The organism is Winslowiella toletana (assembly GCF_017875465.1).
Classification (GTDB): Bacteria; Pseudomonadota; Gammaproteobacteria; order Enterobacterales; family Enterobacteriaceae; genus Erwinia; species Erwinia toletana.
This window is the reverse complement of sequence record NZ_JAGGMQ010000001.1, coordinates 115,343-173,013: the sequence shown is the minus strand read 5'-3', so window position 1 is coordinate 173,013 and position 57,671 is coordinate 115,343. Positions and strand designations below refer to the sequence as shown.

The 57,671-nt window shown below is 53.3% G+C and carries 54 protein-coding genes, 2 tRNA genes and 1 pseudogene (1 of these 57 cut by a window edge); 24 read left to right on the top strand and 33 right to left on the bottom strand.

Annotated features, from left to right (window positions below):
- Window positions 1–250, top strand: partial view of a 23S rRNA (guanine(745)-N(1))-methyltransferase gene (rlmA, locus tag J2125_RS00785; RefSeq protein ID WP_017799798.1) — the 3' portion only. 566 nt of this gene lie to the left of the window's left edge; the window shows 250 of its 816 coding nt (coding positions 567–816); the start codon falls outside the window, past its left edge; the stop codon is at window positions 248–250.
- On the opposite strand, the gene mntP is transcribed toward rlmA, so the two are convergent.
- The 5 genes from mntP to manX all read right to left on the bottom strand — a co-directional run bounded on the left by mntP (window position 247) and on the right by manX (window position 4,377).
- Complete coding sequence (gene mntP, locus J2125_RS00780) at window positions 247–807, bottom strand: manganese efflux pump MntP (protein WP_017799799.1); 561 nt, start codon at window positions 805–807, stop codon at window positions 247–249. The two genes, rlmA and mntP, sit on opposite strands and share 4 nt — an antisense overlap.
- A gap of 270 nt (window positions 808–1,077) precedes the next feature.
- The gene (locus tag J2125_RS00775) at window positions 1,078–1,536 is read right to left on the bottom strand and encodes a DUF986 family protein (RefSeq protein ID WP_017799800.1); all 459 of its coding nucleotides are present in this window, start codon (window positions 1,534–1,536) and stop codon (window positions 1,078–1,080) included.
- A gap of 99 nt (window positions 1,537–1,635) precedes the next feature.
- Window positions 1,636–2,511: a PTS mannose transporter subunit IID gene (locus tag J2125_RS00770; RefSeq protein WP_017799801.1), complete on the bottom strand. Its 876-nt coding sequence runs from the start codon at window positions 2,509–2,511 to the stop codon at window positions 1,636–1,638.
- Window positions 2,512–2,527: 16 nt separating this feature from the next.
- Complete coding sequence (locus J2125_RS00765; protein ID WP_017799802.1) at window positions 2,528–3,325, bottom strand: PTS mannose/fructose/sorbose transporter subunit IIC; 798 nt, start codon at window positions 3,323–3,325, stop codon at window positions 2,528–2,530.
- A gap of 86 nt (window positions 3,326–3,411) precedes the next feature.
- Complete coding sequence (gene manX / locus J2125_RS00760) at window positions 3,412–4,377, bottom strand: PTS mannose transporter subunit IIAB (RefSeq protein ID WP_017799803.1); 966 nt, start codon at window positions 4,375–4,377, stop codon at window positions 3,412–3,414.
- A 529-nt stretch (window positions 4,378–4,906) separates the two neighbouring features.
- Here manX and J2125_RS00755 point away from each other — a divergent pair.
- Window positions 4,907–6,472 carry a TerC family protein gene (locus tag J2125_RS00755; RefSeq protein WP_017799804.1) on the top strand — a complete coding sequence of 522 codons (1,566 nt, stop codon included), beginning with the start codon at window positions 4,907–4,909 and terminating at the stop codon, window positions 6,470–6,472.
- Window positions 6,473–6,518: 46 nt separating this feature from the next.
- Here J2125_RS00755 and J2125_RS00750 read toward each other — a convergent pair whose 3' ends face one another.
- The 4 genes from J2125_RS00750 to pabB form a co-directional block, all read right to left on the bottom strand.
- Window positions 6,519–8,081, bottom strand: a complete 1,563-nt coding sequence (locus tag J2125_RS00750) for an EAL domain-containing protein (RefSeq protein WP_017799805.1) — start codon at window positions 8,079–8,081, stop codon at window positions 6,519–6,521.
- Window positions 8,082–8,301: 220 nt separating this feature from the next.
- On the bottom strand, window positions 8,302–9,666 hold the full coding sequence (gene sdaA / locus J2125_RS00745) for an L-serine ammonia-lyase (protein ID WP_026111525.1): 1,365 nt from the start codon (window positions 9,664–9,666) through the stop codon (window positions 8,302–8,304).
- Window positions 9,667–9,967: 301 nt separating this feature from the next.
- Window positions 9,968–10,543 carry a CoA pyrophosphatase gene (locus J2125_RS00740; RefSeq protein ID WP_017799807.1) on the bottom strand — a complete coding sequence of 192 codons (576 nt, stop codon included), beginning with the start codon at window positions 10,541–10,543 and terminating at the stop codon, window positions 9,968–9,970.
- Window positions 10,533–11,903 carry an aminodeoxychorismate synthase component 1 gene (pabB, locus tag J2125_RS00735; RefSeq protein ID WP_017799808.1) on the bottom strand — a complete coding sequence of 457 codons (1,371 nt, stop codon included), beginning with the start codon at window positions 11,901–11,903 and terminating at the stop codon, window positions 10,533–10,535. The genes J2125_RS00740 and pabB overlap by 11 nt, the downstream gene beginning before the upstream one ends.
- A 112-nt stretch (window positions 11,904–12,015) precedes the next feature.
- On the opposite strand from pabB, the pseudogene J2125_RS00730 reads away from it, so the two are divergent.
- Window positions 12,016–12,198: pseudogene (locus tag J2125_RS00730) on the top strand (YoaH family protein); the annotation flags it as partial.
- A gap of 74 nt (window positions 12,199–12,272) precedes the next feature.
- On the opposite strand, the gene J2125_RS00725 reads toward J2125_RS00730, so the two are convergent.
- On the bottom strand, window positions 12,273–12,617 hold the full coding sequence (locus tag J2125_RS00725; protein ID WP_017799810.1) for a RidA family protein: 345 nt from the start codon (window positions 12,615–12,617) through the stop codon (window positions 12,273–12,275).
- Window positions 12,618–12,748: 131 nt separating this feature from the next.
- Between J2125_RS00725 and J2125_RS00720 the strand changes: the two genes are divergently transcribed.
- The 5 genes from J2125_RS00720 to rnd all read left to right on the top strand — a co-directional run bounded on the left by J2125_RS00720 (window position 12,749) and on the right by rnd (window position 19,223).
- The gene (locus J2125_RS00720) at window positions 12,749–14,659 is read left to right on the top strand and encodes a DNA repair helicase YoaA (protein WP_017799811.1); all 1,911 of its coding nucleotides are present in this window, start codon (window positions 12,749–12,751) and stop codon (window positions 14,657–14,659) included.
- 59 nt (window positions 14,660–14,718) lie between these two features.
- Window positions 14,719–15,420: a tRNA (adenosine(37)-N6)-threonylcarbamoyltransferase complex dimerization subunit type 1 TsaB gene (gene tsaB / locus J2125_RS00715; protein WP_017799812.1), complete on the top strand. Its 702-nt coding sequence runs from the start codon at window positions 14,719–14,721 to the stop codon at window positions 15,418–15,420.
- Window positions 15,421–15,477: 57 nt separating this feature from the next.
- The gene (locus J2125_RS00710) at window positions 15,478–16,074 is read left to right on the top strand and encodes a Slp family lipoprotein (RefSeq protein WP_017799813.1); all 597 of its coding nucleotides are present in this window, start codon (window positions 15,478–15,480) and stop codon (window positions 16,072–16,074) included.
- Window positions 16,075–16,302: 228 nt separating this feature from the next.
- On the top strand, window positions 16,303–17,988 hold the full coding sequence (gene fadD / locus J2125_RS00705) for a long-chain-fatty-acid--CoA ligase FadD (protein WP_157819425.1): 1,686 nt from the start codon (window positions 16,303–16,305) through the stop codon (window positions 17,986–17,988).
- Between the two features lie 113 nt (window positions 17,989–18,101).
- Window positions 18,102–19,223 carry a ribonuclease D gene (gene rnd, locus J2125_RS00700; RefSeq protein WP_026111528.1) on the top strand — a complete coding sequence of 374 codons (1,122 nt, stop codon included), beginning with the start codon at window positions 18,102–18,104 and terminating at the stop codon, window positions 19,221–19,223.
- Window positions 19,224–19,291: 68 nt separating this feature from the next.
- Here rnd and minE read toward each other — a convergent pair whose 3' ends face one another.
- The 3 genes from minE to minC form a co-directional block, all read right to left on the bottom strand.
- A complete protein-coding gene (minE, locus tag J2125_RS00695; RefSeq protein ID WP_017799816.1) occupies window positions 19,292–19,561 on the bottom strand; it encodes a cell division topological specificity factor MinE in 270 nt (89 codons plus the stop codon).
- Window positions 19,562–19,564: 3 nt separating this feature from the next.
- Window positions 19,565–20,377: a septum site-determining protein MinD gene (gene minD / locus J2125_RS00690; protein ID WP_017799817.1), complete on the bottom strand. Its 813-nt coding sequence runs from the start codon at window positions 20,375–20,377 to the stop codon at window positions 19,565–19,567.
- A gap of 85 nt (window positions 20,378–20,462) precedes the next feature.
- A complete protein-coding gene (minC, locus tag J2125_RS00685; RefSeq protein WP_209499427.1) occupies window positions 20,463–21,164 on the bottom strand; it encodes a septum site-determining protein MinC in 702 nt (233 codons plus the stop codon).
- 159 nt (window positions 21,165–21,323) lie between these two features.
- Between minC and J2125_RS00680 the strand changes: the two genes are divergently transcribed.
- From J2125_RS00680 to J2125_RS00665, 4 genes are all read left to right on the top strand, one after another.
- The gene (locus J2125_RS00680; protein ID WP_017799819.1) at window positions 21,324–21,593 is read left to right on the top strand and encodes a YcgL domain-containing protein; all 270 of its coding nucleotides are present in this window, start codon (window positions 21,324–21,326) and stop codon (window positions 21,591–21,593) included.
- Window positions 21,594–21,691: 98 nt separating this feature from the next.
- Window positions 21,692–22,732 carry a lytic murein transglycosylase gene (locus J2125_RS00675; RefSeq protein ID WP_017799820.1) on the top strand — a complete coding sequence of 347 codons (1,041 nt, stop codon included), beginning with the start codon at window positions 21,692–21,694 and terminating at the stop codon, window positions 22,730–22,732.
- A gap of 64 nt (window positions 22,733–22,796) precedes the next feature.
- Window positions 22,797–23,456, top strand: coding sequence for a fumarylacetoacetate hydrolase family protein (locus J2125_RS00670; RefSeq protein WP_017799821.1), 660 nt, complete (start codon window positions 22,797–22,799; stop codon window positions 23,454–23,456).
- Window positions 23,457–23,519: 63 nt separating this feature from the next.
- Window positions 23,520–23,966, top strand: a complete 447-nt coding sequence (locus tag J2125_RS00665) for a YcgN family cysteine cluster protein (RefSeq protein WP_017799822.1) — start codon at window positions 23,520–23,522, stop codon at window positions 23,964–23,966.
- Window positions 23,967–24,000: 34 nt separating this feature from the next.
- On the opposite strand, the gene dsbB is transcribed toward J2125_RS00665, so the two are convergent.
- Both dsbB and nhaB read right to left on the bottom strand, forming a co-directional pair.
- Complete coding sequence (gene dsbB, locus J2125_RS00660; RefSeq protein WP_026111529.1) at window positions 24,001–24,531, bottom strand: disulfide bond formation protein DsbB; 531 nt, start codon at window positions 24,529–24,531, stop codon at window positions 24,001–24,003.
- Window positions 24,532–24,654: 123 nt separating this feature from the next.
- Complete coding sequence (gene nhaB / locus J2125_RS00655) at window positions 24,655–26,205, bottom strand: sodium/proton antiporter NhaB (protein ID WP_017799824.1); 1,551 nt, start codon at window positions 26,203–26,205, stop codon at window positions 24,655–24,657.
- A 224-nt stretch (window positions 26,206–26,429) separates the two neighbouring features.
- Here nhaB and fadR point away from each other — a divergent pair, with 224 nt between their 5' ends.
- Window positions 26,430–27,152: a fatty acid metabolism transcriptional regulator FadR gene (fadR, locus tag J2125_RS00650; RefSeq protein ID WP_026111530.1), complete on the top strand. Its 723-nt coding sequence runs from the start codon at window positions 26,430–26,432 to the stop codon at window positions 27,150–27,152.
- Between the two features lie 31 nt (window positions 27,153–27,183).
- Here fadR and J2125_RS00645 read toward each other — a convergent pair whose 3' ends face one another.
- Window positions 27,184–28,719, bottom strand: a complete 1,536-nt coding sequence (locus J2125_RS00645) for a SpoVR family protein (protein ID WP_017799826.1) — start codon at window positions 28,717–28,719, stop codon at window positions 27,184–27,186.
- A 507-nt stretch (window positions 28,720–29,226) separates the two neighbouring features.
- On the opposite strand from J2125_RS00645, the gene J2125_RS00640 reads away from it, so the two are divergent.
- Both J2125_RS00640 and dadX read left to right on the top strand, forming a co-directional pair.
- Window positions 29,227–30,531, top strand: coding sequence for a D-amino acid dehydrogenase (locus tag J2125_RS00640; protein WP_026111531.1), 1,305 nt, complete (start codon window positions 29,227–29,229; stop codon window positions 30,529–30,531).
- Between the two features lie 19 nt (window positions 30,532–30,550).
- Window positions 30,551–31,621 (top strand): catabolic alanine racemase DadX, encoded by a 1,071-nt coding sequence (gene dadX / locus J2125_RS00635; RefSeq protein ID WP_017799828.1) that lies wholly within the window; start codon window positions 30,551–30,553, stop codon window positions 31,619–31,621.
- Window positions 31,622–31,625: 4 nt separating this feature from the next.
- On the opposite strand, the gene J2125_RS00630 is transcribed toward dadX, so the two are convergent.
- The 7 genes from J2125_RS00630 to yeaG form a co-directional block, all read right to left on the bottom strand.
- A complete protein-coding gene (locus J2125_RS00630; protein ID WP_026111532.1) occupies window positions 31,626–32,816 on the bottom strand; it encodes a multidrug effflux MFS transporter in 1,191 nt (396 codons plus the stop codon).
- Between the two features lie 141 nt (window positions 32,817–32,957).
- A complete protein-coding gene (locus J2125_RS00625; protein ID WP_017799830.1) occupies window positions 32,958–33,656 on the bottom strand; it encodes a sugar transferase in 699 nt (232 codons plus the stop codon).
- A gap of 333 nt (window positions 33,657–33,989) precedes the next feature.
- Window positions 33,990–34,223, bottom strand: a complete 234-nt coding sequence (locus J2125_RS00620; RefSeq protein WP_017799831.1) for a DUF1480 family protein — start codon at window positions 34,221–34,223, stop codon at window positions 33,990–33,992.
- A 78-nt stretch (window positions 34,224–34,301) separates the two neighbouring features.
- The gene (locus J2125_RS00615; RefSeq protein WP_017799832.1) at window positions 34,302–36,029 is read right to left on the bottom strand and encodes a potassium/proton antiporter; all 1,728 of its coding nucleotides are present in this window, start codon (window positions 36,027–36,029) and stop codon (window positions 34,302–34,304) included.
- 243 nt (window positions 36,030–36,272) lie between these two features.
- A complete protein-coding gene (locus tag J2125_RS00610; protein ID WP_157819426.1) occupies window positions 36,273–36,809 on the bottom strand; it encodes a hypothetical protein in 537 nt (178 codons plus the stop codon).
- Window positions 36,810–37,071: 262 nt separating this feature from the next.
- Window positions 37,072–38,349 carry a YeaH/YhbH family protein gene (locus tag J2125_RS00605; protein WP_017799834.1) on the bottom strand — a complete coding sequence of 426 codons (1,278 nt, stop codon included), beginning with the start codon at window positions 38,347–38,349 and terminating at the stop codon, window positions 37,072–37,074.
- Window positions 38,350–38,444: 95 nt separating this feature from the next.
- Window positions 38,445–40,379: a protein kinase YeaG gene (gene yeaG, locus J2125_RS00600; RefSeq protein WP_017799835.1), complete on the bottom strand. Its 1,935-nt coding sequence runs from the start codon at window positions 40,377–40,379 to the stop codon at window positions 38,445–38,447.
- 444 nt (window positions 40,380–40,823) lie between these two features.
- On the opposite strand from yeaG, the gene J2125_RS00595 reads away from it, so the two are divergent.
- Together J2125_RS00595 and J2125_RS00590 are read left to right on the top strand one after the other, a co-directional pair.
- Window positions 40,824–41,576 carry a MipA/OmpV family protein gene (locus J2125_RS00595; RefSeq protein ID WP_026111533.1) on the top strand — a complete coding sequence of 251 codons (753 nt, stop codon included), beginning with the start codon at window positions 40,824–40,826 and terminating at the stop codon, window positions 41,574–41,576.
- An 80-nt stretch (window positions 41,577–41,656) separates the two neighbouring features.
- The gene (locus J2125_RS00590) at window positions 41,657–42,508 is read left to right on the top strand and encodes an aldo/keto reductase (RefSeq protein ID WP_017799837.1); all 852 of its coding nucleotides are present in this window, start codon (window positions 41,657–41,659) and stop codon (window positions 42,506–42,508) included.
- Between the two features lie 82 nt (window positions 42,509–42,590).
- Here J2125_RS00590 and J2125_RS00585 read toward each other — a convergent pair whose 3' ends face one another.
- Together J2125_RS00585 and gapA are read right to left on the bottom strand one after the other, a co-directional pair.
- Entirely contained in the window at window positions 42,591–43,469 is an 879-nt protein-coding gene (locus J2125_RS00585; RefSeq protein WP_017799838.1) for a D-hexose-6-phosphate mutarotase, read from the bottom strand.
- A 77-nt stretch (window positions 43,470–43,546) separates the two neighbouring features.
- Window positions 43,547–44,545 (bottom strand): glyceraldehyde-3-phosphate dehydrogenase, encoded by a 999-nt coding sequence (gene gapA / locus J2125_RS00580; RefSeq protein ID WP_017799839.1) that lies wholly within the window; start codon window positions 44,543–44,545, stop codon window positions 43,547–43,549.
- A 341-nt stretch (window positions 44,546–44,886) separates the two neighbouring features.
- Between gapA and msrB the strand changes: the two genes are divergently transcribed.
- A complete protein-coding gene (msrB, locus tag J2125_RS00575) occupies window positions 44,887–45,300 on the top strand; it encodes a peptide-methionine (R)-S-oxide reductase MsrB (protein WP_017799840.1) in 414 nt (137 codons plus the stop codon).
- Between the two features lie 4 nt (window positions 45,301–45,304).
- On the top strand, window positions 45,305–45,586 hold the full coding sequence (locus J2125_RS00570) for a YeaC family protein (protein ID WP_017799841.1): 282 nt from the start codon (window positions 45,305–45,307) through the stop codon (window positions 45,584–45,586).
- 41 nt (window positions 45,587–45,627) lie between these two features.
- Here J2125_RS00570 and pncA read toward each other — a convergent pair whose 3' ends face one another.
- From pncA to sppA, 3 genes are all read right to left on the bottom strand, one after another.
- Window positions 45,628–46,236, bottom strand: a complete 609-nt coding sequence (gene pncA, locus J2125_RS00565; RefSeq protein WP_017799842.1) for a bifunctional nicotinamidase/pyrazinamidase — start codon at window positions 46,234–46,236, stop codon at window positions 45,628–45,630.
- Between the two features lie 15 nt (window positions 46,237–46,251).
- Window positions 46,252–47,262 carry an asparaginase gene (gene ansA, locus J2125_RS00560; protein ID WP_017799843.1) on the bottom strand — a complete coding sequence of 337 codons (1,011 nt, stop codon included), beginning with the start codon at window positions 47,260–47,262 and terminating at the stop codon, window positions 46,252–46,254.
- Window positions 47,263–47,356: 94 nt separating this feature from the next.
- On the bottom strand, window positions 47,357–49,213 hold the full coding sequence (sppA, locus tag J2125_RS00555; protein WP_017799844.1) for a signal peptide peptidase SppA: 1,857 nt from the start codon (window positions 49,211–49,213) through the stop codon (window positions 47,357–47,359).
- 172 nt (window positions 49,214–49,385) lie between these two features.
- Here sppA and J2125_RS00550 point away from each other — a divergent pair, with 172 nt between their 5' ends.
- The 3 genes from J2125_RS00550 to J2125_RS00540 all read left to right on the top strand — a co-directional run bounded on the left by J2125_RS00550 (window position 49,386) and on the right by J2125_RS00540 (window position 52,405).
- Complete coding sequence (locus J2125_RS00550; RefSeq protein WP_017799845.1) at window positions 49,386–49,937, top strand: NAD(P)H nitroreductase; 552 nt, start codon at window positions 49,386–49,388, stop codon at window positions 49,935–49,937.
- 225 nt (window positions 49,938–50,162) lie between these two features.
- Entirely contained in the window at window positions 50,163–52,085 is a 1,923-nt protein-coding gene (locus J2125_RS00545) for a DNA topoisomerase III (protein WP_017799846.1), read from the top strand.
- Window positions 52,085–52,405 carry a DUF1496 domain-containing protein gene (locus J2125_RS00540; protein ID WP_017799847.1) on the top strand — a complete coding sequence of 107 codons (321 nt, stop codon included), beginning with the start codon at window positions 52,085–52,087 and terminating at the stop codon, window positions 52,403–52,405. The genes J2125_RS00545 and J2125_RS00540 overlap by 1 nt, the downstream gene beginning before the upstream one ends.
- A gap of 33 nt (window positions 52,406–52,438) precedes the next feature.
- Here the strand turns inward: J2125_RS00540 and xthA are convergent, their stop codons facing one another.
- The 5 genes from xthA to J2125_RS00515 all read right to left on the bottom strand — a co-directional run bounded on the left by xthA (window position 52,439) and on the right by J2125_RS00515 (window position 55,495).
- A complete protein-coding gene (xthA, locus tag J2125_RS00535; protein ID WP_017799848.1) occupies window positions 52,439–53,245 on the bottom strand; it encodes an exodeoxyribonuclease III in 807 nt (268 codons plus the stop codon).
- Window positions 53,246–53,512: 267 nt separating this feature from the next.
- Window positions 53,513–53,597, bottom strand: a tRNA-Tyr gene (locus J2125_RS00530).
- Between the two features lie 190 nt (window positions 53,598–53,787).
- Window positions 53,788–53,872, bottom strand: a tRNA-Tyr gene (locus tag J2125_RS00525).
- Between the two features lie 149 nt (window positions 53,873–54,021).
- Window positions 54,022–54,870, bottom strand: a complete 849-nt coding sequence (gene purU / locus J2125_RS00520) for a formyltetrahydrofolate deformylase (RefSeq protein WP_017799849.1) — start codon at window positions 54,868–54,870, stop codon at window positions 54,022–54,024.
- Between the two features lie 166 nt (window positions 54,871–55,036).
- Entirely contained in the window at window positions 55,037–55,495 is a 459-nt protein-coding gene (locus tag J2125_RS00515) for a YchJ family protein (protein WP_026111535.1), read from the bottom strand.
- Between the two features lie 106 nt (window positions 55,496–55,601).
- On the opposite strand from J2125_RS00515, the gene rssA reads away from it, so the two are divergent.
- Together rssA and rssB are read left to right on the top strand one after the other, a co-directional pair.
- A complete protein-coding gene (gene rssA, locus J2125_RS00510) occupies window positions 55,602–56,504 on the top strand; it encodes a patatin-like phospholipase RssA (RefSeq protein ID WP_017799851.1) in 903 nt (300 codons plus the stop codon).
- Window positions 56,505–56,605: 101 nt separating this feature from the next.
- Window positions 56,606–57,619 (top strand): two-component system response regulator RssB, encoded by a 1,014-nt coding sequence (gene rssB, locus J2125_RS00505; protein ID WP_017799852.1) that lies wholly within the window; start codon window positions 56,606–56,608, stop codon window positions 57,617–57,619.
- Window positions 57,620–57,671: the final 52 nt, after the last annotated feature.

The window sequence follows — 57,671 nt, the reverse complement described above, 5'->3', positions numbered from 1 at the left end:
ATTTAAGGCGCTGATTTATCAGCAGGCAAAACTGCATGATGAGAGCGAAGAGCAGCCGGAAGGTTTTACGCGGGTGGAGCAGAGCAGCCTCGGTTATCCGATGACCTTAAATGGCGAGCAGGCGGCCGCGCTGTTGCAGATGACGCCATTCGCCTGGCGGGCGCGTGACGAGGTATGGCAGCAACTGGCGGCAGAGACGGCTTTTGTCTGTGAAACCGATTTTGTGCTGACATTATGGCAGCGGGATTAAGCCAGGCTGGAATAGAGAATATTGCAGCCGATGCCGATCAGCACTACACCGCCGAGGATTTCCGCGCGTTTACCGAGCATCGGGCCAATAAAGCGGCCAACCATAATCCCGGTGGTTGACATCACTAAGGTCGCGGCGCCAATCATCAGCGCGGTCTGAATAATATTCACCTGCAGGAAAGCCAGACTGACGCCAATCGCCATGGCATCAAGGCTGGTGGCGACGGCGGTCATTACCAGCAACCAGAATCCATGACGATAAACCGGTGCGCAATCGAGTTTCGCGCCGCGCAATCCTTCCAGCACCATACGGCCGCCGAGAAACGCCAGCAGCACAAAGGCGATCCAGTGATCCCAGCGCACCACATACTGACTGGCCAGCTGACCTAAGCCCCAGCCGATTAGTGGGGTAATGGCTTCGATAACGCCAAAGATTAATCCGGTGCGCAGGGCTTCAGAAAAGCGTGGTTTATGCAGGGCAGCGCCTTTCCCGACAGACGCGGCAAAAGCGTCCATCGACATACCTAAGGCCAGAATCAGCGTTGCGGAAATGTTCATCGAAGTCGTAAACCTCGGCCGGGAGATTTATTAAATTTCTCGCCACCCCAACCTGAATGACGCAGGCTACATTATCACAACAGGAAAGTAAGACAAAATTAAATACGTTATTTCTGGCCTTGGATGATAACGCTTTTCATTAATTATGTGATTTTTAACAACCGGAAAATATTAAGCATAATGTTATTATGGTTTTGTTGGAAAATAATATCCTGACAATAAGTGGATGTATAGAGTCTGTGTTTAATATACCCTGTGCTATATTTTATCTTATTGATTTTCAATCATAAATTTATAGATTCGTTCCAGATCGTCTAATTCTTTTACATGGATAAGTAACTGGCGGTGCTCTAATTGCATCACCAGAACCCCATCTTCAGATAAGTTCATGCCCTTGATGCGCGAATAATCAATCCAGACGTTAGCGAAGAAAAAGCCCTGTGGTTTGAAGATCAATTTGGGGCGGCGGATCCAGAAGGTATAGAGGGCAATAAAAGCCAGTGCCATTAAAAGCAGTGTGGTGATTTTCGGCCCTGGAGCGGTGACATTGTGGTAAATCAGAATGGCAATCAGGCCGATAAAGATCAGGCTATCCAGTTTGTTACGGCGTTGCAGCAGTACTTTTAGCCGGGTTTCCCCGCGCCGACGTTCCATCAGGAATTCATCGTAGATTGCATATAGCAGGAACAGGGCGAGAAGGGCGAGGATCAGATAATCGGTTAAAGACATACTACAGCTCCCTGAAAGTCGTTTCGTCAGCGCTCAGGATAAACGCTGAAGAGGCGACTCTGAAGTAAAACCGGGAGCCTGCGCTCCCGGTCTGACAAATTACAGTCCGAGTAAACCAATCCAGTAGCCGAAGATACCAATGGCGAAGAAGCCCATAATAATCCACAGCGCATTCACTTTGCGGCGCAGCAGCCACATACAGCCAAAGGTCAGTAGCAGCGGCACCAGTCCCGGCATCAGCTGGTCAAGTATGGTCTGCACCGTGGTGACGTGGGTCGCCCCGGTCTGGTCGGTGATGCGCGACACCACCAGCGGAATATTGACGTGCGTCCACTTGTTAACCAGTGCCCCCATGACAAACAGGCCGAGGATGGACGCTCCTTCCGTCAGTTTCTGCAGGAAGCCGCCGCCCATATCGCTAACGATATCGATGCCTTTTTTATAGCCATATGCCACGCCATAGTAACGGGTCAGCAGACGAATCAGATTAAACAGCACAAAGAACAGTATCGGACCGAGCAGGCTGCCGCTCATCGCGATACCGGCGCCGAGTGCCGCAAATACCGGACGCGCCGTACCCCAGAAGATGGGGTCACCGACACCGGCCAGCGGGCCCATCAGACCGACTTTGATACCGTTAATCGCGGCATCATCGATCGGCGCGCCGTTCGCACGCTGCTCTTCCATCGCCATCGTCACACCCAGAACCGGTGCGGCGACAAAAGGCTGAGTATTAAAGAACTCAAGGTGACGTTTAATCGCCGCTTTGCGATCGTCGTTATTTTCCGGATACAGGCGACGGATCACTGGCACCATGGAAAAACAGAAACCCAGCGCCTGCATACGTTCAAAGTTCCACGAACCCTGGAACAGGTTTGAGCGCAGGAACACCCCGCGAATGTCGGCCGGCGTCAGTTTCTTTTGCGTGGTCGCACTGGCGGCAGTGGTCGTCGTAGTGGTAGTGGTATCAACCATTTCTCTCACCTTTTCCTTAGTCTAATTCGTTGTCGAGATCGTTATTGGACGGGCCGGCCTGCGCGCCCGCTACGCGGTTATATTTCGGACTCAGCTGGATATAGAGCACCGCCATCACCACGCCAATCACGCCAAGCGCAACCAGGTTAAAGTTCGTAAATGCTGCGGTAACGAAGCCAAGGTAGAAAAATGGCATCAGATAACCGGCACGCATCATATTGATGACCATCGCGTAACCGACCACCACAATCATGCCGCCAGCGATATTCAGACCATTGGTAACCACTTCCGGAATCGAGCTGAGCAGATTGTGCACTGCGCTGGTACCGACGGAAACCGCGACAATCACTGCCGGGATAGCGATACGCATCGCCTGCAGAATTAACGCCGAAACGTGAATCCAGCTGATGGCGCTTAAATTGCCTTTCTCGGCGGCCTTATCGGCAGCGTGCTGGAAGGCGACGGTAAGGGTACGCACAATAATGGTCAGCACCTGACCGGCGGCGGCCAGCGGGATAGCCAGCGCAATACCGGCGCCAACGCTCTGTCCACCGGCAATGACCAGGATGGTGGAGATAATGGAGGCGAGGGCGGCGTCTGGCGCCACGGCGGCGCCGATATTCATCCAGCCCAGCGCGATCATCTCCAGCGTACCACCGATGATAATCCCGGTTTTCATATCTCCCAGCACAAAACCGATTAACGTACAGGCCACCAGCGGACGGTGAAACTGAAACTCATCAAGAATCGATCCCATACCTGCAATACAGGCCACTATAAATATCAGTACAATTTGAAGAGTGGTAATCTCCATTGCACAACTCCTTCTGACATTTGCAATCTGAGTTAAACCTGACGCATCAGGCAATGAATGAGTTTATGTCCTGCGGACATAGCAACTTATTGATTTACTTTGGCTATCAGGTCCATCATTTTCAGCTTCTGGTCGGATGACACTTTTCTGACTTCGAGTTCAATACCGCGCTCATTGAGTTTTTTAAAAGCTGCAATATCTTTTTCATCAACGGAAACGGCATTATTGACCTGGGTTTTCCCCTGACGGAATGCCATGCCACCGATATTTACGGATTTAATATTGACCCCTTCAGCCACAACACGCTCGACATCGGTCGGGTTGGTGAATAACAGCATCACCTTATCCTGACTATATTTCGGATTGTTATAGACACGAATCATTTTGGCGACATCGACCACATGTGCGGTCACGCCGGGTGGGGCCACCTGGGTGAGTAATGTTTTACGTACGTTGTCAGCAGCGACCTCATCACTGACAACAATAATACGATTAACATTGGTTTCCTTGGTCCAGCGGGTGGCTACCTGGCCATGGATCAGACGGTCATCAATACGCGCCAGACCAATCTTCATATGGTCGTCCGGCCCCATCGGTTTCAACGGCGCCGCCGCTGCCGCTGGTTTTGTCGCAGTAACAGTTGCCGCTTCCGGCTCCTTCGCCTTCAGCGCTTTCACCCCTTCACGACCGGTTTCCACCGCCACCGACACCAGTTCGTCAAATGACGGGTTATCGTCGCGTGCCATTAGCGTTTCGACCAGCATCGGAATATTAACGCCAGCAATCACTTCATAGTTTTGTTTATCAACCACAATACGGCTGGCGGCGTTAAATGGGCTTCCACCCCAGGTATCAACGAGGAAGAGCACGCCCTCACCGGTATCCAGTTCCGTCAGGCGCGCATTGTATTTCTCTATTAAGGTTTCAGCGTTCTCGCCGGGAACGAAATCGATCCATCCGACGTTTTGCTGCTCACCTAATAGCATTTCGGCGGTCTTAAGAAGCTGCTCCGCTGCCCAGCCATGCGTGCCGATTACAATAGCAATACTCACTTGCTACCTCCTTTTACAATATTGAGCGTGTCAGGCGAGTGCACTGATGCGCCAACGAGGTCATTTCAGCTAAACTCAACTCAAATGAACTTACCCAAATTAAACGCTGCGCGGGTCCGATAAGATTTCGTGCAGTGTCAGGATCTAAAGCTGTCATGCCGCGAATTATTTTAGTCTGTGAAAAAATAAATTATGTGACGACGCTCAGTAATTGAGACCTATAACCTGCTGATTTACCTTTCTGCTCACGAAAACCGCATCAGATACTCACGACCAGAGTTAACTGTAAGAAAATATTTTGACGACAATGTTTCTGCTGGTAGAGTAATAGTTCCTTTTTTGTTACCGGAGTAACGGGCCTCAGCCCCCCTATGGACTGTCACCGAAGTAGTTTATCCATGCCACCGGGTCATCCGGCTTGTTTACTGACGCCGTTCGGCGTATCACGCACTATTGCCTGTCGTTATCCTTGTCGCGCGTCCGCTAACACGGTCGTGGCGTTGTCCTGTTCCTTTTTCCGGAGTCTGTAATGGAATTTCTTCTGGACCCCTCAATTTGGGCCGGTCTGCTGACGCTTATCGTTCTTGAGATCGTATTGGGTATCGATAACCTGGTGTTTATCGCCATCCTCGCCGATAAACTGCCGCCAAAGCAGCGTGACAAAGCGCGCCTGATTGGTTTATCGCTGGCGTTATTAATGCGTCTGGGACTGCTGTCATTGATTTCCTGGATGGTGACGCTGACGCGACCACTGTTCAGCGTAGCTGATTTCAGTTTCTCTGGTCGCGACCTGATTTTGCTGTTTGGCGGGGTGTTTTTGCTGTTTAAGGCGACCATGGAGTTGCATGAACGGCTGGAAAATCGCCAGCTTGAAACCGATGGCAATCGTGCCTACGCCAGTTTCTGGGCGGTAGTGATCCAGATTGTGGTGCTGGATGCCGTGTTCTCACTTGATGCGGTAATCACTGCCGTCGGGATGGTGAACGATCTGGCGATTATGATGACCGCGGTAGTGATTGCCATGGGCGTCATGTTGCTGGCGTCAAAACCGCTGACCAACTTTGTTAACGCCCATCCGACGGTGGTGGTGCTCTGTCTGAGCTTCCTGTTAATGATCGGTCTGAGTCTGGTGGCTGAAGGTTTTGGCTTCCATATTCCGAAAGGTTACCTGTATGCGGCGATTGGCTTCTCGATTCTGATCGAGCTGTTTAACCAGATTGCCCGGCGCAACTTTATTCGCCATCAGTCCCATCGTCCGATGCGTGAACGTACCGCAGAAGCGATCTTACGTCTGATGGGGGGACGCCGCGGCTCGCAGCAGACCAGCAGTGAACACAGCAGTGAAGTGGCGTCGGTGATGCCGCAGGAAGCCTTTAAAGATGAAGAGCGCTTTATGATTAATGGCGTACTGACGCTGGCATCGCGTTCGGTGCGCAGCATCATGACGCCGCGTGGCGAGATCTCGTGGGTCGATGCTGAACGCCCACTGGATGAAGTGCGCATCCAGCTGCTGGATACGCCGCACAGCCTGTTCCCGGTTTGTCGCGGTGAGCTGGATGAGATTATCGGCGTGGTGCGCGCCAAAGAGCTGCTGGTGGCGCTGGATCATGGCATCGATGTGGCGACTTTCGCCGCAGCGACACCGCCGATTATTGTGCCTGATACGCTGGACCCGATTAATCTGCTGGGGGTATTGCGCCGCGCCAAGGGCAGCTTTGTGGTGGTCACCAGCGAGTTTGGGGTGGTGCAGGGGCTGATTACCCCGCTGGATGTGCTGGAAGCGATTGCCGGTGAATTCCCTGATGAAGATGAAACCCCGGATATTATTGCCGATGGTGATGGCTGGCTGGTTAAAGGCGGCACCGATCTGCACTCGCTGCAGCAACTGCTTGATACCCAGCAGCTGGTCAAAGCCGAGGATGACCATGCTTCACTGGCCGGATTGCTGATTGCGCAGAAAGGGCAGTTGCCGGTACCAGGTGAAGTGATTGAGCTGTTGCCACTGCGCTTCCAGATTATTGAAGCGACAGATTACCGCGTTGATCTGGTGCGTGTGACCAAAGAGCGTAATCAGATGGATGAAGAAGAGGCCTGATTTATTGCGGGCAATGACAAGGGCGGCAGCGATATGCCGCCCTTTTTTATGCATTCATTCCCGGCTGATGGGCATTCAGCCATGCCGGGAAATCGGCGATTGGCATCGGACGGGCGTAGAAGTAGCCTTGCAAAGTATCGACGCCGCGTTCACGCAGATAAGCCGCCTGTTCGGCGGTCTCCACGCCTTCCGCCACCAGCGCGATATTCAGGCGCTGGGCGAGAGAGATCACCATATCCGTCACCGTTGCATTTATCGCATCGGTGCCAATGGCGGCGGTAAAGATCTTATCGATTTTCAGCACATCAGGACTGAGGGTTTTCAGATAGGCCAGTGAACTGTGGCCGGTACCGAAATCATCAATCGCCAGTTTTACGCCAATCTTATGCAGATGGGATACCACTCGCTGATCCACTACCGGCAGGGCATCCCGTTCGGTTAACTCCACTACCAGTTGCGGTCGCGGATTGGCGGGCCACCACAGGCGTTGCAGATCGTCGATAATCGCCCGATCGCGGAAGTGGCTGGCGGCAACGTTAATCGCAATATGGAAAGTCGGACAGTCCGGCAGTACCGGCAGGTGCCTGACCACTTCATTAAGTACGAAACGCGTCAGCGGTGCGACCAGATTCTGCCGCTCGGCCATCGGAATAAACACATCCGGTGGGATCCAGCCCTGACGCGGGTTGTGCCAGCGCAGCAGCAACTCAATGCCGTCACAGGCGCCGGTACGGCCATTAATCAGCGGCTGACAGTAGACCATAAACTCCTGCGCCGATAAGCCGTAGCTAATCTGCCAGGCAATACTCATGCGGTTTGCGGTGGCCAGCCAGACGATATACCCCATCAGCAGGCTCAGCAACAGCGCCAGCGGCAGCTGAGAAGGGACGGTCATCAGCGCCAGGCGGGCAGGTGCTGGGCCAAACAGAGTAATCGAGAACGGATAGCGCAGCGATGACTCTTCATAGCTGACTTCATCTTCCGAAGGCAGCGCGTGTTCAATCATCGGATTGCCATATTCGAGGCTTTTGCCGCCGACATTAAAGATGGCGCGTTCAACCCATGGCAGGGTTGGCTCCAGCAGATAATTGCTCATCAGTTCGATATTGATGACCTGCAGGATCCCGGCGCGGTTATCCAGTGATTTGGGCGTCCACAGTACTAATATTGGCGAGCCTTTTAACAGATAATCATCGGTTGTCAGCAGCATACGCTGATTATTGACCGCCAGTTCCGGCCATTTGTCACTAAAAACAATGGCGCGCTCGCCATAAATGCTTGAGCAGTAGACCAGATCATTATCGACCAGCAACACTGCGCGTACGGTCTGCAGGGTGGAGACTTTTTCCACCAGCGGATAGCGCACATCGCGACACTCTAAACCAACCAGCGCCAGCGTATTGTTGGCTGACACATCCAGTGGCGAAAACATGCGGTCAAAACGTTGTATAGCGTTGTTAGCAAAGTCATGCGACTGCTGCTCAATACGACCTTTCTCTTCGAAGAAACGAAAGGTAAGGGTAAGAATGAGCACTAACGCGGCGACGATCGAAGCGATTAACAACCGCTTGCGACGAAACTGTCCAACAATTTGCTGGGACACTTGCATCAGTAACCATCCTTAAAAAAGCGCGCAAAATGAGATTTCGAATACCAGTTATCGACAAAAAGAAGACTTAGTTTAGTACTAATAGACAAAAAGCGCCGGAATCAGGATATGAAAGCGCGGCCTCAAATCAGGCCGCGCGAAACCACTGTATCGGTTTACTCAGACGGGTGATAGTCCGCTCAGGAACTATTTTTTTGCGTGGTACTGTACGGCTGAAAAATTAATCACACTGCACTTTAATGGCCAGACCACCGCGTGACGTTTCACGATATTTGGCGTTCATATCTTTGCCGGTTTCGTACATGGTTTCGATCACTTTATCCAGGGAGACGCGCGGCTCGCTGGTGCGGCGCATCGCCATGCGCGCGGAGTTAATCGCTTTCACCGCGGCAATGGCGTTACGTTCGATACAGGGCACCTGCACCTGCCCGGCAACCGGATCGCAGGTCAGACCAAGATTATGTTCCATGCCAATCTCTGCCGCCACGCACACCTGCTCCGGGCTGGCGCCAAGGAGTTCAGCCAGACCTGCCGCCGCCATCGAACAGGCGACACCCACTTCACCCTGGCAACCGACTTCCGCACCGGAAATCGACGCATTCATCTTATACAGCACGCCAATCGCGCCGGAGGCGAGGAAATAGCGGATAAAAATATCCGGGCTGACGGGTTCGATAAAGTGATCGTAGTAGGCCAGCACCGCCGGAACAATGCCGCAGGCGCCGTTAGTCGGGGCGGTCACCACCCGGCCACCGGCGGCGTTCTCTTCATTGACTGCCAGCGCAAACATATTGATCCAGTCAATCACGTTCAGCGGATCGCTGGAGAGCTTATCGGAAGAGACCAGCAGGCGGCGCAGCGATGCAGCGCGGCGCGGCACGCGCAACGGACCGGGCAATACCCCTTCGGTGTTCAGGCCGCGATCGATACAGTCACGCATTGCCTGCCAGATATCACCAAAGTAGTTCTCGATCTCCTGATGACTGTGCAGCGCCCGTTCGTTTTTCATAATCATGCCGGAGAGCGACAGACCGGTCTGATGGCAGTGGGCCAGCATCTCTTTGGCGGAGTTAAACGGATAAGGCACGCTGACTTCAGTCAGCGTTGACTGACCAAAATGTTCTTCATCGACAATAAAACCGCCGCCGATGGAGTAGTAAGTTTTGCTGTAGATCAGCAGCTCACCGGCGAAAGCATGGATACGCATGCCGTTTTCATGCAGCGACAGATTATCGCTGCGAAACACCATGCCGCCTTCGCGCGGGAAATCGACTTCATGCTGTCCACTGGCCAGCAGCAGACGCTGACGCTGCTCAACGTCGCGAATAAATCCCGGGATGCTGTCGATGTCGACGCTGTCCGGCGTGGCGCCTGACAGCCCCATAATAATGGCGATATCGGTATGGTGGCCTTTGCCGGTCAGCGACAGCGAGCCATAGACATCCACGGCAACGCGGGTCACCGCAGCAAGCTGGCCATTTGCCACCAGATCATCGACAAACTGTTTGCCGGCTTTCATCGGACCAACCGTATGCGAACTGGAAGGGCCAATGCCGATCTTAAACATGTCGAAAACGCTAATCACGCTACAGACTCCTTAATAGAGAGACGCTCTGCTGCTGGTCTCGGGTGAGCAGAGGGTTATATCTTCATCATGCGGTAAATTAAGAGGCATATCGCATGAAAAAAACTTATCGAAAACGACAGTAAAACTATTGCCAGCCGCCAGAGCGGGGCGCATAGCATAACTGACTTTAATAGTGAGTGGAATATAAATGAAAATGGCCAGTCATGCAGTGATTTGGATCGCCAATTGGCTGGTTACCAGTGAAAAATAATGTCAGGCGCAATAATCAGGCGCCTTTGACGGTGAGGATAAGATGGCGCTAATCTGCGGCGATCTGCAGGCTTAGCTGGCGAATAATGCCTGCGGTCATGCCCCAGACAAAATAATCTTCAAACCAGGATAGCCAGACGCGATGGTGCATGCCGTGACGATGAATATCCAGTGGCGTATAGCGGCCCAGGCGCAGGGCTTCCTGTAGTGGCATCTCAAATACCGCCGCCACTTCATCTTCGCTGGCGCGATAAGTGATGGTATCGGGGATAATGCCGACTACCGGCGTAACCTGAAAGCCGGTACTGCTGGTTACCGCAGGCAGCACGCCGATCACCCTGACCAGCGCTGGCGGGATCGCCACCTCTTCTTCAGCCTCACGCAGGGCGGTAACAATCAGCGAATCATCGCTGCTGTCCATCATGCCGCCGGGAAAGGCCACCTGACCGGCATGCTTGCGCAGCGAACTGGCGCGTTTGGTCAACAGCAGTGTTGGCTGCGGACGGGCGATAATCGGCACCAGCACCGCCGCGTGGCGTGTGGGCAGGGTAACAGAGCGGCGCTCGGGCAGCTGAAGCGTAAAGCGGGCAAGGAATTGCGCCAGCGTCAGCGTATTAGCGGTCATCACTGAAATCCTGCAGGCAGGGTAAAATGCGGTTTACCTTGTCGAAAGTTTCCTGATACTCCGCCTGCTGATTGCTGTCGGCGACAATGCCGCCACCGGCGCAGCAGAACAGTTTGCCCTGTTCGGCAATCAGGGTGCGAATGGTAATGCTGGTATCCATGCGGCCACAGATGCTGAGATAGCCTATGCTGCCGCACCAGGCGTTACGGCGCTGCGGTTCCAGCTGTTCAATAATTTCCATCGCCCGTACTTTTGGCGCGCCGGTAATCGATCCCCCCGGAAAACAGGCGCGCAGCAGATCGCTGGCGGCCAGTCCCGACTTTAAACGCGCACGAATGGTGCTGACCAGATGATGCACCGCCGGGAAGGGTTCGACCACAAACAGCTCGGGCACGTTGACGGTGCCAGGCTGTGCGACACGACCAATATCATTACGCAGCAGATCGACAATCATCAGGTTTTCCGCCCGATCTTTGGCCGAGCTGGCCAGCTTCTCAGCCTGCTGCCGATCGGCTACGGCATCTTTCAGCCGCGGTAACGTGCCTTTAATCGGCCGGGTTTCAATCTCGCCCTGTTGCAGTTTCAGGAAACGCTCCGGCGACAGGCTGAGGATCGCGCTCTGCTCCAGACGCAGAAACGCGCTGAACGGCGCGCGGTTCTGCTGATTTAGCCGGGTGAAAGCCTGCCACTCGTCGCCCCGATAGCTGGCGCTAAAACGCTGGGCAAGGTTGACCTGATAACAATCGCCTGCCTGCAGATAGTGCTGTATGCTGTCGAACTTCGCACCATACTGCTCTGGCGTCATATTGGACTGCCACTGGCTGGTGAGGCTAAAACTTTCCGGCCGGGCATCAGCAGACAAGGTCATCAGCCAGTTCAGACGCGTTTCGGCTGGCTGGTGGGTCACCAGCGTTAGCGTCTGGCGCTGATGATCGGCAATCACTGCCCAGTCATACAACCCGACCGCCATATCCGGGGTTTTCAGCTCAGCCAGCGCGATTGCAGGCAACTTTTCGAAGCGTCGACCCAGATCATAACCAAACAACCCGAGTGCTCCACCCTGGAAAGGAAAGTCCGGATGCTGCGTGGCGTGCAGATTTAACTGTTCCAGCGCCTGTTGCAGCAGCGCAAGCGGATCGGCTACGGATTCGGTGACAACGTCACCTTGTTGCCAGCGTGTACGGTCACCGTGGGTTTGCAGCGTGGCGCACGGGTCGGCGACCATAATATCGAAACGATTATCGGCATGTTCGGCAAATCCGGAGCTGAGCAGCATTGCCCAGGGCAGATGGGCAGCGCGCGCAAACAGATTATGCAGGGCGTCAGGCGTATACTCTATCGGGGTATAAACAGGCGGCATGGTGTTTAGCAGGTCATCACAGCATAAAGATGCAAGCCTGGCATATTTTTCTCTTGCTGGCATCTGTTAGTTAGTCGTGAAATAATTTTCACTTACCGAGTAAGGAGTCACTATGAGCACAGGTTTACCGTCACTGTCACATGCGCAGCAGGAACAGGCAGTTGAGCGCATTCAGGATTTGATGTCAAAAGGGATGAGCAGCGGTGAGGCGATTCAGCAGGTCGCACAGGAAATCCGCGAAAGCCATACCGGTGAAATGATCACCGCGCGTTTTGAAGATGAAGACGAAGAAGAAGAAGAAGAGAACCATACGGCGCGTTACGACGACGAAGAAGACGACGAATACGAAGAGTAACGCGCCGCGTCAGGTCAGAGTGCGGCGATAATTTTGATTTCAACTTTATATTGCGGATTCATCAGATTCGCCTGCACGGTGCAACGCACCGGCGCATTACCCGGTGATACCCATGCGTCCCACGCGCGGTTCATCGCCGGGAAATCCTCCAGATTAACCAGAAACAGCGTGGCATCCAGAATGCGACTTTTGTCGGATCCGACACGTTGCAGGATACGATCGATCACCGCCAGCGCATTGGCGGTTTGCGCTTCGGCATCTTCGTCCAGATTCTCCGGTACACTGGTGTAATAAACCGTCTGGTTGTGGATCACTGCTTCAGACATGCGGTGCTCCGGATCAATACGGGTAATGCTCATCACGTTTTCCTTTCTCGGTTCGATTCTGGCCATTAGCCTGACACAGAAATAATCCTGCTGTCATCTGTTGTGGAGAGCGTGGCAGAATACTGACATAATTACAGTGTTTTTTACTCAGGCAGTGAGGGTGTGTGGCAGACGATTTTGCAGCAGAAGGCGCACTGGCGCGGGAAATTCCGGGTTTTAAACCGCGCGAAGCACAGCGGCAAATGGCGGAAGCGGTAACCGATGCGATTAGCCGCCGCAGCGAACTGGTGGTGGAAGCAGGTACCGGCACGGGTAAAACCTACGCCTACTTAGCGCCGGCGCTGCGCAGCGGTAAGAAAGTGATTATTTCTACCGGTTCCAAAGCGCTGCAGGATCAGCTCTACAGCCGCGATTTGCCGACCGTGGCGCGCGCTCTGAAATTTAAAGGTCAGATGGCGCTGCTGAAAGGGCGTTCCAACTATTTGTGTCTGGAACGCCTCGAGCAGCAGTCGATGGCCGGTGGCGAACTGGCGGTGCAGGCGATGAGTGACCTGGTGCATCTGCGCGGCTGGTCCAACGAAACCGTTGATGGCGATATCAGCACCTGCGGTGGCGTGGCGGAAGACAGCACCATCTGGCCACTGGTTACCAGCACCAACGATAACTGCCTCGGCAGCGACTGCCCGCTGTATAAAGATTGTTTTGTCGTCAAAGCGCGTCGCCGCGCGATGGACGCCGATGTGGTGGTGGTTAACCATCATCTGTTTCTCGCCGATATGGTGGTCAAAGAGAGTGGCTTCGCTGAACTGATCCCGGAAGCCGATGTGATGATTTTCGATGAAGCTCATCAGGTACCCGATATCGCCAGCCAGTATTTTGGTCAGCAGCTCTCCAGCCGCCAGTTAATTGACCTGGCGAAAGATATCACCATCGCTTACCGCACCGAAGTGCGTGATGCCCAGCAGTTACAGAAGTCAGCGGACCGCCTTGCACAGTGTGCGCAGGATTTTCGTCTGGCGCTGGGCGATCCGGGTTATCGCGGCAATCTGCGGGAAGTATTAAGCGATACGCATATCCAGCGCGCCCTGACGCTGCTCGATGACGCGCTGGAGCTGTGCTATGACGTGGCGAAGATGTCGCTGGGCCGTTCGGCGTTACTGGATGCAGCCTTTGAGCGCGCGGCGCTGTATCGCAACCGTCTGAAGCGCCTGAAAGATATCTCCCAGCCGGGTTTCAGCTACTGGTATGAGTGTAACTCGCGCCACTTTGTGCTGGCGCTGACGCCGCTATCGGTTTCCGAACGTTTTCGTGAAGTGATGGATGAACGTCCGGCGGCGTGGATCTTTACCTCGGCCACACTGGCGGTTAACGAAAAGATGGATCACTTTGTTGAACGCCTTGGCGTCGGCAACGCTGAAGCGCTGATCCTTAACAGTCCGTTTGATTTTGCCAGTCAGGCGCTGCTGTGCGTACCGCGCAATCTGCCGTCGCCGAATCAACCCGGCGGCGCGCGTCAGCTGGCGCGGATGCTGCTGCCGCTGATTGAAGCCAATAATGGCCGCTGCTTCTTTCTCTGCACTTCGCATCAGATGATGCGCGACCTCGCCGCCGAATTCCGCGCTTCGCTGAAGCTGCCGGTATTGTTGCAGGGTGAAACCAGTAAAGGTCAGTTGCTGAAGCAGTTTGTCGCCGCCGGTAATGCTCTGCTGGTGGCCACCAGCAGCTTCTGGGAAGGGGTCGACGTGCGCGGTGATGCGCTGTCGCTGGTGATTATTGATAAACTGCCGTTTACCTCGCCGGATGATCCGCTGCTGAAAGCGCGGATGGAAGATTGTAAGCTACGCGGCGGTGAGCCATTTGATGATGTGCAGCTGCCGGATGCGGTTATCACGCTGAAGCAGGGCGTGGGTCGCCTGATTCGTGACGTTGACGACCGCGGCGTGCTGGTGATTTGCGATAACCGTCTGGTGATGCGACCTTACGGCGCGGTGTTTCTTAACAGCCTGCCGCCGACGCCGCGTACCCGTGATCTGCAGCGCGCGGTGGAATTTCTTACTGCGGCATCGACGCAGTAATTCCCGCCGCCATGTGCTAAGATGCCGCCGAAAAAATGTTGATCCCGCCTGAGGTTGCTATGTCCACGCGAATTTTAGCCATTGATACGGCCACTGAAGCCTGTTCAGTTGCGCTGTTAAATAATGACACTATTGATGCCCGCTTTGAACTCTGTCCGCGTGAACATACGCAGCGTATTCTGCCGATGGTTGAACAGGTGCTGTCCGCAAACCAGCTGGCATTAACCCAGCTGGATGCGCTGGCCTACGGTCGCGGACCCGGCAGTTTTACCGGCGTGCGGATTGGCATCGGTATTGCGCAGGGTCTGGCGCTGGGCGCCGGGTTACCGCTAATTGGCGTCTCAACGCTGGCCACTATGGCGCAGGGCGCCTGGCGTCTGACCGGCGCCACCCGCGTGCTGGCGGCGATTGATGCGCGCATGGGCGAAGTCTACTGGGCCGAGTATCAGCGCGATGAGCTGGGCAACTGGCTGGGCGAGAGCAGCGAAGCAGTGCTGAAACCAGAAGCGGCGCTGGCGCGAATGGCGTTGCTGGATGGCACATGGGCGACCGTCGGCACTGGCTGGCAGGCGTGGCCAGCGCTGGCGGCGCAAAGTGGACTAAACTTAATGACGACTGCTGTGGAACTGCCCGCCGCTGAGGATATGTTGCCGCTGGCCGCACTGGCGCTGGCAAAAGGTAACAGCGTGGCGGTAGAGCATGCTGAACCCACCTATCTGCGCAATGAAGTGACATGGAAAAAATTGCCTGGACGTCAGTAAACGGCAACTTATTAGCCGAACGGCAGTCTAAAAAAACAGTATCAGGGAGAGTTAATTATGCGTAAACGTTTTATTAGCCCGGCCAGCCTGTTGCTGCTGGCAACTGTTTTCCTTTCCGGCTGTGTGTCCATCCCCGATTCGGTGAAAGGAACCTCACCCGTCCCCCAACAGGATTTACTGCGCGTGATGAATGCGCCGCAGTTATATGTCGGCCAGGAGTCGCGTTTTGGCGGTAAGGTGGTGAAAGTCACTAATCTGACCGGCCGAACGCGTCTTGAAATCGCCACTCAACCGCTGGACAGCTCTGCGCGACCGATTCTTGGCGCGGCTTCCGTCGGTCGTATCTATGCTGACATCAATGGCTTTATCGATCCGGTCGATATGAATAACCAGATGGTCACCGTCATCGGACCGATCAAAGGTACCGAAAAAGGGGAAATTGGTCAGGCTGCTTATAATTTTGTAGTGGTCAATGTTACCGGTTATCAGCGCTGGCATTTGACGCAGCAGGTGGTGATGCCGCCGCAGCCGATTGATCCCTGGATCTGGTATGGTCCACCGCGTGGTCGTCATGGCGGTTACTGGGGACCAGGACCGTGGGGAGGTTGGTATAATAACAGCCCCGGTCAGGTGCAGACTATCCTCACTGAGTAACCAGTAGTAAACTAGTCACCCGGTATTCATTCATTTTGCGGCCCGGTCGCGACATACTGCGACCGGGCCGTTTTGTTTTTTTTCTCTCAGGAATGAGAAATTTAGTGATGGGCTTCGCAAGCCTGCCACCGAGTAATGAGTAAACTGGTACGCTGAGTTAAAATATTGTTAACAGAGCGTGACGGTGAGGCTGCTATGACAATGAAATATGATTTCCAGGACGAATCTTTGAAGAAAGTTTGGCTTAACCGTTACCCGGCCGATGTCCCGGCTGAAATTGATGCTGACCGTTATACATCTCTAGTTGATCTGTTTGAGCAAGCGGCAAAACGTTATGCCGATCAGCCGGCATTTATCAATATGGGTCAGATGATGACTTTCCGTAAGCTGGAGGAGCGCAGCCGCGCCTTCGCCGCTTATCTGCAGCAAGGACTGGGACTGAAGAAGGGCGACAGAGTCGCGCTAATGATGCCCAATCTGTTGCAGTATCCGATTGCGTTGTTCGGCGTGCTGCGTGCTGGCATGATCGTCGTTAACGTCAACCCGCTCTATACCCCGCGTGAACTGGAGCATCAGCTGAATGACAGTGGCGCCAGCGCCATTGTGCTGGTGTCTAACTTCGCTCATACGCTGGAAAAAGTGGTTGATAAGACGCAGGTGAAACATGTGATCCTGACGCGACTCGGCGATCAGCTGTCGCCCGCCAAAGCCACGCTGGTCAATTTTGTGGTCAAATATATTAAGCGGCTGGTGCCGAAATATAATCTGCCGCACGCTATTTCCTTTCGCAGCGCCATGCATCAGGGTTACCGCCTGCAATATGTCAGGCCACAGGTAATTAATGAAGATCTGGCTTTCCTGCAATATACCGGCGGCACCACCGGCGTGGCGAAAGGGGCAATGCTGACTCATCGCAATATGCAGGCTAATCTGGAGCAGACCAAAGCCACCTACGGCTCACTGCTGCAGGACGGTAACGAAACGGTGGTCACCGCGTTGCCGCTCTACCATATCTTTGCGCTGACGGTAAATTGCCTGCTGTTTGTCGAGCTGGGCGGCCGCAATCTGCTGATTACCAACCCGCGCGATATCCCGGGGCTGGTTAAAGAGCTGGGCAAATATCCGTTTACCGCCATCACCGGGGTCAATACGCTGTTTAATGCATTGCTGAATGACAAAGATTTTAACCGGCTGGACTTCTCTTCATTGCGTCTGTCCGCCGGTGGCGGTATGTCGGTACAGAAAGCGGTGGCCGAGCGCTGGGAGAAGCTGACCGGCCACTATCTGCTGGAAGGGTATGGCCTGACCGAATGTTCGCCGCTGGTGTCGGTTAATCCTTATGATATTACCTGTCATAATGGCAGCATTGGCCTGCCGGTGCCCTCCACCGATATCAAACTGGTCGATGACGCCGGTAATGACGTAGTCGAAGGGGAGCCTGGCGAACTGTGCATTAAAGGGCCACAGGTGATGCTCGGCTACTGGCAGCATCCGCAGGCCACTGATGAAGTATTAAAAAATGGATGGCTTCACAGCGGCGATATTGTTACCGTTGATCATGAAGGCTTTCTGCGGATTGTCGATCGTAAAAAGGATATGATTCTGGTCTCCGGTTTCAACGTTTATCCTAATGAGATCGAAGATGTTCTGATGCAGCATGCGAAAGTGCGCGAAGTGGCCGCCATTGGCGTGCCGAGCGATCTGTCCGGTGAAGCGGTAAAAGTCTGCGTAGTGAAAAAGGATGATTCACTGACCAAAGATGAGCTGATTGCGCACTGTCGTCGCCTGTTAACCGGCTATAAAGTGCCGAAAATTGTCGAGTTTCGTGACGAGCTGCCAAAAAGCAATGTGGGTAAAATCCTGCGTCGCGAGCTGCGTGACGAAGCGATTAAGGCGGCGAAAAGCGGCGGATAACGCAGCCAAACGCACTGCACTAAGATTACATAACGCCGGTGAGTCCGGCGTTTTTATTGCTATCAACACCTGAACACTGCCTGATGAGTTTGCAGGCGGCGAGAGAAAACAATTTGAATTACACATTAATCACTTCCGACGAGGCGCTGGCTGAGGTCTGTCAGGCGGCGCGCCAGTTTTCTGCGCTGGCGCTGGATACTGAATTTGTCCGTACACGCACTTACTATCCGCGTTTAGGTTTAATCCAGTTGTATGACGGCGAACGCGTATCGTTAATCGATCCGCTGGCGATCAGCGACTGGACGCCATTTGAAGCGCTGCTCAGCGATCAGCAGGTGATCAAATTCCTGCATGCCGGTAGCGAAGATCTGGAAGTGTTTATCAACGAGTTTGGCGTGATGCCGGATCCAATGATTGATACGCAAATCCTTGCTGCCTTTAGCGGACGTCCGCTCTCCTGCGGTTTTGCCACCCTTGTCGAATCCTTTACCGGCATTGCCCTGGATAAGAGTGAGTCACGTACCGACTGGATGGCGCGCCCGTTAAGCGAACGTCAGTGTGAATATGCCGCCGCCGATGTGTTCTATCTGCTGCCGATCGCCCAACAGCTGGTGGCGGAAACCGAAGCCGCAGGGCAGATGGCTGCCGCACTGAGTGAGTGTCAGCTGCTGTGTCAGCGTCGTAGCGATATCCTGCTGCCGGAAGATGCCTGGCGTGAGATTACCAATGCCTGGCAGCTGCGCCCGCGTCAGCTGGCGGCCCTGCGGCTGATGGCGGCATGGCGTCTGGAGCTGGCGCGTGAAAAAGATATGGCGGTTAACTTTGTGGTGCGCGAAGAGAATCTGTGGAAAGTGGCGCGCTTTATGCCGGGTTCACTCGGTGAGCTGGATCATCTTGGCTTAAATGGCCATGAAATTCGTTTCCACGGTAAAACTCTGGTCAGCTTTGTCGCGCAGGCCAATGCGCTGCCGGAAGAGGAACTGCCGGAGCCGCTGAGCAATATTATCGATCAGCCGAACTATAAACAGGCGTTTAAAGCCCTGAAGGCGCTGGTGCAGGAAGTGAGTGAAAGCTCAGGCTTAAGTCCGGAACTGCTGGCTTCACGTCGGCAGATTAACCAGTTATTAAGCTGGCACTGGCGTATTAAGCCGCGTGAGCGTTTGCCGGAACTGCTGGCAGGCTGGCGTGGTGAGCTGATGGAAAAGGGCATTACACAACTGCTGGCGGAGTATTAAGTCGCCAGGGTCGCCATAAAACGGTTTCCCCTGCTACAGCGCAGGGGAAATTCAGGAGTAATCAACCATCATTTCGTCGGTTCTTCCACTTCTGGCAGCGTAACGTTCAGCTCCAGAATCGAAATGTCATCTCCTTTTTGATCCAGCTGCACGGTCACCATCTCCGGATCAATTTTTACGTATCTGCAGATCACTTCCAGTATGTCGCGTTTCAACTGTGGCAGATAGTGGGGCTCACTGTCGCCCCTTCTGCGTTCCGCCACGATGATTTGCAGCCGTTCCTTGGCTATATTTGCTGTGCTCTTTTTACGGGATAAAAAGAAATCGAGTAAGGCCATGGTTTATCCCCCGAACAGGCGTTTCAGGAAACCCTTCTTCTCTTCTTCAATGAAGCGGAAGGGACGTTCTTCGCCGAGTAAACGGTCTACGGCATCGGCATAGGCTTTGCCCGCATCGGACTCGCCATCAAGAATCACCGGTTCGCCCTGGTTGGACGCACGCAGTACGGACTGATCTTCCGGGATAACACCAACCAGTGGAATGCGCAGAATTTCCAGCACATCTTCCATGCTCAGCATATCACCACGGTTTACGCGGCCCGGGTTGTAACGGGTTAACAGCAGATGTTCTTTAATCGGATCCTGACTGTTTTCCGCACGACGTGATTTCGAGGCGATAATGCCCAGAATACGGTCGGAGTCACGAACCGAAGAGACTTCCGGGTTAGTGGTAATAATCGCTTCGTCGGCGAAGTAGAGCGCCATCAATGCGCCGGTTTCAATACCCGCCGGGGAGTCACAGACGATAAAGTCAAATGCCATGGCATCCAGGTCATTCAGCACTTTTTCCACGCCTTCGCGGGTCAGTGCATCTTTATCACGGGTCTGCGAAGCTGGCAGGATAAACAGATTTTCCGTGCGCTTATCTTTAATCAGCGCCTGGTTCAGCGTGGCGTCGCCCTGGATGACATTGACGAAGTCATACACCACACGGCGTTCACAGCCCATAATCAGGTCAAGGTTACGCAGACCGATATCGAAATCGATCACCACGGTTTTTTTGCCTTTCTGCGCCAGACCAGTAGCGATGGCCGCGCTTGACGTGGTCTTACCAACGCCCCCTTTACCCGATGTAACTACAATAATGCGTGCCATATTGATTAATTCCTTAACAAAGGGGCTGAGTCTATTCCAACAGGCTTTTTACGCGCCGGGCATCGCTGACGACGTAAAAACAGGCCTAATTTAATGTCTGTATGGTTATCGCGCCTTCTTTCAGGCAGAGGCGCGAGGCTTTGCCAAAAAATTCAGCAGGGATTTGGTCCATCATCCAGTATTCACCGGCGATCGACACCAGTTCCGCAGACAAACTGGTACAAAAAATCTGGCACTCACGGTCGCCGCTGGCGCCGGCAAGCGCGCGTCCACGCATCATGCCGTAGATATGGATATTGCCATCGGCCACCAGCTCGGCGCCGGCGCTAACGCTGTTGGTGACAATCAGGTCAGCGTTGCGCGCATAAATCTGCTGTCCGGAGCGAACCGGCGTGTTAACGACACGGGTTTTTGCCACCAGATTTTCCAGCGGTTGCACCGCCTGAATCAGCGGCGCGGCTTCTGCCGCCTTCTTCTGTTCTTTCCCTTCGGCCAGAACCGGTAAACCGGCGCGCGTGATCATACGCTTCAGGCTTTCATCTTTACAGCCGCTGACACCGATGATGCGCAAGCCAGTTGAGATCACCGCCTGCTGCATCTGTTTCCAGTTAACTTCACCAGAAAGCGTCGCAACATTGAGCACCACGGGCGCATTTTTCAGGAAGGCTGGAGCCTGGTCAATTTTGTCCTGAAGCGCCTGACGAACCACCTCGGGTTGAGTGTGGTGTAAATGAACAACAGACAGTGTGAAACTACTGCCCTTTAACTCGATTGGCGTTTGCGACATCTGTCCTGACTCAGTCCTGTTGTGTTTCACCCGACTCAATTAAGCTTAATTTTATCATCACTTAATCAAAGCGGGACAATATTCCGAAGTACTGCAAGCATGTTATAGTTACTGCTATATTCAGGCAAGCCACCATCCCAGTTAATTCGAGTAAAAAATATGTTTTGTGTGATCTACCGAAGCCCGCAGCGCGACCAGACTTATCTTTATGTAGAAAAAAAAGACGATTTCTCGCGCGTGCCCGCAGAACTGCTCCGTGGTTTTGGCAAGCCGCAGCTGGCAATGCTGTTACCACTTGATGGCAGTAAGAAACTGGTCAATGCCGACCTTGAGAAAGTGGCCGCGGCTTTAAAAGAGCAGGGCTATTATTTGCAGCTGCCACCTCCGCTTGAAAGTCTGCTAAAAATGCATCTGGAAAATAGTAAATGAGGTGAATTAAGAATCCTCTGTAAATATCTCCGCCGCACGCTGTTAACGATGCAGATTAATATTTGCGGCGGATAAACCCGATTAAAAAGGATGCCCGCATGAAGCAGACAGCCCTCAGTGCTCTTACCCTCGCGCTTTTGCTCACCGGATGTGCCAGTAAAAACAGCGCCGCCCCATTGCCTGCCGCCTCGCAGCCCGCGCCTGCGACTACCCTGGCGGAACAGGGGCGCAATCCGGCTGAATTTCCGGCTTATGTGGAAAAATTAAAAGCGCAAGCGCGCGCGCAGGGGATTACTCAGAGCACGCTGGATAGCGCTTTTGCCAACGTGCATTTTGTTGATCGGGTGATTAAATCGGATCGCAATCAGCTGGAGAAAAAAGTCACGCTGGATGACTATCTGGCGCGCACCATCACCGCGGCGAAAATCACTCAGGCGCGTGAAAACGCGCAGCGTTATCAGAGCCAGTTAGCATCTGTCAGCCAGCGTTACGGCGTGCCGGCGCAATATATCGTTGCGCTCTGGGCGATGGAGAGTAATTTTGGCAAGATTCAGGGCCGCGAAGATGTGATTTCGGCGCTGGCGACGCTGGCGTTTGAAGGACGGCGTGAAGCACTGTTTACAAAAGAGCTGATTGCCGCGCTGAATATTGTCCAGCAGGGCCATATCAGCGCTGCTGAGATGAAAGGGTCCTGGGCTGGCGCGATGGGCCAGAATCAGTTTATGCCAAGCTCTTACCTGCGTTATGGCGCCGATGCGGATGGCGACGGCAAAATCGATATCTGGAACAATATTGATGATGTGTTTGCCTCGACCGCCAACTATCTTGCTAAAGAGGGCTGGCGTGCTGGCGAAGGCTGGGGCCGCGAAGTGGTGTTGCCGGTGGACTTTGTGAAAGAGCAGGCCGGTCTGAAGGATACGCAGGCGAAAAGCGTCGGCGAATGGCAGAAGCTCGGCATCCGCATGACCAACAGCGTGGCGCTGCCGGACAACGCTCAGCGCGCCTGGATCATCCTGCCGGATGATATGGAAGGGCGCGCGTTTATGGTTTATGACAATTTCCGCACAATAATGCACTGGAATCGATCTTATTATTTCGCTATCAGTATCGGCAAAATGGCTGATGCTATCGGGCAGTAAGTGATTAACTGACTAACGCCAGCGGCTGCTGGCGTTGCCACTCAACAGTAAGCAGGGGAAAAGCATGTATCAGCATCGTAACTGGCAGGGCGCACTGTTAGATTTTCCGGTAAGCAAAGTGGTATGTGTCGGCAGCAACTATGCTAAACACATTAAAGAGATGGGCAGCGCGACGCCGGAAGAGCCGGTGGTGTTTATCAAGCCGGAAACCGCACTGTGCGATTTGCGTCAGCCAATTTCGATCCCGAAAGCCTTTGGCTCTGTGCATCATGAAGTGGAACTGGCGGTGCTGATTGGCTCCACGCTAAAGCAGGCCACCGAAGAGCATGTGGCGAAAGCGATTGCCGGTTACGGTATCGCCCTTGATTTGACACTGCGCGATCTGCAGGCGGGTCTGAAGAAAGCCGGTCAGCCATGGGAGAAATCGAAAGGTTTTGATAACTCCTGCCCGCTGTCAGGTTTTATTCCGGTCAGCGAATTTGACGGCGATCCACAGAACAGCGAACTGAAACTGGTGGTCAATGGCGAAGTGCGTCAGCATGGCAATACCTCTGATATGATCACCAAAATTCTGCCGCTGATTGCCTATATGAGCCAGTACTTTACCTTGCGCGCTGGCGATGTAGTGATAACCGGCACCCCGGAAGGCGTTGGCCCGATGGCCTCCGGCGATACGCTGGAGCTGTCGCTGGGCGGCCATGGCGTGTCGACGCGCGTACTGTAAAGGTTGCATCTGAAGCCCGAACTGTTTATAAGGTGCGGGCTTTCATAAAAACAGGACCAGACCATGACCGATACCCCTTTCTGGCAGCAAAAGTCGCTTGAGCAAATGACCGATAAGGAATGGGAGTCCTTGTGTGATGGTTGTGGCCAGTGTTGTCTGAATAAGTTGCAGGACGAAGATACCGATGAAATCTACTTCACCAACGTCGCCTGTAACCAGCTCAATATCAAAACCTGCCAGTGTCGCAACTATGAGCGTCGCTTCGAGTATGAAGAGGATTGCATCAAACTGACACGCGACAATCTGCCGACGTTCTCCTGGCTGCCGCCAAGCTGTGCTTATCGCCTGCTGGCTGAAGGCAAATCGCTGCCGGTATGGCATCCGTTACGCAGCGGTTCGAAAGCGGCGATGCATGCGGCACGGATCTCCGTGCGTCATATCGCGGTGCGCGAAAGTGAAGTTGTGGACTGGGAAGATCATATTCTCAATCGCCCGTTGTGGGCGCAGTAAAAAAAACGGGCCTGACGGCCCGTTTTTTTATCGCTTAGCGTGAAAACAGATCGCGGCGTTTGGGTTTAAACGGCTGGGCGATCAGCACCAGTACCGCCACCAGCAGAAACGCAGCAAAAATAATCACCAGCCATTGCGGCATGCTTAACGTCAGGAAAGACCACTGGTTCTCAGCGCAATCGCCGCTGGCGACAAACATCGACGGCAGCCATTTATCCAGTGGCAGCCAGCTCGGGAAACGCGCGGCGAAGTCACAGGTGACAAACGGATTCGGATGCAGCTGAATCATGGTGTGCTGGTAAGCTAACCGCATACCTTCCCATGCGCTGTAAATCCAGCCGACAATCGCCAGCAGACGTAGCGGGCTTTTAGGGGCAATCGCGCCGACGATGCCTGCCGCAACAATGCCCCACAATGCGCAACGTTCATAAATGCACATCACGCAAGGCTTGAGCATCATTACATGCTGGAAGTATAGCGCTACCATTTCCAGGGCGAGAGCAATCAGAGCCATTAATAACCAGGCACCGCGTCCTCTGGAGCATTGATTTAAATATCGCAACATAGTCTTTCCATGCAAGAAACCTTGATAGCGCAGTGTAAACCAAAAGGCGTTCGCTGCCAGCCTCAGCTACGAAAAAATTAATCAGATAAGTGACTTAAATTAAGTAACCGTCAAATTTCCGCCTTATGGATGTGGCAGGCTGATCCAGCCATGTTGCATCAGGTATGCCGTCACAGGTTCCAGACAATAGATAATGCAAATCAGCCCTACCAGCGACAAGACGATTGTAAAGGGTAGCGCCATCCACACCATACGGCCATAAGAGAGGCGGATCAGTGGCGCCAGCGCCGAGGTCAGCAGGAACAGAAACGCCGCCTGACCGTTTGGCGTGGCGACTGAGGGCAGGTTGGTGCCGGTATTGGTTGCTACTGCCAGCAGCTCAAACTGCTGAAGGCTGATAGCGCCGCTGGTAAAGGCATTTTTCGCCTCATTGATATACACCGAGCCGACAAACACATTATCGGAAATCGATGACAGCAGGCCGTTAAACACATAGAACCAGCTAAGCTGCGAGGCGGGCTCGGCCTGCAGCACAAAGTTAATCAGCGGACTAAACAGCTGCTGCTCAACAATCACCGCCACAATGGCGAAAAATACCGCCAGCAGCGCCGTAAACGGCAGCGCATCAGTAAAGGCTTTACCGATGGCATGCTCATCCGTTACGCCACACAGTGACGTCGCGAGGATAATCACTGACAGGCCAATCAGGCCCACTTCCGCCAGATGAAATGCCAGCGCCACAATCAGCCAGAGGCCAATCAGCGCCTGCACCCATAAGCGTACGCTCTCCTGACGTGTGCGCCTGGCGCCAGACTGGCGATCGTAATCCAGCAGAATGTCTCGCACCGGCGCCGGCAACGGCTCGCCATAACCAAATAATTTAAAACGCTCAATTAAGATGCTGGTGAGGATGCCGCAAATCAGTACCGGTACGGTTACTGGCGCCATACGCAGGAAAAACTCGCCAAAATTCCAGCCGGCGGCCTTGGCGATAATCAGGTTTTGCGGTTCGCCGACCATTGTCATCACGCCACCGAGTGCAGTACCGACGCCGGCCTGCATCATCAGACTGCGCAGGAAGGAGCGGAATTGCTCCAGCGTCTGGCGATGCTCCTGTTCGGCAATATCACTGTCATCATGATGAGATTCTTTATTACCACCCGAGATCACCTGATGATAAATCGCGTAAAAACCGCTGGCCACGGTAATCACCACCGCCACAACCGTCAGCGCATCGAGAAACGCTGAGAGGAAAGCGGCGGCCAGACAGAATGACAGTCCGAGTAGTACCTTCGAGTGGATATTCAGCAACAGTTTAGTAAACACCAGCAGCAGCAGCTGTTTCATAAAGTGGATACCGGCCACCATAAAGATCAGCAGCAGCAGCACTTCCAGATTACCAGCCAGTTCCTGCTTTACCTGCCCGGCGCTGGCCATGCCAATCGCAATCGCTTCCAGCGCCAGCAGACCACCTGGCAGCAACGGATAGCATTTCAATGCCATGCCAAGGGTGAAAATAAACTCCGCTACCAGCAGCCAGCCGGCGAGAAACGGGCTGACAAAAAAGAACAGCAGCGGATTCAGCAGCAGAAAAGCCAGCAGGGTAACTTTGTACCAGACGGGCGACTGCCCGAGAAAATTACGCGTCATCGCGCCGGTGACAGAAATATCCATCAGTGATATCAGCCTTATTTTTGCTATGTAATATAAATATAAACAGAGGGTAAAGCGGCAGAGGGCTGTAGGCAATATGATTATCTTGCTAATGGATGGGATAATTTTGTTATTTTCACGTCGCGATCGCTTTTTCACCCCTTTACAGACTATGTCCCGCCAGGGGCCTCTGGTATGATGAGCTGAATTTTTTGCGGTATATGAAAGCGACGAGAAAAATTGTTATGGTCATTAAGGCGCAGAGCCCAGCGGGTTTCGCTGAAGAGTATATTATTGAAAGCATCTGGAATAGCCGCTTTCCACCCGGTTCCATTTTGCCCGCAGAACGTGAGCTTTCTGAATTAATCGGTGTCACCCGCACCACGTTGCGTGAAGTGCTTCAGCGCCTGGCGCGCGATGGCTGGTTAACTATTCAACATGGCAAACCGACCCGGGTAAATAATTTCTGGGAAACTTCCGGGCTGAATATTCTGGAAACGCTGGCGCGTCTCGATCATGACAGCGTGCCACAGCTGATTGATAATTTGCTGTCTGTGCGCACCAATATCTCCTCGATCTTTATTCGTCGCGCCATCCGTCATCATGCGGATAAAGCGCAGGAGGTGCTGGATACCGCCAACCATGTGGAAGACCACGCCGAAGCTTATACCGAACTGGATTATAATATCTTCCGCGGGCTGGCTTTTGCTTCCGGCAACCCGATATATGGTCTGATTCTGAATGGCCTGAAAGGGTTATATACCCGCGTCGGACGTTACTATTTCTCCAATCCCGAAGCACGGAAACTGGCGCAGAATTTCTATCAGCAACTGATGGTGATTAGTCAGAAACAGCAGTTTGATCTGATTGTCGATGCGGTACGCGACTATGGTCGTCAGAGTGGTGAGATCTGGCACAGCATGCAGAAAACCATGCCGGCCGATTTAGCGCATCAGCAGCGTCGTTAATCATTTGGGCGGCGTTCTCGCCGCCCGTCAGTTACAGCATGGTAGGACGCGGCGGAACGCGATCAAGCAGCTCCACGCTGCCATCTTCATTCTGCTGCTCAAGATGGATATCAAAGCCCCACAGGCGATGCACATGCTTCAGCACTTCACGACGGCTCTTATCCAGCGGCGCGCGCTCCTGCGGCACATAACGCAGGGTTAATGAACGGTCGCCACGCAGATCGACGCTATACACCTGAATATTGGGTTCCAGATTGCTCAGATTATATTGCGCGGAAAGCTGCTGACGGATGGCGCGGTAACCGGCTTCATCGTGGATTGCGGCAATCTCCAGGAAATTATTGCGATCGTCGTCCAGCACTGTAAACAGGCGGAAGTCGCGCATCACTTTCGGTGACAGGAACTGGCTGATAAAGCTCTCATCTTTAAATTCGCGCATGGCGAAATGCAGCGTCTCCAGCCAGTCTTTACCGGCGATATCCGGGAACCAGTAGCGATCCTCTTCTGTCGGCGACTCACAGATACGTTTAATATCCTGGAACATCGCAAAGCCAAGGGCATACGGGTTAATTCCGCTATACCACTGGCTGTTATACGGTGGCTGATAGACCACATTGGTATGACTGTGCAGAAACTCCAGCATAAAGCGCTCGGAGACTTTGCCCTCATCATACAGGTGATTAAGAATGGTGTAGTGCCAGAAGGTGGCCCAGCCCTCGTTCATCACCTGGGTCTGTTTCTGCGGATAGAAGTACTGGCTGACCTTACGTACGATGCGCAGCACTTCACGTTGCCAGGACTCCAGCAGCGGCGCATTCTTCTCCATAAAGTACAGCAGGTTTTCCTGCGGCTCAGAAGGGTAGCGAGCCGCTTCTGCCTGCACTTCCTCTTTCTCGCGTCGCGGCAGGGTGCGCCACAAGGTATTGACCTGGCTTTGCAGATACTCTTCACGGCTCTGCTGTCGCGCTTTTTCTTCCTGCAACGAAATTTTTTGCGGACGTTTATAGCGATCGACGCCGTAGTTCATCAGCGCATGGCAGGAGTCGAGCAGTCGTTCGACCTCTTCAACACCATAGCGCTCTTCGCATTTGGCGATATAACTGCGGGCAAACAGCAGATAATCGACAATTGAACTGGCGTCGGTCCAGCTGCGGAACAGGTAGTTGTTTTTAAAAAATGAGTTATGACCATAGCAGGCATGGGCCATCACCAGCGCCTGCATGGTGATGGTGTTCTCTTCCATCAGGTAAGCGATGCAGGGATTGGAGTTAATGACGATTTCATACGCCAGCCCTTGCTGACCATGTTTGTAGCGCTGCTCGGTCTCAATAAATTTCTTACCGAACGACCAGTGGGCATAGTTGATCGGCATCCCGACGCTGGAATAGGCATCCATCATCTGTTCGGAGGTGATGATTTCAATCTGGTGCGGGTAAGTATCGAGCCGGTAGAGTTTCGCGACACGGTCGATCTCTTCCAGGTAGCTATCAAGCAGTTCAAAGGTCCAGTCCGGACCATCGCTGAGTCGTTTATTGTGCCTGATCGCATCGTCAAAAATAGTCGTCATAGCGCACCCCTCTTATTTGAATCAGCATTAAACAGCGATTCATGGTGATCTGAGTTTTCCTGCTTGTCGGTTCCGACAAAGAAAGCCCGAAAATCTGAGCGAATACTTCAATGATAGTTCACTGTCACTCATCCGAAACAGGAACACAAACGAAATATTTGGCAGAAAATAGAGCGCGCGGCAAAAAAGAATTTTCAAATATTAAAAGATGCGATTAATTAGCGCTTAGCCAGCATAATATGCTGTTTATAAGGGTTTTGTATGAGCAGTTTCTTTTCTGCTGACAAGTCGCGGATTATGCGGGTTTGTAATAATTTGCTGCTGCAAAGCGCCAGATGGCAATATTTTGCTCTAAATTGAACCTCTCATCTTGTTTTTAGTTACCCATAAGGTAAAAAAGATGTGAAATAGTTCACCGCGACAGCCTTGCGGGTTGCCGGTATGTTCATCCGAAATCAGGCTGTCAAAACAGTATATTGTTCTTTTGTTAACTGCCGTGGAGTGGTTATGCGAGTTGTCATTCTTGGAAGTGGGGTGGTGGGAGTCGCCAGTGCATGGTATCTGGCGCAAGCGGGGCATGAGGTTACGGTAATTGACCGTCAGCCAGGGCCCGCGCTGGAAACCAGCGCCGGTAATGCCGGGCAGATTTCGCCAGGTTATGCTGCCCCATGGGCGGCGCCAGGCGTACCGCTAAAGGCAGTTAAATGGATGTTTCAGCGCCACGCGCCGCTGGCTATCCGTCTTGATGGCAGCAGTTTTCAGCTGCAGTGGATGTGGCAGATGCTGCGTAACTGCGATATGCGCCACTATCAGCAGAATAAAAGTCGCATGGTGCGCATTGCCGAATATAGCCGCGACTGTCTGAAAACGCTGCGCGAACAGACCGGCATCGCCTATGAAGGACGGCAGGGCGGCACATTGCAGCTGTTCCGCACTGCGCAGCAGTATGAAAGCGCCGCAAAAGATATCGCGGTATTGCAGCAGGCGGGAGTACCTTATCAGCTGCTGGAAGCCAGCGAACTGGCCAGCGTCGAACCGGCGCTGGCTGCCACCAGCCATAAGCTGACCGGCGGTCTGCGCTTACCTAATGATGAAACCGGCGACTGCCAGCTGTTTACTCAGCGTCTGGCGGAGATGGCTGCGGCGGCTGGTGTCAACTTCCGCTTTAACACCCCGGTGGATCATCTGCTGCGTGACGGCAACCATATTTATGGCGTGAAGTGCGGGGAGGAAGTGATTAAAGCCGATGCCTATGTAGTGGCGTTTGGTTCTTACTCCACTTCACTGTTGCACAATATCCTCGATATTCCGGTCTATCCGTTAAAAGGCTACTCGTTGACGATCCCCATCAGTGATCCCGCGGGCGCGCCGGTTTCTACGGTGCTGGACGAAAGCTATAAAGTGGCGATTACCCGTTTTGATAACCGTATCCGCGTCGGCGGCATGGCGGAGATCGTCGGCTATAACAACCGGCTGCTGCCTGCGCGGCGCGAAACGCTGGAAATGGTGGTGCGCGATCTCTATCCCACCGGTGGCCATATCGAGCAAGCCAGCTTCTGGAGCGGCCTGCGTCCGATGACGCCGGACGGCACGCCAATTGTTGGCCGTACGCCGCTGAAAAATCTTTTCCTCAATACTGGTCACGGAACGCTCGGATGGACCATGGCATGCGGTTCAGGCCAGCTACTTTCTGATATTATTTCCGCACAAACCCCGGCCATCGCCGCTGACGATCTGTCGGTCATGCGCTATCTGCCGGGTTTTTCCGCATCCAACAGCACCCCGTTACACCGTGCTGACGTTACGCGTTAAGGCTTTACAAGGAGAGGTTATGTCACGTCCGATTGTCGCAACCATTGATACTGCCGCGTTGCGACAAAACCTGGCGATTGTTCGCCAGGCTGCGCCTGATTCCCGTATCTGGTCGGTGGTCAAAGCGAATGCCTATGGCCACGGTATTGACCGGGTCTGGCAGAGTTTGTCAGAGACGGACGGCTTCGCGCTGCTGAATCTGGAAGAGGCGATTCTGCTGCGTGAGCGCGGCTGGAAAAAACCGATCCTGTTACTGGAAGGTTTCTTTCACAGCGATGAGCTGGCGATTCTCGATCGCTACCGCTTAACCACCAGCGTCCACAGCAACTGGCAGATTCAGGCGATTGCTAACGCTAAACTGGCGGCGCCGCTCGATATTTATCTGAAAGTTAACAGCGGGATGAACCGGCTCGGTTTCCAGCCCGATCAGGTTTACAACGCCTGGCAAAAACTGCGTGCGCTGGATAATGTGGGTGAGATGACGTTAATGGCGCATTTCGCCGCAGCGGAGAAAGCTGAAGGGATTGTCGCGCCGTTGCAACGCGTTGAGCGTGCGGCGGAAGGGCTGAACTGTTCCCGTTCGCTGGCCAACTCTGCGGCCACGCTGTGGCATCCGCAGACCCATTTCGACTGGGTGCGTCCCGGCATTGTGCTGTATGGCGCATCACCCAGCGGCCAGTGGCAGGATATCGCCAGCAGTGGTTTACAACCGGTGATGACGCTGAGCAGCGAGATTATTGCGGTGCAGAATTTGCAAGCTGATGATTGCGTCGGCTATGGCGCCAGATATCGCGCGCAGGCCGAACAACGGATTGGTGTCGTCGCCTGTGGCTATGCTGACGGCTATCCGCGTCATGCGCCAACCGGAACGCCAGTGATGGTGGATGGCGTGCTGACGCAGACACTGGGGGCGATTTCGATGGATATGATTATGGTCGATCTGACTCCCTGCCATCAGGCAGGTATTGGCAGCAAAGTGGAGCTGTGGGGCAATAACGTGAAAATCGATGATGTCGCCAGTGCCGCCGGTACGGTGGGGTATGAGCTGATGTGCGCGCTCGCCCCACGAGTACCGGTAAACATTCGTTAAACCTTCAGAGCGCGGTGATACGGCCGCGCACTGCTTTACTGCAGCGCCATGCGGTGAACGCCAGCACCGCACCCACCAGCATCATCAATGACAGCGCCGCTTTCTCACTTAACGGCAACGCCATCATAAATAATCCTGCGGATGAACCCCCGGCCATCTGAATAAAACCGGCCAGCGCGGAGGCGACGCCTGCCTGCTGCTGATAAGGTTCCAGCGCATAGCTGGTGGCCGGGCCTACGGTAAACGCCAGGCCTGCCACTGAAATCCCTACCGGGATCATATACAGCGCCCAGTGCGTTTGCCACGCGGCGGGCAGCAGCAATACGCCGCCATACAGTGTAATGGCGCCGATGAACATGGTGATACTGCCAATCGCCAGACAGATCGGGCGGCCCAGTTTACGGATCATTTTATTGACCAGCACACTGACCAGCATAATCCAGAAACCGTTAGTACCAAAGGCGACAGAAAACTGCAGTGCGCTGAGTTTGCCTTCGGTCATCAGCACCTGCGGCGCCAGAGAGACATAGGTCAGCACCATGCCCAGCGCACCGGCGTTAGCAAAGGCAAACGCCAGAAAACGAGGCTGTCTGAAGATCTGCCAGTACTGACGCAACGGCAGGCCTTTAACCGGCTGCGTATCCGCTGGACGGGTTTCCGGCAGGAAGAACAGCACAATCACGCCGATAAACAGCGCATAGCTGGCAAGGAACCAGAAAGGCGCGCGCCAGCCAAAGGCATCGGCGAGAAAGCCACCCAGCATCGGCGCCAGCGCTGGCACGATATTCAGCGCGCCGTTCAGAAAGCCGTAGGCGCGCGCCGCGTCCTCGCCATTCAGACGGTCACGCACGCCGCTAAACGCCACCACCGCAGTGCAGCAGACAGCGATACCCTGAATCAGGCGTGCCACCAGGAACATTGGCCAGTTGACCGCCATCGCGCCGACCACACTGCCGGTGATATACAGCAGCAGACCAATAATGGCGATCGGTTTACGGCCAAAGTTATCGACCAGCGGACCGGCGACGATTTGACCCAGTCCCATAACCAGCAGAAACAGCGGGATGGTGGTCTGGATATTACTCACTGGTGTGGCTAAGCCGTCGGCAATTTGTGGCAGGGTAGGCAGATAAAGATCGATGCCCAGCGGAGCCAGCAGAACGAGGCTCAACAGGAGCAGGGTGAATTTTTGCATAACAGGGCGCGACATCCGATAACAACAAGCCGCACAGGGTAGAGTTAACTTAAAGAAAAGAAAAGGGGAATTTATGGTTAATTGGTGCGATGGCGGTGATGTTAATGCACATTGTTGCAACGTGCATTAACATCAGCGTGGTTACTGGATATCTTTACCGCGTACTAACTCGCTGGCAGACTTGCACAGAATGCGGCTGTCGGACCAGAAGTTCCAGTTATTAACGTATAACGCATCAAAATGGGCACGGGTGGCGTAGTCATTGCCTTTACGTCCGCTTACCTGCCACAGACCGGTGATCCCCGGTTTGGCCACCAGATAGTAGTTCGCCTGGCTGGCATAGCGATCCAGCTCCACTTCCATCACCGGACGCGGGCCGACCAGACTCATATCGCCGCGCAACACATTCCACAGCTGCGGCAATTTATCGAGGCTGGTACTGCGCAGGAACTGTCCGTTTTCGGTGACGCGAGGATCCTGCTCCAGACGGAAATCATCTTCCCAGTCGCGGCGCGCCTGCTCACTGGTCGCCAGCAGCAGCGTCAGACGCTGTGCGGCATCCGGCACCATGGTGCGGAACTTAAAACAGGTAAAGAGCTTGCCGTTCTGGCCGATGCGCTGTTGCCGAAAAATAGCGTTGCCGCCGTCACGCGATGCCATCCACCACAACACCAGCAGCGCCGGGGCGAGGAACAGCAGCAACAGTGAGGCAACCAGCACATCAAAGGTACGTTTCATCAATTGCGAAGAACGGCGGGAAAAACCATAAGTGGTTACCGGCATCTTCTGCGTGCCATCATTATGACGACGGCTATGGTTGATGATATTCATATCTTCCATAATAGCGATTCTCTTATTCCGAGTAAGGGCTATCCTGAACACACAGACTCTTCAGGATCCGGATAGTGAATTACACGTTATTTGCGGCGAGTCTGGCCGACTGAGGTAATGTCCTACAGTGATTTATTTCACTTTCATTAAAGTAGTGGCCATCAGTATGCAGGATTAAGCTTAATTAGTTAATAGGGTAATAGTCTTAAAAGAAATAGACAGCAGTCTAATTAAATGACTGCAATTAAATATTATTGCCACAATTCAGCAGATTGAGTTTATGACTAAAATTTATCCCGGCAGAAAAATGCCGCCATAATATTATCAGGGCGGCAGGGGGGATCAGGCCGGTTTTTTCAATACCCAGCGGTCCTGTTGCTTGTCATAGTGACCGACATCGAGATCCACCGGGTTGCCGTCAATCCACGCGGGAACGCTGGTCTCCGTGTCCCAACCGTCCAGTTGGTAGCTGAGGCCGGGATTGGTCTGGCAGGGGATGCTGACGGTATCCAGATTGTCGGTATCCATCTCAGCATCAATAATCTCGTAGCGACCAATTTTCAGTACATGACCCATGTTACTTCTCCCATCAGGAAAGACGTGAATATTAAGCGTAGTCGCTCAGAGGAGAAAATCGAGCGATATGCTTTCGGATTATTCCTTGTCTTCAGGGACACGTACGCCGATTTTGATCACATGGTTATCTTGTTTTTCCGCCACCGTCCATACCAGCTCTTTCCATTCCACCTGGTCACCCACCACTGGCGCGCCGCCAATCATGCCGAGAATAAGCTGACCGAGCGTCTGCTGGTCATCAATATCCGCATCCAGCTCCAGACCATAGATTTGCGAGACATCGCGTAACCGGGCATCCGCTTCAAGGATAAAGTCGCCGAAGAAGCGTTGATCGAGGGCAACCGGCGGCGACTGGCTAAACAGTTTGCCGAGGGCAGGCAGGTCGCGTTCGCGACCAATCACACAGAGCACATCGCCTTCTCGCAGGCGGGTGTTGCCGGTCGGGTGCAGCAGCTGGTTCTGACGGAACAGGGCGGCAATACGGGTTTCACGCGGCATTTGCAGGTCGCGCAGTGCCGCGCCGACACACCATTTATCGGCGCTAAGCTGATAAACGAACTGTTCCCATGGGTTTTCCGGATGGATATCCAGTCCCACGCGGTTAATCGGCACGCCGGTTGGCGGCACCACGACGCGCGCTTTGCGGGCGGCAAAACCGAGCGAAGTACCTTGCACCATCAGAGAGACCAGCACCACAAAAAAGGCGATATTGAAGAATAGCCTGGCGTTCTCCAGTCCGGCCATCATCGGAAACACCGCCAGAATAATTGGCACCGCGCCGCGCAGGCCAACCCAGCTGATAAAGAAGCGTTCACGGATGTTAAAGCCGCGGAACGGCAGCAGACCGACCAGAATCGACAGCGGGCGTGCCACCAGGATTAACCACAATGACAGGATCATCGCCGGAATGGCGATATGCCACAGATCGGAGGGGGTGACCAGCAGGCCGAGCACCAGGAACATGCCAATCTGGCTTAACCATGCCATACCGTCGAAAGTCTGCAAAATACCGTGACGGTTACGAATCGGACGGTTGCCAAGTACAAAACCACACAGATAGACTGCGAGAATGCCGCTGCCTTCCAGTACCGTGGTCAGGGCAAACACCAGGATACCGCCACTGACTGCCAGCAGCGGATAGAGACCGTTGGCCAGCGCTATGCGGTTGACCAGCTGCTGGAGCGCCCAGCCGCCGCCGAGACCGAGGACAATTCCCAATCCGAACTGCTGAATCAGGTGTACCACAAACATCCAGCTGAGGCCGGTTTGTCCCAGCTGGATCATCTCAATTAAGGTAATGGTCAGAAACACGGCCATCGGGTCGTTGCTGCCGGATTCGATCTCCAGCGTGGCGCTGACGCGCTCATTCAGTCCTTTGCCGCCCAGCAGGGAAAACACTGCGGCGGCATCGGTAGAGCCGATAATCGCGCCGACCAGAAAGCCCTGCATCAAATCGAGGTGAAATAACCAGGCGGCGATCACCCCGGTTAATCCGGCGGTAATCAGTACGCCCACGGTAGCCAGCGACAGCGCCGGGCCTAACGCCACCTTAAACGAGCTGGCCTGGGTGCGCATACCGCCATCCAGCAGAATAATCGCCAGTGCAAGGTTGGAAATGAGGTAAGCCGCCGGATAGTTATCAAACGCAATGCCGCCAATGCCGTCGACACCCGCCAGCATACCCAGCGCCAGAAAGATCACCAGTATCGGAATGCCAAGTCTTGAGGAGAATGAACTTAACAGAATGCTCGACGCGACCAGCACGGAACCGATGATAAATAGACTGTAAATCGCGCTGGCTTCCAATGGGCGGCTCTCCTGAGAATGGTGGGTATTTTTACAGTGTGTTAAACGTGGCGACAAATGTCAAAAGCTATTCATAGTGCGATGTTTTACACCAGAAAAATGCGATGCGCAGAACAAAATATCAGATTTCCGGGACGATCAAACGGCTGCCAGCGGATAAATATTGTGGCTTATTAGAGGGATTGCGGTTTCAAAGGGCGGATATAGCAAAAGCCAGCGGGGGAATCTGGCTTTATGACGTTTTTACAGCGGTGCGAGTCGTTCAAAAAGCTGATAGAGACCAAATAGCAGGCTCGGTACACCCAGTATCCACAGAATGATCGAGATTTTTTGCTCTTTGAGTTTGCTGTCGAAGGCAATGCCCTGCTTTTCAATAGCTGCGGTAAGCTTCTGTGACTGAAGTTCCAGCGCTGATGACAGTTTACTTGATTGAAGCGCCAGCGCGGCTTCAAATCTTTCACCTTGCCGTTCCAGTTTGGTTTCAAATCTCTCGCTTAAGTTCTCCAGTTTACTGTCAACACTTTTGCTTAAGTTCTCCAGCTTTATTTCAAACCTTTCTGCATGGTGATCCACTTTAGCCTCAAGCCGAATCACAGTTTCAGTAAGATTTGAGAGGTTTAACTCTATGGTGTCCACTTTCTTTTCGAGACGATCTAATCGCTCCGACATGTTGTCTCCTCCACCATTCCTGTGTGGTATCTGAACATGGTTAAACGGTAAAATTTCACCCATTAAATCGGGTGAAAAACTATAAGCATAAGAACCATATGATGTTGTCATATTCTGTTCTGCTCCTGCATACCCCCCTTTGCAGCGATAAAACCGAGGCGGCTGTTCCTTTATATCCCTTTGCTTCGTTACTTTCCATCATACCTTCCAGGCGTCCTTTGACGGTGACAAAATATCCCGACCTGAAGTTTTTTTCAAGAAAATTTCGTTATTTATCATGTAGTTAATCGAGTAACTTAATGTCTTAACTTAGCGTGCAGCCAATAAAAAACCAGCCGCAAAGGGCTGGTTGTGATCATCACTACGCTTAACCTTAATAACTCTCTTCAGCCTGCTTATGAAACAGTTCGCGGAACACCGGGTAAATATCCTCCGGCTCACGAATATGCTGAATGGCAAAATTGCCAAAATTGGCTTGCAGATGTTCATACTCACGCCACAACGTCTGATGCGCACGTCGGGTGATTTCGATATAACTGTAGTAGCGCACTACCGGCAGAATGTTTTTCGCCAGAATGTCATGACATAACGGTGAATCATCCGCCCAGTTATCACCATCGGAGGCCTGCGCCGCATAGATATTCCACTGCGCCGGGTCATAACGCTCTTTTACTACCTCATCCATCAGCTTTAATGCACTGGAAACAATGGTGCCGCCGGTCTCCTGAGAGTAGAAGAACTCCTGCTCGTCCACCTCTTTCGCCTGCGTGTGGTGGCGGATGTAGACTACCTCGACGTTTTTATAAGTCCGGCTCAGGAACAGGTAGAGCAGAATATAAAATCGCTTAGCCATATCCTTGGTGGCCTGATCCATCGAACCGGAAACGTCCATCAGACAGAACATCACCGCCTGACTGGAAGGTTCCGGGCGTTTCTCAAAGTTTTTATAACGCAGGTCAAAGGTGTCGATAAACGGCACGCGGGCAATGCGCGCGCGCAACTCGGCAATCTCTTTACGCAGGCGATCCTCTTCCAGCAGCTGGGCAGGTTCGGCTTTTTCCACCGTCGCCAGCGCCTCTTCCAGTTCCGTCACCATCCGCCGCTTACCGGCAGTCATCGCGGTACGACGCGCCAGTGAGTTCTGCAACGAGCGCACCACGCTGATATTCGCCGGTACGCCATTAGCGGTATAACCCGCCCGATGGGTTTTGTATTCATTTAACTGACGATGCTGATTTTTGCGCAAGTTGGGCAGGGCGAGATCTTCAAACAGCAGATCAAGGTATTCATCTTTAGAGATCTGGAAGACAAACTCATCGCTGCCTTCACCATCCTGACTGGCATTACCCTGGCCGCTGCCGCCACCGCCGCCACCCTGTGGTCGTTCCACACGGTCATTTTGCACAAAATGGTCGTTACCGGGGTGAACACGATGGCGATGGCCGCCGCGTCCCTGATGAAAAATCGGTTCATGGATGTCATCCACCGGAATGGAGACGGATTCACCACTTTCAACGTCGGTAACCGAACGCTTGTTGATGGCCTCGGAGATCGACTGCTTGATTTGCGACTTGTAGCGGCGTAAGAAGCGCTGGCGGTTAACCGCGCTCTTGTTTTTACCGTTAAGTCGCCGATCGATAAAATAGGCCATAGTTCCCCCACACAACATTGCAAGCTGGCCGGGCAGCAAGCCCGACCTTTCCGATTTCGCATCCTTGCGTGTTCTGTGCTTACATGGCAGTCAAGTTAAGACGATTTACGCACACGCAGATACCATTCGCACAGCAGGCGCACCTGCTTACGGGTGTATCCTTTCTCCATCATGCGGTCAACAAAATCGTCGTGTTTCTTCTGTTCATCCGTGGACGTTTTGGCATTAAATGAAATCACCGGCAGCAGCTCTTCGGTATTCGAGAACATTTTCTTCTCGATAACCGTGCGCAGCTTCTCGTAGCTGGTCCAGTTAGGGTTACGGCCATTATTATGCGCGCGGGCGCGCAACACAAAGTTGACGATCTCGTTACGGAAGTCTTTCGGGTTACTGATGCCGGCAGGCTTCTCAATTTTCTCCAGTTCCGCATTTAGCGATTCACGGTCAAACAGCTGACCGGTATCCGGGTCGCGGTACTCCTGATCCTGAATCCAGAAATCCGCATAGGTCACATAGCGGTCGAAAATATTCTGTCCGTATTCGGAGTAGGATTCGAGGTAAGCGGTCTGAATCTCTTTACCGATAAACTCGGCGTATTTCGGAATCAGATAGCCTTTCAGATGTTCAAGATATTTCTCCGCCAGATCCTGTGGGAACTGCTCGCGTTCTATCTGTTGTTCCAGTACGTAGAACAGATGCACCGGGTTGGCTGCCACTTCCACATGGTCGAAGTTAAATACCCGTGAAAGGATCTTAAAGGCAAAACGCGTCGACAGACCGTTCATCCCTTCATCCACCCCACCATAATCACGATACTCCTGATAGGATTTCGCTTTCGGATCGGTATCTTTCAGGCTTTCACCATCGTAAACGCGCATTTTCGAGTAGGTGCTGGAGTTTTCCGGTTCTTTCAGGCGTGACAGAATCGAGAAACGGGCCAGCGTCTCAAGGGTGCCTGGCGCGCAAGGCGCATGGGTCAGTTCACTGTGATTCAGCAGTTTCTCGTAGATTTTAATCTCTTCGGAAACCCGCAGGCAGTAAGGCACTTTGACAATGTAAACACGGTCAAGAAACGCCTCATTGTTTTTGTTGTTACGGAACTGCACCCACTCAGATTCGTTGGAGTGCGCCAGGATAATACCGTTAAACGGCAGGGCGGAGATCCCTTCAGTACCGTTGTAGTTACCTTCCTGGGTGGCGGTCAGCAGCGGATGCAGCACTTTAATCGGTGCTTTAAACATCTCGACGAATTCCATAATCCCCTGGTTAGCACGGCAGAGTGCGCCGGAGTAACCGTAAGCATCAGGATCGTTCTGCGCATGGTTTTCCAGTTTACGGATATCCACTTTACCCACCAGCGCGGAGATATCCTGGTTGTTCTCATCGCCAGGCTCAGTTTTGGCAATCGCCAGCTGCTCCAGAATCGACGGCCATACTTTCACCACTTTAAAGCGGGTGATATCGCCGCCAAAGTCATGCAGACGTTTCGCCGCCCACGGCGACATAATGGTACCGAGGTAGCGGCGCGGCACGCCGTACTCTTTTTCCAGAATATTGGCGTCTTCCTGCGGATTAAACAGACACAGCGGGTGATCGTTGACCGGGCTGCGTTCGCCATCCGCGCTCAGGACGTAAATGGGTACACGTTGCATCAGTGATTTCAACCGCTCGGCCAGCGACGACTTACCGCCACCGACTGGACCCAGCAGGTACAGAATCTGTTTCTTCTCCTCAAGCCCTTGCGCCGCATGTTTCAGGTAGGAGACGATCTGTTCAATCGCTTCCTCCATGCCATAAAACTCTTCAAAGGCCGGATAACGTGCCACGACGCGATTGGAAAACAGGCGGGAAAGGCGTGGCTCCAGAGCAGTATCAACCATTGTTGGCTCTCCGATAGCCATTAACAGTCGTTCTGCCGCGTTAACGTATGCACTACGATCTTGCTTAGCAATAGCAAGAAATTCCTGCAGTGTGAACTCTTCGTCCTTGGCTGCTTCATAACGCTGACGATAGTGATCGAATATATTCATAGCGATGCCCGTCCTTTCGTTTTTAGCACAGGTAAAAGGAGCTTAAAAAAAGATCTGGTTGCTCCCGGAAGATATTCTCTAATGTGAGTACAGCAACCCTTATGCCAACCTGACGATTTTTTATCGGGATACACAATTCTTATGGTTACTCTGCTCGCTTAAATTTAGCGTCTTACTTTTAACTGTAGAAGGCATTTAAGATTTTTCCTCAGTCCTCTGCAGTTTTCGATGAAATTTCAATAACAAAGTCAGAATCCATCTAACGCAAATCCCTCAGCTGACGCGGGCTGAGAGAAAATTGTAAATAAGCAATGACAATCTTCGCGCAGGCTTTGCGCATTAAATTGATTCTGAGTGCTACCGAATATGTAAATTTCTCAACAGCACGCCTGTCAGTGGTTACACTGTGTAGCCTGATTGTTATATTTATGGAATGAATAAATTGTGAACCATTTCAAAGTTAGCGCGCTTGCTCTGCTTTTACCTTGTTGTTTTACGGCTTTTTCTGCCAGTGCGGGTCCACTTAGTCTGGGGATGTCCGTTATTTACTCAGAAAGTCCATATAAAAGTGGCCAGGATCGTTACTATCCGGTGCCAGTCATTAATTATGAAGGTGAGGATTTCTACTTCCGCAGCCTGGCCGCCGGTTACTACCTGTGGAAAGACCAGCAGGACCAGCTGTCGCTGACGGTTCTCGGCTCACCGCAGAACTACGATCCTGATGACAGTGATGACGGCGATATGAAAGCGCTGGATAAACGTCGTATGACCGTGATGGCTGGCGCCTCTTACCGCCATAAAGCCGACTGGGGCATCGTGCGCACCACGCTGGTGGGTGACGTGCTGAACAACAGTAACGGTATCATCTGGGATTTAACCTACCTCTATCCGTTTAAATTTGGCGACGACTTAAGCGTGACGCCAGGCCTCGGTGTGCTGTGGAACAGTGCGAACCAGAACCGTTATTATTACGGTATCTCGGGGTCGGAATCGGCGCGCAGTGGTCTGAACAGCTATGATCCGGATGATAGCTGGAGTCCTTACGTTGAGTTGAGTTTCGACTATAAAGTAAGCCAGAACTGGCGCGCCAGCCTCGTCGGACGCTATACCCGTCTCGGTGATGAGATTAAAGACAGCCCGATGGTGGACAAAAACTCCCAGGCAATGGTCTGGACCGGTTTGAGCTATAACTTCTAGCAACAAGCGCTGCACAAAAAAGGGGCGATGATTGCCCCTTTTTTTGATCGCATGTTTTATTTTGGTGCAAGGGGGCCGTTATGACTAAAACAGTGGCTTTTCCGCAGGCAATCACCTTGCCGGCTATTGGACAGGGCAGCTGGTATATGGGGGAAGATCCCGGCCAGCGTAAAAATGAAATCGCGGCGTTGCAGGCCGGATTAGAGTGTGGCCTGAAACTGATTGATACCGCCGAAATGTATGCTGACGGTGGTGCAGAGCAGGTGGTGGGTGAGGCATTGCAGGGGCGACGCGACAGCGCCTGGCTGGTGTCAAAGGTCTACCCGTGGAATGCCGGCGAGGTGGATGCGATTGATGCCTGCGAGCGTAGCCTGCGCCGTCTGCAGACCGATTACCTCGATCTCTATCTGCTGCACTGGCGCGGCAGCGTGCCGCTGGAAGAGACCATCCGGGCGATGGAGAAGCTGCAACAGCAGGGCAAGATCCGCCAGTGGGGCGTGTCGAATTTTGATATCGATGATTTGCAGGAGTTATGGCAGGAAGCAGGCGGCAGCGCCTGTGCGACGAATCAGGTGCTGTACCATCTGGCTTCGCGCGGTATCGAATATGCGGTGTTGCCAGAGTGCCAGCAGCGGCAGATCCCGGTGATGGCCTACTGTCCGCTGGCGCAGGCTGGACGTCTGCGTCGCGATCTGTTTGGTAACGCGACCCTGCTTCAGCTTGCACAACAAAAGGGCATTACGCTTGCTCAGTTGCTGCTGGCGTGGGTGATCCGCAAGGACGGGGTGATGGCGATTCCCAAAGCCAGTTCGGTGACGCATGTGCAGGAAAATGCTGCAGCGCTGGATATCAGTTTTAGCAGTGAAGAGCTGGCGGCGATCAATCAGCAGTTTCCGCCACCAGCCGGAAAGATGCCCCTGGATGTGGTGTAGATCACCGACACAGGTGGCGAGAACGCCACCCCTACAGGAGTTTCAGATCTTTTGTAGGGGCGGCGTTTTCGCCGCCCGCTAATCAACCCTTCTTACGCAGACGCAGGGTCGTCCCAAGGCGTGCTGGCTTTTCACCCGCGCTCTTCATCGGCTGACTGATATGCGCCGTTTCAACGCAGACAAAGGTTTTATAACCGTCATTGGCCATATCCGCCATGCTGGAGGAGAGTTCCGCGCCCGGATTCCAGGTGACAACGTCACTTTGATAGTGATGATAGACTTCAATTACGCGATTTCCCGCGCTGTCATCGATCAGGCTGCAATCTTCTGGTTGCGTGTGAATGCGATCGACGCGTGACGGATAGCGCTGCTTGCCGTTTTCCGCTTCGCCTGTCACCCCGTTATTCACTTTATCAATAAACTGTTTACCCAGTCCGCTGACTTCCACGCCGGCAATATCCGCGACCGCAAAGTAGCTGTGCAGCGCCGCAGTAGCTTCATAATCGCCATGGGCTTCCAGCTCTATCTCACAACGCTCACCGAGGCGGAAGCGGGCGAACAGGGTGAAATCATGCGGCCACAGCTTTTTGGTCTGCTCATTACTCTCCAGCACCAGCGTCAGTATCACGCCATCTTCATTCTCATCGTGTGCCGACAGCGTCCAGGGCAGATTACGGGCAAAGCCATGGGCGGGTTCACCGGCCGGACCGAACCATGGCCAGCAGATCGGCACGCCGCCGCGAATCGCTTTACCCGGGGTAAAGGGGGTTTTCTCGCTAAGCCAAATCACCGGCTTCTCACCGCTCGGCTGCCAGGCGATCAGCTGTGCGCCCTGTAATGTAATTGCAGCACGCACTTTCGGGTGACTGATCACAATAACCGGCAGCTGGTCGATCTGGCGCAGGGAAAGATAAGGGGTGATTTGGTTAACGACAGGCAGGTTAAAAAGTTTTTCGCTCATAATGAATCCTGTGTAATTAAGATTCCGACGATAAAAAAGGGCGACCGCAGTCGCCCTTCATAATCAGTTTGTCAGCATCACTTTTTAGAGATGTGAGAAATCAGATCCAGCACCTTGTTAGAGTAGCCAGTTTCGTTATCGTACCAGGAAACCAGTTTCACAAAGGTGTCGCTCAGGGCAATACCGGCCTTCGCATCAAAGATGGAAGTCAGGGTTTCGCCATTGAAATCGGTAGAAACCACTTCATCTTCGGTGTAACCCAGAACGCCTTTCATTTCGCCTTCAGCAGCAGCTTTAATTGCAGCACAAATTTCTTTGTATGAGGCTGGTTTAGCCAGACGTGCAGTCAGGTCAACCACAGAAACGTTAGGAGTTGGTACACGGAACGCCATACCAGTCAGTTTGCCGTTCAGCTCAGGGATCACTTTACCTACAGCTTTAGCCGCGCCGGTAGAGGAAGGGATGATGTTCTGAGATGCGCCGCGGCCGCCGCGCCAGTCTTTGTGAGACGGGCCATCAACGGTTTTCTGGGTAGCAGTGGTAGCATGCACTGTGGTCATCAGCGCTTCAACGATACCGAAGTTGTCGTTGATTACTTTAGCCAGCGGCGCCAGGCAGTTGGTGGTACAGGAAGCGTTGGAAACGATGGTCTGTCCCTCGTATTTGTCATGGTTTACACCCATAACGAACATTGGGGTTTCATCTTTAGATGGACCAGTCAGCACAACTTTCTTCGCGCCAGCATCGATATGTTTTTGCGCGGTTTCTTTGGTCAGGAAGATACCAGTTGCTTCAGCAACCACATCAACACCGGCTTCGTTCCACTTCAGGTTAGCTGGATCGCGTTCAGCGGTAACACGGATGGTTTTGCCGTTAACAACCAGATGGCCGTCTTTGACTTCCACAGTGCCGTTAAAGCGGCCGTGAGTTGAGTCATATTTCAGCATGTAAGCCATGTACTCTGCGTCCAGCAGATCGTTGATTGCAACGATTTCTACATCAGAACGTTCCTGAGCAGCACGGAAAACAATGCGACCGATGCGGCCAAAACCGTTGATACCTACTTTGATAGTCATATATTCCACCAGCTGTTGTTAGTGAATAAAAGGTTGGCTGTAAAATTACAAAAACCATACCAGGCGTCAAGCGGAATCGTGTCAATTGTTGCGACAAATCAAACCAGTGAGCAGGAATTATGCGAAGCAAAACCGACTCCGTGACGACAGTTAGTTCTGTATATTGGGGCGCGATCCCTGAATCTAAAGGGATGTGAGTTTCGAAGAGTGATCTGAGTCACACTTTTAACTACGCCTGAGATGATGACACGTCAGGGCACGAAAAAATCACCTGAAGTTGTTAAGTGTTTGTTAGAATACTAGCTGAAAATTTCAGAATAACACTGCCAGAGACGACCAAAATGGCTAAAGAACCAACACATTTTATCACACCCGACACTGAACTGACCGAGATGCAGCGCTATGTGACGCAGCAACGCGGGACCGAACCACCGTATTCCGGCGCACTGCTGCATAACAAAGACGAGGGTATTTACCACTGTCTGGTGTGCAACGCACCGCTGTTTTTGTCCGAAACCAAGTACGATTCCGGTTGCGGCTGGCCGAGCTTCTACCAGCCTTACAGTGACGACGCTATCCGCTATCTGGATGACAATACCCACGGTATGCAGCGTATTGAAATTCGCTGTGGCAGCTGTGATGCGCATCTGGGACATGTTTTCCCTGATGGCCCGCAACCCGGCGGCGAGCGTTATTGTGTCAACTCTGCCTCACTCAGCTTTACCGATGATGACGGCAAGCAAACCAAAGGCTGATGCGATGCAAAAAGATCTTAACGAGATAATCGCCGCAATGACGCCGGATGTCTATCAGCGGCTGGCGACGGCGGTTGAAATCGGTAAGTGGGCGGATGGCGTCGCGCTGACGCCGGAGCAGAAAGAAAATTGTCTGCAACTGGTGTTGCTGTGGCAGGCGAAGTATAACCACCAGCCGCAGCATATGAGCATTGGCCAGGACGGACAGATTGTCACCAAAACCAAGCAGCAATTGAAAGAAGAGTTTGGTATCACTGCGGAAGTGACGCGCATTACGCTGCAATAAGCCGCGATAATACGGGCTGGTGTTTTCAGCCCGTAATCAGTTTAGCGAATGATTGCGCCTGCGGCGGCCATGGCGGCAAACGCCTGTTCACTGTCGTCAGGTTGCAGATTGACGCCGCGACAGCCTTCACGCAGCACCTCAACCTGATATCCCAGCTTCAGCGCATCCAGCACGCTGAATTTTACGCAGTAGTCGGTCGCCAGACCAATAATCAGCAGCGACTGAATCTCACGTCGCGACAGCCACTTGTCCAGTGCAGTCTTATGGCGATAGCCATTATCAAAAAACGCACTGTAGCTGTCGATCGCCGCATCCTGACCTTTGTGAAATACGCCCTGGATCAGCGAAACATCCAGCTGCGGATGGAACTCTGCGCCAGCCGTGCCCTGAATGCAGTGATCCGGCCACCAGGTCTGTGGCAGTTCATTCAGCATACCAGCGGTAAAAGCGGGCTGACCGGCAACGGAAGCGAAGCTGCCATGATCGGCCGGATGCCAGTCCTGGGAAGCAATTACCGTATCGCCACGCTGGCGAAACTCACTGGCGAGGCGATTGGCGACCGCAATGGTGGCATCGCCGTCATTGACCGCCAGCGCACCGCCGGGACAAAAGTCATTTTGCAGGTCGATCAGCAATAAAGCTCGTTTCATCAGTTTCTCACTGTGTTAAAGGGTTAACTCACCGCGCAGATTGGTTTGCATCTGCTGGCGCACTTCGGCGCTGGAGAGATTCTGGCTTAGCAGAAAATGCAGTTTGGTGAGCGCCGCTTCCACCGTCAGGTCAAAACCGCTTATCACACCCGCATGCGCCAGCGCATTACCGGTAGCATAGCCGCCCATATTCACTTTGCCGGACATACACTGCGTCAGATTCACCACCACAATGCCGCGCGCGGCCGCATCTTTCAGTTCGTTAATAAACTCGGCATTTTGCGGCGCATTACCGACGCCATACGAACGCAGAATCAGCGCTTTTACCGGCTGACGCAGGAAGTTACGCACCACCTCGGCAGAAATCCCCGGATAGATGGTGACCACGCCAATCGGCTGCGGTGAGGTCGGGTGGACAATCAGCGGGCCACTGCCCTGCGGGGCGGTTGGCGTATTCAGACGACGAATATGGATCCCGGCTTCCAGCAGTGGCGCCAGGTTTGGCGAAGCAAAGGCGTTAAAACCATCGGCATGGGCCTTAGTAGTGCGGTTGCCGCGGAACAGGGTGTTATTAAAGAACAGGGTAACTTCATTGATGGGATAGTTGGCCGCGACAAACAGTGCATTCAGCAGGTTCTGCTGACCATCGGAACGCAGCTCAGCCAGCGGGATTTGCGACCCGGTCACAATGACCGGTTTCGCCAGATTCTCCAGCATAAAAGAGAGGGCGGAAGCGGTAAAGGCCATGGTGTCAGTACCATGCAGGATCACGAAGCCATCGTAGTTATCGTAATTTTTCTCGATGTCTTCCGCAATCGATTGCCAGTCCTCCGGGGTCATATCCGAAGAATCCATCAATGGCGCGTACTCATGGATGGTGAAGGCAGGCATTTCCGGGCGGTGAAACTCAGGCATATTCGCCAGCTGGGTTTGCAGATGACCGGATACCGGAATGTAGCCTTGTTCAGAACGTTGCATACCGATGGTGCCGCCAGTGTAGGCAACATAGATAGATTTTTTTTGCATAAAATAGACTCAGGGACTCGGGACTTGCCATAAAGGGCGCAGTATAGAAGGAAATACGGTGAAAAGCAGCCCGGCAAACGCCGGGCTGAGAGGATTAACGCACGTCGCCGCAGGTCAGGCAGAGTGCATAACGGTTCTGTGGATCATTAAGATCGTCGAACAAACCAGGTTGTTTCTTCATATCCGCCATCACATCGGCCATTGGCGCAGGCAGATACGCCTTCAGCGCTTCCGGCAGTGAGGCGCGGATGGAAACATCCATCTGGCTGAGCAGGGCGTCAAACAGCGTGGGTTCATCCTGTGACCATTGCAGCTGATAATTTTGCAGTTTCGCCAGCTCCGCCGCTTTGGCTACCGCGTCGTCGAAGTCGCCCAGTGCATCCACCAGACCATTGGATTTAGCATCGCTGCCGGTCCAGACGTGACCCTGTGCAATCTGGTCAATCTGTTCCGGGGTTTTATTACGCGATTTTGCCACCAGACCGAGGAAGTTTTTATAGCCATTCTCAATGCTCAGCTGCATCAGCTGCTGCACTTCGTCTGGCAGCGCTTTGGTGGAGGCGATGTCCGCCAGCGGCGATGTTGCCACGCCATCGGTATGCACGCCAATCGCATCAAGTGAGTTTTCCACGGTATTGATTACGCCGAAGATGCCAATTGAGCCGGTCAGCGTGGTTGGGCTGGCGACGATATAGCTGGCCGGGGTAGAGATCCAGTAACCGCCGGAAGCGGCCATCCCGCCCATCGACACGACGACCGGTTTACCAGCATCACGCGCCGCCGCCAGCTCTTCACGAATCACTTCGGAAGCACTAACGCTGCCACCCGGACTGTTGACGCGCAGCACAATCGCTTTGATTTTAGGATCGAGGCGCGCTTCGCGGATCTGCTTCGCAGTGGTGTCACCGCCAACGGTGCCAGGCGCTTCTTCGCCATCCATAATCGCGCCATTTGCCATCACTACCGCAATATTGCCATCACTGGCGGTGGTGTCTTTCAGCGGATAGTCATAGATGCTGATGTTGTTGTAATCATGCTCCTGCTTGTTATAGCCAAATTTTTGCGCCAGCTGCAGATCCACTGCCGCGCGTGACGCCAGCTGATCGACCAGCTTATTGTCTTTGGCATATTGCGCAGTATCACCACCTACTTTCTTCAGACCATCCAGTACGCCCTGCGCGCCAGGGAACAGCTGCTCAGGTGTAATCTGGCGGTTAGCGGCAATGGTATTCAGATAATTTTGCCACAGTTCACCAATCCAGCGACTGTCCGCATCGCGTGCGGCAGGGGACATATCATCGCGCAGGAATGGCTCAACCGCCGATTTATAGGTACCCACACGGAAGACATGCGAGGTGACTTTCAGTTTATCCAGCAGCGTCTTGTAGTAGAGCGAGTTGGTGGCAAAACCGTGCAGATCAACGGCACCCTGCGAAGAGAGATACACGGTATTAGCAAAGCTGGCGAGGTAGTACTGTCCCTGGCTGTAGCTGCTGCCGGTGGCGTAGATCGGTTTGCCACTGTCGCGGAATTCGCGCAGCGCTTTACCGATATATTGCAGTGAAGGCTGATCGGCGCCAGCGAAGTCGCGCAGATCCAGCACCATGCCGGTAATATTTTTGTCATCTTTCGCCTGACGAATGGCATTTACCACATCGAACAGCGAGTTCTCTTTCAGACGATCGCTACTGGCGCCAAGTAACTGACGACCCAGTTTACTCAGACGGTTGCTGACTGACGGCTTATCCACCACCACACCGGCCAGATCCACTTTCAATGCGCCGCGTGGTACTTCAGCCGGGGAACTGGCGCTGTTTATCTGGAACCAGATACCTGCGCAAATCACAATTAAAAACAGCAAAAACAGGTTAAGAATGAACTCACGGACAAAGTTCACTACACGCCATGTCCATTTAAAAAAACCAGCGATAATTCGCCACAAAGTGCGCATGTCATCTCCATATTCGCAGAGTAATACCCGAAAGCGGTTGGCTGGCGGGGGATGGCTCATCCTAAAGAGCGACAGCCCAATTGTCAGCAGGAAAAAGCACTATGCTGTAACAAAAGGTCAGCCTGTGGTAGTTTGCCAAGTCGTAAATGCTACTCATTATCAGGAGGCGTCAATGGATGCTCTGGATTTATTACTGAACCGTCGCTCGGCATCACGCCTGGCAGAACCCGCACCGGCGGGCGAGGCGTTAGAGAATATTATGCGTGCGGCAATGCGTGCGCCAGACCATGGCACATTACAGCCGTGGCGCTTTATTGTGGTTGAGCATGAAGGACGTCAGCGTTTCAGTGAGCTGCTGGAAAAAGCGGCCCGTGATGATGGACTGGATGAGAAAGCGATCAACAAAGCGCAGCAGGCGCCGTTCCGCGCGCCGATGATTATCACCGTGGTGGCTCACTGTGAAAACGATCCTAAAGTACCGCGCTGGGAGCAGGTCGTCTCCGCGGGTTGTGCGGTAATGGCGATGCAGATGGCTGCCGTGGCGCAGGGCTTTAACGGCATCTGGCGCAGCGGCGCATGGACCGAACACGCGGCGGTACGCGATGCGTTCAACTGCCGCGAGCAGGACGCCATTGTCGGTTTTCTCTATCTCGGCACGCCGCAGTTAAAATCTTCCACTACCGTTATTTCCCCGGATAGCGCGCCATTTGTCAGTTATTTCTGAGTGACTTTTTGCATTGCTGCATGCAGGGTTGTGAGCAACCCTGCATTTCGTCGGCATTATGAGCGAATAAGCCGTGGACAGTGACGATAAGCTTATCACTGCCGGTTGAACACGCTAACATAGCGGCGATTATGCGACGATGGAGTGACTGATGAACCACACGCTGGCATGGCACTCCCGTGCATCTTCGGATTCAACCGTGAAGCAAAGGGTTAAGACGAAATAATGCGCCTGTTTATTGCCGAAAAACCGAGCCTTGCTCGTGCTATTGCCGACGTGTTGCCGAAGCCACATCGTCGTGGCGATGGTTTTATTGCCTGTGGCAACGATCAGATGGTCACCTGGTGCGTCGGGCACCTGCTGGAGCAGGCGCAGCCTGATAGCTATAACAGCCGCTTTGCGCGCTGGTCGCTGGCTGATTTACCGATAGTGCCGGAAAAGTGGCAGTTACAGCCACGTCCTTCCGTCGCTAAACAACTGAATGTGATTAAAGGTCTGCTGGCGCAGGCCAGTGAAGTGATTCATGCCGGTGACCCGGACCGCGAAGGGCAGTTGCTGGTCGATGAAGTGCTCGATTATCTGGAACTGCCGGCTGAAAAGCGCGAAAAAGTGCAGCGCTGCCTGATTAACGATCTTAACCCCTCCGCAGTAGAGCGCGCGGTGAGTCGCCTGCGCGAAAACCGTGAATTTATTCCGCTGTGTGTATCGGCGCTGGCCCGTTCGCGTGCCGACTGGCTGTACGGCATTAATATGACGCGCGCTTACACCCTGCTGGGACGCAATGCTGGCTATGACGGCGTACTGTCGGTTGGCCGTGTGCAGACGCCGGTGCTGGGGCTGGTGGTGCGCCGCGATGAAGAGATTGAAAACTTTGTCGCCAGGGATTTTTTTGAAGTCAAAGCGCATATCGTCACGCCAGCAGAGGAGCGCTTTGTCGCCCTGTGGCAGCCGAGTGACTCCTGCGAGCCTTATCAGGATGAAGAGGGGCGGCTACTGCATCGTCCGCTGGCCGACCATGTTGTCGCGCGAATTGGCGGACAACCGGCTATCGTCACCCAGTATCAGGACAAGCGTGAAAACGACACCGCGCCGCTGCCGTTTTCACTCTCCAGCCTGCAAATTGAAGCCGCGCGCCGTTTTGGCCTTAGCGCGCAGGTGGTGCTGGATACCTGTCAGAAACTGTACGAAACCCATAAGCTTATCACTTACCCACGTTCAGATAGCCGCTATTTACCGGATGAACACTTTGCCGGTCGCCATGCGGTGCTTAACGCTATTAATGCCCATCAGCCCGAGTTAACGCCGCCAGCGGATTTTGACACTGACCGTAAAAATCGCTGCTGGGACGATAAAAAAGTTGATGCCCACCACGCGATTATTCCGACTGCGCGCAGCAGTCAGACCCGGCTTAGCGAGAATGAAGCCAATATTTATCGTCTGGTGGCGCGGCAATATCTGATGCAGTTCTGCCCGGATGCGGTATACCGCAAATGTGTCATCGATCTGGATATCGCCGGCGGCAAATTTATCGCTAAGGCCCGTTTTCTGGCCGAAGCGGGCTGGCGGGCGCTGCTGGGCAGCAAGGAGCGCGACGAAGAGAATGACGGCACGCCGCTGCCGGTGGTGGCGAAAGGCGATGAACTGTTGTGCGAACGCGGTGAAGTGGTAGAGAAGCAAACTCAGCCGCCGCGACCTTTTACTGATGCCACGCTGCTGTCAGCGATGACCGGCATTGCACGCTTTGTGCAGGATAAAGATCTAAAGAAAATCCTCCGTGCGACCGATGGTTTAGGAACGGAGGCTACACGCGCCGGGATTATTGAGCTGCTGTTCAGGCGCACCTTTCTCTATAAGAAAGGTCGCTATATCCACTCCAGCGAAGCCGGGCGGGCGTTAATTCACTCGTTACCGGAGATGGCCGCCAGACCGGATATGACCGCGCAGTGGGAATCGACGCTGACCAAAATCAGTGAGAAACAGTGCAGCTACCAGGGCTTTATGCATCCGCTGGTGGAAACGCTCTACAATCTGATTAATCAGGCGCGTCAGCAACCTGCCGCGCATGCGTTCCGCGGTCTGCCCGCCGCGAGCAGCAGTAAAAGCAAAAAACCGCCGCGTAAGTCGGCAAAGGCAAAGGAAACCGGGTAATGAAATTATCAGCCGTATTATTGTGTGCCGGCTGGCTGCTGAGCAGCGCCGCACTGGCGCAGGGGCAGTCGCAGGAGTATGGATCAAACCACGCGCGTCCCGGCGGCAATACTGATGTGGTGGTCGATTTGCCACCCGAAGTCTGGACGCAGGGTAACAGCAATCAGCAAAACCAGCCCTGCGCGCGCTGCTGTACCTATGGTAATCAGAACTACAGCGAAGGGTCGGTGATTAAGCAGGAAGGCGTGTTGTTGCAGTGCGCGCGTGATAAAGCCTCGCTGGGCACCAATAACCTGATCTGGCAAATGATCAAACAGTAACGCTGACCGCCGTCGCGGCCAGCGTGTGCGGCATTACAGTTTGAACTGCGCCCAGATTGGCGCATGGTCAGACGGCTTCTCCATGCTGCGGATATCATAATCAATGCCGGTCGCGATGCAGCGATCGGCAAGCGGTTTACTCGCCAGCACCAGATCGATACGCAGACCGCGATTGTCGTCAAAGCCTTTTGAACGATAGTCAAACCAGGAGAAACGGTCGCTGGTCTCCAGATTCTGTGCGCGCCAGGTATCCACCAGTCCCCAGTTCATCAGACGATCCATCCACTCGCGCTCTTCCGGCAGGAACGAACATTTGCCGGTGCGCAGCCAGCGCTTGCGGTTATCTTCGCCGATGCCGATATCCAGATCGGTTGAGCTGATATTCATATCACCCATAATCAGCACCGGATTCGCCGGTTGCAGATGCTGCTCAAGATAATTTTGCAGGTCGCGGTAGAACTTATCTTTCGCCGGGAATTTGGTCGGATGATCGCGGCTTTCGCCCTGCGGGAAATAACCATTGATCACTGTCAGGTTGCCCATCGGCGTCGCCAGTTCAGCCATAATCAGACGGCGTTGCGCATCTTCATCATCACCAGGGAAACCGCGGCGCACCATAACCGGCTGCTCTTTGGTCAGCAGCGCCACGCCATAATGGCCTTTCTGGCCGTGATAAAAGACGTTGTAACCGAGCTTGCTGACATCTTCCAGCGGGAACATATCATCATGAACTTTGGTTTCCTGCAGACCGATAACATCGGGCTGGTGCTGTTCGATAATGGCTTCAAGCTGATGCGGGCGGGCGCGTAGCCCATTGATATTAAAAGAAACAAATTTCATTTCAGTTGCCGTTTCGCGAAGAAAAAGATGGCCGGATGGTAGCAGATTTGGGCAGGGTATGTCATTACGGCTGGTGAAAAGCATGGGATCAGGATGGTGGTGGGGGAGCGTGTTACGTTTCAGCGGATAATGCCTGGAAGGATTACCGCCGCAGGCGGCGTTGTCTCGCTGGCGCTCGACTCGAACCTTCGAGATCGAAGCTTCTCATCCTTCCCCAACGGGAAAATGACTGAGAGTGCAAAGACAAAAGATTGGTTACTACTGAAATGGTGGTGGGGGAAGGATTCGAACCTTCGAAGTCGATGACGGCAGATTTACAGTCTGCTCCCTTTGGCCGCTCGGGAACCCCACCAGGGGAAGCGTGTTACAAACTTACAGTGTATTACCAGATAAAGCCTTACCATTGTGCGGGAAGGATTACCGCCGCAGGCGGCGTTGTCTCGCTGGCGCTCGACTCGAACCTCCGAGGTCGAAGCTTCTCATCCTTCCCCAACGGGTAAATGAGACTAGCGGGATATCATTTACATGCTGCGCAATGCAAATGGTGGTGGGGGAAGGATTCGAACCTTCGAAGTCGATGACGGCAGATTTACAGTCTGCTCCCTTTGGCCGCTCGGGAACCCCACCACTGGCCTGAAACACTATGCTCGTAAGCGGGGCGCATCATATCAAATGAAGCGTGGCTGTAAAGCACTGGATAACGCAAAGTTTATCGTTTGCCGTTTTTTTACCCGTGATGCTGCTTTGCTGCACAAAACAGCATACGGGGACGGCGTTTACAGAATAATGGTGCGGTTGCCGTAAACAAATACGCGTTGCGCCAGTACCTTATACAGCGCCCGGCTCAACACATTTTTTTCCACATCACGACCAGCGCGCATCATATCTTCGGCGGTGTAGTTGTGATCGACATGAATCACGTCCTGCATAATGATCGGACCTTCATCGAGGTTGTCGTTCACGTAGTGCGCAGTGGCGCCGATTATCTTCACGCCGCGCTCATAAGCCTGGTGATAAGGACGCGCGCCGATAAAGGCGGGCAGGAAAGAGTGGTGGATATTGATAATCTGGTTCGGATAACGCTGTACAAATGCCGGCGTCAGTACGCGCATATATTTCGCCAGCACCACATAATCCGGCTGATAGCGATCGATCTCCGCCGCCATATTGTTATCGTGTTGCTCGCGCGTCATCCCTTCGTGGCTGACCAGCACGAAAGGAATATCAAAACGCTCCACCAGCGTGCGCAGCGTTTCATGATTGCCAATCACCGCCGCGATTTCTACGTCCAGACCGCCATAAATGCTCTTCATCAGCAGATCGCCAAGGCAGTGTGCTTCTTTGGTGACCAGAATCACCACGCGACGACGACCAGCAGCGCCAAGTTCGCGTACCGAGCCTTGTGGCAATGCACTGTCGAGATCGGCCAGCAGGGTATTATCATTAAAGATCCCTTCCAGCTCGGTGCGCATAAAGAAGCGCCCGGTGCGATGATCAACAAATTCATTGTTCTGCACGATATTCAGCTCATGCTTGTAACAAATATTGGTGATTTTGGCGATCAGCCCTTTCGCATCAGGGCAAATGGTACGTAAAACTTTTCGTTGCAGAGTTTGCGCTTGCATATCGTTATCGATCCTGTGGAGCATTAATATGTTTCATCAAATCAAACGGCAATATCCCGTTCATACTTCAAGTTGCAGGTGCGTTCCCCTGTCACATAGCTTTTATGCATCCGGGGATAAGCGGGTTTGCCGCCTTCCTGCAACGCGAATTATTTTGGGTGGACTTCTATTGGCCGCAACATTTTTTGTATTTTTTTTCGGAGCCGCAGGGGCAGCGATCATTTCGACCCACCTGCGGTGCGATTCCGTCGATATAGTACCAGCGTTGATCGTCCCGAAGAAAGCGTGAGCGTTCATGGATAGCCGATGTGCGCTGATTTTCAGCAAAACGAGCGAAGAAGGTAACAAAGGCTTCATCGTCATCTTTGCCCGCCTGTTGCGCGGTAATATTCAGACCAAGCCAGCGGGTGTTAGCAAAACTTTCTTCAAGCACACTTTGCAATTGTGGATGCCGGACACTACTGTGCCATGTAGCAATCAGATAAGCCGCATCCTGTTTAACATAGGCGGTATAGCGTGAGCGCATTAATTTTTCGGCGCTGGGCGGAAATCCCGACCCATTCAGCCACGGCTCGCAACATAGGCTATACTGCATTCCGCTACAGCACGGACACTTTTCAGTCACATGAACTCCGGGTTGACAGACAACAGGTATAAGTTAAAACAAGCGTTATGTTAACCGAGCTGCAAGCGGTTAGCCATTTGCACGTAGAGTTATCGCCAGAGGTTGAATGAGACAGGTAAAAATTGGACTGGCGCTGGGTTCGGGCGCCGCCAAAGGATGGGCCCATATCGGCGTGATTAACGCCCTTGAGCGCGCAGGCATTAAGGTGGATATCGTCGCCGGCTGTTCGGTCGGTGCGCTGGTTGGCGCCGCCTATGCCAGCGAACGCCTGCCGGTGATGGAGAAGTGGGTACGCTCATTCAGCTACTGGGATGTTATCCGGCTAATGGATTTCTCATGGCGTCGCGGCGGCCTGCTGCGGGGTGAACGGGTATTTAACCATGTCCGTCGGCTGATTACGCATGAAGATATTGAACAGTGTAAAATGCGTTTTGGTGCGGTGGCGACCAATCTCAGCACCGGCCGTGAGCTCTGGCTGACGGAAGGTGATCTTCATCAGGCGATTCGTGCTTCCTGCAGTATGCCCGGTTTACTGGCGCCTGTCGGCTACAATGGCTACTGGCTGGTTGATGGCGCCGTGGTGAATCCGGTGCCGATTTCGCTGACGCGTGCATTAGGCGCTGACATTGTTATTGCCGTCGATTTACAACATGATGCGCACCTGATGCAGCAGGATTTGCTGTCGGTAACGCCGCAAAGCGCGGAGCAGGAGAGTGAGCCAGTGGCCAGCTGGGGTGGAAAACTGCGTCAGCAGCTGTCAAAAATGGCGACCCGACGCATTAACCAGACGCCAGGGGCGATGGAAATTATGACCACCTCCATCCAGGTTTTAGAAAACCGGGTTAAGCGTAACCGCATGGCCGGCGATCCGCCTGATGTACTAATTCAACCTTTTTGCCCGCAGATATCCACGCTCGATTTTCATCGTGCTGAAGAAGCGATTGCGGCAGGCAAACAGGCCGTCGAGAAAAAAATGGATGAGCTTTTACCGCTTGTTCGAAACAGATAATCAAGCCTGTCACTGCCATTAAGGTGACTTCAGGCAATTCTGACAGGCATAAGTGCGTTTTATGAACCACTATTGAATTATCTGGCGCACAAGGGGGAGCAATGGAAAAACCATTAAGCGGGAAACAGATACTCATCGTTGAAGATGAGCTGGTTTTCCGTACCCTGCTGGAAAATTTCCTTCAGGCTTTGGGCGCGATGACTGTCGCCGCCGGTGACGGCCTTGAAGCGCTGGATGCCCTGCAGCACCATGCGCCCGATATGATGATCTGCGATCTGGATATGCCGCGTATGAATGGCATCAGGCTGGTAGAGCATCTGCGCGCCCGCGGTAATACCTTACCAATTCTTATTGTCTCCGCTACCGAAAATATGTCCGATATCGCCCATGTGCTGCGTCTTGGCGTGCAGGATGTGCTGCTGAAACCGGTTAAAGATCTCGAACGGCTGCGCGAGGCGGTGTATGAGTGCCTCTATCCGTCGATGTTCACCTCCAAAGTGGAAGAAGATGAACAGCTGTTCCAGGACTGGGATGCGCTGGTGCGCGATCCCTCCGCGGCGGCTAAACTCCTTAAAGAGTTGCAGCCACCGGTACAGCAGGTGATCGCCAATTGCCGCATTAATTATCGTCAGTTAACCATGGCGGAACAGCCAGGTCTGGTGCTGGATATTGCCGCGTTGTCGGAGAAAGATCTCGCCTTTTACTGCCTGGATGTGACCCGCGCCGGTGACAATGGCGTGCTGGCTGCGCTTTTATTACGCGCTTTGTTTAATGGTCTGCTTCAGGAGCAGTTATCGGGGCAGGGGCCGCGCTTGCCAGAATTAGGCGGCTTGTTAAAACAGGTGAATTTGTTATTGCGTCAGGCGAATCTGAACGGTCAATTTCCTTTATTGGTTGGTTATTATCATCAGAGCCTGAAAAATTTGATCCTCGTCTCAGCCGGATTGAATGCCACGCTTAACATCAACACCCATCAAATTCAGTTAAATAATGGTGTCCCGCTGGGAACCCTCGGTAGCACACATCTTAATCAAATAAGTCAGCGCTGTGACGCATGGCAATGTCAGGTGTGGGGCGCGGGTGGCAGGCTTCGCCTGATGCTGTCGACTGAATAATAAACAGATAATATTATTGTTTGCCATGCCGACGACAGCGCCAGCTATAAGC

Coding starts and splice junctions, on each gene's coding strand:
- mntP (WP_017799799.1), bottom strand. CDS start 807: ATGAACATTTCCGCAACGCTGATTCTGGCCTTAGGTATGTCGATGGAC.
- J2125_RS00775 (WP_017799800.1), bottom strand. CDS start 1,536: ATGTCTTTAACCGATTATCTGATCCTCGCCCTTCTCGCCCTGTTCCTG.
- J2125_RS00770 (WP_017799801.1), bottom strand. CDS start 2,511: ATGGTTGATACCACTACCACTACGACGACCACTGCCGCCAGTGCGACC.
- J2125_RS00765 (WP_017799802.1), bottom strand. CDS start 3,325: ATGGAGATTACCACTCTTCAAATTGTACTGATATTTATAGTGGCCTGT.
- J2125_RS00755 (WP_017799804.1), top strand. CDS start 4,907: ATGGAATTTCTTCTGGACCCCTCAATTTGGGCCGGTCTGCTGACGCTT.
- J2125_RS00750 (WP_017799805.1), bottom strand. CDS start 8,081: ATGCAAGTGTCCCAGCAAATTGTTGGACAGTTTCGTCGCAAGCGGTTG.
- J2125_RS00740 (WP_017799807.1), bottom strand. CDS start 10,543: ATGACCGCTAATACGCTGACGCTGGCGCAATTCCTTGCCCGCTTTACG.
- pabB (WP_017799808.1), bottom strand. CDS start 11,903: ATGCCGCCTGTTTATACCCCGATAGAGTATACGCCTGACGCCCTGCAT.
- J2125_RS00725 (WP_017799810.1), bottom strand. CDS start 12,617: ATGAGCATTACCCGTATTGATCCGGAGCACCGCATGTCTGAAGCAGTG.
- tsaB (WP_017799812.1), top strand. CDS start 14,719: ATGTCCACGCGAATTTTAGCCATTGATACGGCCACTGAAGCCTGTTCA.
- J2125_RS00710 (WP_017799813.1), top strand. CDS start 15,478: ATGCGTAAACGTTTTATTAGCCCGGCCAGCCTGTTGCTGCTGGCAACT.
- minE (WP_017799816.1), bottom strand. CDS start 19,561: ATGGCCTTACTCGATTTCTTTTTATCCCGTAAAAAGAGCACAGCAAAT.
- minD (WP_017799817.1), bottom strand. CDS start 20,377: ATGGCACGCATTATTGTAGTTACATCGGGTAAAGGGGGCGTTGGTAAG.
- minC (WP_209499427.1), bottom strand. CDS start 21,164: ATGTCGCAAACGCCAATCGAGTTAAAGGGCAGTAGTTTCACACTGTCT.
- J2125_RS00680 (WP_017799819.1), top strand. CDS start 21,324: ATGTTTTGTGTGATCTACCGAAGCCCGCAGCGCGACCAGACTTATCTT.
- J2125_RS00675 (WP_017799820.1), top strand. CDS start 21,692: ATGAAGCAGACAGCCCTCAGTGCTCTTACCCTCGCGCTTTTGCTCACC.
- J2125_RS00670 (WP_017799821.1), top strand. CDS start 22,797: ATGTATCAGCATCGTAACTGGCAGGGCGCACTGTTAGATTTTCCGGTA.
- J2125_RS00665 (WP_017799822.1), top strand. CDS start 23,520: ATGACCGATACCCCTTTCTGGCAGCAAAAGTCGCTTGAGCAAATGACC.
- dsbB (WP_026111529.1), bottom strand. CDS start 24,531: ATGTTGCGATATTTAAATCAATGCTCCAGAGGACGCGGTGCCTGGTTA.
- nhaB (WP_017799824.1), bottom strand. CDS start 26,205: ATGGATATTTCTGTCACCGGCGCGATGACGCGTAATTTTCTCGGGCAG.
- fadR (WP_026111530.1), top strand. CDS start 26,430: ATGGTCATTAAGGCGCAGAGCCCAGCGGGTTTCGCTGAAGAGTATATT.
- J2125_RS00645 (WP_017799826.1), bottom strand. CDS start 28,719: ATGACGACTATTTTTGACGATGCGATCAGGCACAATAAACGACTCAGC.
- J2125_RS00640 (WP_026111531.1), top strand. CDS start 29,227: ATGCGAGTTGTCATTCTTGGAAGTGGGGTGGTGGGAGTCGCCAGTGCA.
- dadX (WP_017799828.1), top strand. CDS start 30,551: ATGTCACGTCCGATTGTCGCAACCATTGATACTGCCGCGTTGCGACAA.
- J2125_RS00630 (WP_026111532.1), bottom strand. CDS start 32,816: ATGCAAAAATTCACCCTGCTCCTGTTGAGCCTCGTTCTGCTGGCTCCG.
- J2125_RS00625 (WP_017799830.1), bottom strand. CDS start 33,656: ATGGAAGATATGAATATCATCAACCATAGCCGTCGTCATAATGATGGC.
- J2125_RS00620 (WP_017799831.1), bottom strand. CDS start 34,223: ATGGGTCATGTACTGAAAATTGGTCGCTACGAGATTATTGATGCTGAG.
- J2125_RS00610 (WP_157819426.1), bottom strand. CDS start 36,809: ATGACAACATCATATGGTTCTTATGCTTATAGTTTTTCACCCGATTTA.
- J2125_RS00605 (WP_017799834.1), bottom strand. CDS start 38,349: ATGGCCTATTTTATCGATCGGCGACTTAACGGTAAAAACAAGAGCGCG.
- yeaG (WP_017799835.1), bottom strand. CDS start 40,379: ATGAATATATTCGATCACTATCGTCAGCGTTATGAAGCAGCCAAGGAC.
- J2125_RS00590 (WP_017799837.1), top strand. CDS start 41,657: ATGACTAAAACAGTGGCTTTTCCGCAGGCAATCACCTTGCCGGCTATT.
- J2125_RS00585 (WP_017799838.1), bottom strand. CDS start 43,469: ATGAGCGAAAAACTTTTTAACCTGCCTGTCGTTAACCAAATCACCCCT.
- gapA (WP_017799839.1), bottom strand. CDS start 44,545: ATGACTATCAAAGTAGGTATCAACGGTTTTGGCCGCATCGGTCGCATT.
- msrB (WP_017799840.1), top strand. CDS start 44,887: ATGGCTAAAGAACCAACACATTTTATCACACCCGACACTGAACTGACC.
- J2125_RS00570 (WP_017799841.1), top strand. CDS start 45,305: ATGCAAAAAGATCTTAACGAGATAATCGCCGCAATGACGCCGGATGTC.
- pncA (WP_017799842.1), bottom strand. CDS start 46,236: ATGAAACGAGCTTTATTGCTGATCGACCTGCAAAATGACTTTTGTCCC.
- ansA (WP_017799843.1), bottom strand. CDS start 47,262: ATGCAAAAAAAATCTATCTATGTTGCCTACACTGGCGGCACCATCGGT.
- sppA (WP_017799844.1), bottom strand. CDS start 49,213: ATGCGCACTTTGTGGCGAATTATCGCTGGTTTTTTTAAATGGACATGG.
- J2125_RS00550 (WP_017799845.1), top strand. CDS start 49,386: ATGGATGCTCTGGATTTATTACTGAACCGTCGCTCGGCATCACGCCTG.
- J2125_RS00545 (WP_017799846.1), top strand. CDS start 50,163: ATGCGCCTGTTTATTGCCGAAAAACCGAGCCTTGCTCGTGCTATTGCC.
- J2125_RS00540 (WP_017799847.1), top strand. CDS start 52,085: ATGAAATTATCAGCCGTATTATTGTGTGCCGGCTGGCTGCTGAGCAGC.
- xthA (WP_017799848.1), bottom strand. CDS start 53,245: ATGAAATTTGTTTCTTTTAATATCAATGGGCTACGCGCCCGCCCGCAT.
- purU (WP_017799849.1), bottom strand. CDS start 54,870: ATGCAAGCGCAAACTCTGCAACGAAAAGTTTTACGTACCATTTGCCCT.
- rssA (WP_017799851.1), top strand. CDS start 55,602: ATGAGACAGGTAAAAATTGGACTGGCGCTGGGTTCGGGCGCCGCCAAA.
- rssB (WP_017799852.1), top strand. CDS start 56,606: ATGGAAAAACCATTAAGCGGGAAACAGATACTCATCGTTGAAGATGAG.